General features: G+C 49.4%; 56 protein-coding genes (2 of these 56 cut by a window edge). 51 read left to right on the top strand and 5 right to left on the bottom strand.

The window, feature by feature from the left end; all coding sequences use genetic code 11:
• Positions 1 to 55: the 3' end of a MocR-like pyridoxine biosynthesis transcription factor PdxR gene (gene pdxR, locus A3844_RS04785; RefSeq protein ID WP_074106751.1), read on the top strand. It extends 1385 nt beyond the left edge of the window; the window shows 55 of its 1440 coding nt (coding positions 1386-1440); the start codon falls outside the window, past its left edge; the stop codon is at positions 53 to 55.
• On the opposite strand, the gene A3844_RS04780 is transcribed toward pdxR, so the two are convergent.
• Positions 52 to 1935 (bottom strand): S8 family peptidase, encoded by a 1884-nt coding sequence (locus A3844_RS04780; RefSeq protein WP_074103292.1) that lies wholly within the window; start codon positions 1933 to 1935, stop codon positions 52 to 54. The two genes, pdxR and A3844_RS04780, sit on opposite strands and share 4 nt — an antisense overlap.
• 203 nt (positions 1936 to 2138) lie before the next feature.
• Between A3844_RS04780 and A3844_RS04775 the strand changes: the two genes are divergently transcribed.
• From A3844_RS04775 to thiI, 6 genes are all read left to right on the top strand, one after another.
• Positions 2139 to 2636 (top strand): YpuI family protein, encoded by a 498-nt coding sequence (locus A3844_RS04775; protein WP_074085684.1) that lies wholly within the window; start codon positions 2139 to 2141, stop codon positions 2634 to 2636.
• A gap of 299 nt (positions 2637 to 2935) precedes the next feature.
• Complete coding sequence (locus tag A3844_RS04770) at positions 2936 to 3157, top strand: DUF1540 domain-containing protein (protein ID WP_074085756.1); 222 nt, start codon at positions 2936 to 2938, stop codon at positions 3155 to 3157.
• Positions 3158 to 3169: 12 nt separating this feature from the next.
• Entirely contained in the window at positions 3170 to 3580 is a 411-nt protein-coding gene (locus A3844_RS04765; RefSeq protein WP_074085683.1) for a hypothetical protein, read from the top strand.
• A 186-nt stretch (positions 3581 to 3766) separates the two neighbouring features.
• Positions 3767 to 4480 (top strand): lytic transglycosylase domain-containing protein, encoded by a 714-nt coding sequence (locus tag A3844_RS04760; RefSeq protein WP_074103290.1) that lies wholly within the window; start codon positions 3767 to 3769, stop codon positions 4478 to 4480.
• A 131-nt stretch (positions 4481 to 4611) separates the two neighbouring features.
• On the top strand, positions 4612 to 5763 hold the full coding sequence (locus A3844_RS04755; protein ID WP_074106750.1) for a cysteine desulfurase family protein: 1152 nt from the start codon (positions 4612 to 4614) through the stop codon (positions 5761 to 5763).
• Positions 5764 to 5838: 75 nt separating this feature from the next.
• On the top strand, positions 5839 to 7065 hold the full coding sequence (gene thiI / locus A3844_RS04750; protein ID WP_074106815.1) for a tRNA uracil 4-sulfurtransferase ThiI: 1227 nt from the start codon (positions 5839 to 5841) through the stop codon (positions 7063 to 7065).
• A gap of 88 nt (positions 7066 to 7153) precedes the next feature.
• On the opposite strand, the gene A3844_RS04745 is transcribed toward thiI, so the two are convergent.
• The gene (locus A3844_RS04745) at positions 7154 to 7849 is read right to left on the bottom strand and encodes a TerC family protein (RefSeq protein WP_074085680.1); all 696 of its coding nucleotides are present in this window, start codon (positions 7847 to 7849) and stop codon (positions 7154 to 7156) included.
• Between the two features lie 232 nt (positions 7850 to 8081).
• Here A3844_RS04745 and A3844_RS04740 point away from each other — a divergent pair, with 232 nt between their 5' ends.
• The 6 genes from A3844_RS04740 to A3844_RS04715 all read left to right on the top strand — a co-directional run bounded on the left by A3844_RS04740 (position 8082) and on the right by A3844_RS04715 (position 13834).
• Positions 8082 to 8741 carry a TerC family protein gene (locus tag A3844_RS04740; protein ID WP_074085679.1) on the top strand — a complete coding sequence of 220 codons (660 nt, stop codon included), beginning with the start codon at positions 8082 to 8084 and terminating at the stop codon, positions 8739 to 8741.
• 305 nt (positions 8742 to 9046) lie between these two features.
• Positions 9047 to 9559 carry a hypothetical protein gene (locus A3844_RS04735; RefSeq protein WP_074085678.1) on the top strand — a complete coding sequence of 171 codons (513 nt, stop codon included), beginning with the start codon at positions 9047 to 9049 and terminating at the stop codon, positions 9557 to 9559.
• Between the two features lie 253 nt (positions 9560 to 9812).
• Positions 9813 to 11657, top strand: coding sequence for a translational GTPase TypA (typA, locus tag A3844_RS04730; protein WP_074085677.1), 1845 nt, complete (start codon positions 9813 to 9815; stop codon positions 11655 to 11657).
• A gap of 197 nt (positions 11658 to 11854) precedes the next feature.
• Positions 11855 to 12151 (top strand): YlaH-like family protein, encoded by a 297-nt coding sequence (locus A3844_RS04725; RefSeq protein WP_074085676.1) that lies wholly within the window; start codon positions 11855 to 11857, stop codon positions 12149 to 12151.
• Between the two features lie 83 nt (positions 12152 to 12234).
• A complete protein-coding gene (locus A3844_RS04720; RefSeq protein ID WP_074103287.1) occupies positions 12235 to 13308 on the top strand; it encodes an LCP family protein in 1074 nt (357 codons plus the stop codon).
• A 70-nt stretch (positions 13309 to 13378) separates the two neighbouring features.
• Positions 13379 to 13834 (top strand): pyridoxamine 5'-phosphate oxidase family protein, encoded by a 456-nt coding sequence (locus A3844_RS04715; RefSeq protein WP_074085674.1) that lies wholly within the window; start codon positions 13379 to 13381, stop codon positions 13832 to 13834.
• A gap of 48 nt (positions 13835 to 13882) precedes the next feature.
• On the opposite strand, the gene A3844_RS04710 is transcribed toward A3844_RS04715, so the two are convergent.
• The gene (locus tag A3844_RS04710) at positions 13883 to 14473 is read right to left on the bottom strand and encodes a YhcN/YlaJ family sporulation lipoprotein (RefSeq protein ID WP_074085673.1); all 591 of its coding nucleotides are present in this window, start codon (positions 14471 to 14473) and stop codon (positions 13883 to 13885) included.
• Positions 14474 to 14576: 103 nt separating this feature from the next.
• Between A3844_RS04710 and A3844_RS04705 the strand changes: the two genes are divergently transcribed.
• Positions 14577 to 15908 carry a PhoH family protein gene (locus A3844_RS04705; protein ID WP_074085672.1) on the top strand — a complete coding sequence of 444 codons (1332 nt, stop codon included), beginning with the start codon at positions 14577 to 14579 and terminating at the stop codon, positions 15906 to 15908.
• A gap of 433 nt (positions 15909 to 16341) precedes the next feature.
• Positions 16342 to 17574 carry an extracellular solute-binding protein gene (locus A3844_RS04700; protein WP_074106749.1) on the top strand — a complete coding sequence of 411 codons (1233 nt, stop codon included), beginning with the start codon at positions 16342 to 16344 and terminating at the stop codon, positions 17572 to 17574.
• Here the strand turns inward: A3844_RS04700 and A3844_RS04695 are convergent.
• Positions 17566 to 18702, bottom strand: a complete 1137-nt coding sequence (locus tag A3844_RS04695; RefSeq protein ID WP_074106748.1) for a coiled-coil domain-containing protein — start codon at positions 18700 to 18702, stop codon at positions 17566 to 17568. The genes A3844_RS04700 and A3844_RS04695 overlap by 9 nt on opposite strands.
• Positions 18703 to 18871: 169 nt before the next feature.
• Positions 18872 to 19108: a DUF2626 family protein gene (locus A3844_RS04690; RefSeq protein ID WP_074085669.1), complete on the bottom strand. Its 237-nt coding sequence runs from the start codon at positions 19106 to 19108 to the stop codon at positions 18872 to 18874.
• Positions 19109 to 19453: 345 nt separating this feature from the next.
• On the opposite strand from A3844_RS04690, the gene A3844_RS04685 reads away from it, so the two are divergent.
• From A3844_RS04685 to A3844_RS04510, 36 genes are all read left to right on the top strand, one after another.
• The gene (locus A3844_RS04685; RefSeq protein WP_074085668.1) at positions 19454 to 20104 is read left to right on the top strand and encodes an RsfA family transcriptional regulator; all 651 of its coding nucleotides are present in this window, start codon (positions 19454 to 19456) and stop codon (positions 20102 to 20104) included.
• A 125-nt stretch (positions 20105 to 20229) separates the two neighbouring features.
• The gene (locus tag A3844_RS04680; RefSeq protein ID WP_244169694.1) at positions 20230 to 21225 is read left to right on the top strand and encodes a ketopantoate reductase family protein; all 996 of its coding nucleotides are present in this window, start codon (positions 20230 to 20232) and stop codon (positions 21223 to 21225) included.
• A 6-nt stretch (positions 21226 to 21231) separates the two neighbouring features.
• Positions 21232 to 21618 (top strand): DUF3397 domain-containing protein, encoded by a 387-nt coding sequence (locus tag A3844_RS04675; RefSeq protein WP_074085666.1) that lies wholly within the window; start codon positions 21232 to 21234, stop codon positions 21616 to 21618.
• 150 nt (positions 21619 to 21768) lie between these two features.
• Entirely contained in the window at positions 21769 to 23490 is a 1722-nt protein-coding gene (locus tag A3844_RS04670; RefSeq protein WP_074106747.1) for a peptide ABC transporter substrate-binding protein, read from the top strand.
• Between the two features lie 217 nt (positions 23491 to 23707).
• A complete protein-coding gene (locus A3844_RS04665) occupies positions 23708 to 24640 on the top strand; it encodes an ABC transporter permease (protein ID WP_074106813.1) in 933 nt (310 codons plus the stop codon).
• Positions 24641 to 24661: 21 nt separating this feature from the next.
• Positions 24662 to 25591 carry an ABC transporter permease gene (locus A3844_RS04660; RefSeq protein ID WP_074106812.1) on the top strand — a complete coding sequence of 310 codons (930 nt, stop codon included), beginning with the start codon at positions 24662 to 24664 and terminating at the stop codon, positions 25589 to 25591.
• 12 nt (positions 25592 to 25603) lie between these two features.
• Positions 25604 to 26599: an ABC transporter ATP-binding protein gene (locus tag A3844_RS04655; RefSeq protein ID WP_074085664.1), complete on the top strand. Its 996-nt coding sequence runs from the start codon at positions 25604 to 25606 to the stop codon at positions 26597 to 26599.
• Complete coding sequence (locus A3844_RS04650; protein ID WP_074085663.1) at positions 26596 to 27516, top strand: ABC transporter ATP-binding protein; 921 nt, start codon at positions 26596 to 26598, stop codon at positions 27514 to 27516. The genes A3844_RS04655 and A3844_RS04650 overlap by 4 nt, the downstream gene beginning before the upstream one ends.
• 281 nt (positions 27517 to 27797) lie before the next feature.
• Positions 27798 to 29429, top strand: a complete 1632-nt coding sequence (bshC, locus tag A3844_RS04645) for a bacillithiol biosynthesis cysteine-adding enzyme BshC (RefSeq protein WP_074106746.1) — start codon at positions 27798 to 27800, stop codon at positions 29427 to 29429.
• A gap of 110 nt (positions 29430 to 29539) precedes the next feature.
• Positions 29540 to 30811: an adenosylhomocysteinase gene (locus A3844_RS04640; RefSeq protein WP_074085661.1), complete on the top strand. Its 1272-nt coding sequence runs from the start codon at positions 29540 to 29542 to the stop codon at positions 30809 to 30811.
• 297 nt (positions 30812 to 31108) lie between these two features.
• Positions 31109 to 31546 (top strand): division/cell wall cluster transcriptional repressor MraZ, encoded by a 438-nt coding sequence (gene mraZ / locus A3844_RS04635; protein ID WP_020427850.1) that lies wholly within the window; start codon positions 31109 to 31111, stop codon positions 31544 to 31546.
• 40 nt (positions 31547 to 31586) lie between these two features.
• Positions 31587 to 32540, top strand: a complete 954-nt coding sequence (gene rsmH, locus A3844_RS04630) for a 16S rRNA (cytosine(1402)-N(4))-methyltransferase RsmH (RefSeq protein WP_074085660.1) — start codon at positions 31587 to 31589, stop codon at positions 32538 to 32540.
• 23 nt (positions 32541 to 32563) lie between these two features.
• Positions 32564 to 32956: a hypothetical protein gene (locus tag A3844_RS04625; protein ID WP_074106745.1), complete on the top strand. Its 393-nt coding sequence runs from the start codon at positions 32564 to 32566 to the stop codon at positions 32954 to 32956.
• Positions 32957 to 33003: 47 nt separating this feature from the next.
• On the top strand, positions 33004 to 35235 hold the full coding sequence (locus A3844_RS04620; protein ID WP_074106744.1) for a penicillin-binding transpeptidase domain-containing protein: 2232 nt from the start codon (positions 33004 to 33006) through the stop codon (positions 35233 to 35235).
• Positions 35236 to 35328: 93 nt separating this feature from the next.
• Positions 35329 to 37257 carry a stage V sporulation protein D gene (locus A3844_RS04615; RefSeq protein ID WP_074106743.1) on the top strand — a complete coding sequence of 643 codons (1929 nt, stop codon included), beginning with the start codon at positions 35329 to 35331 and terminating at the stop codon, positions 37255 to 37257.
• A gap of 48 nt (positions 37258 to 37305) precedes the next feature.
• Complete coding sequence (locus A3844_RS04610) at positions 37306 to 38793, top strand: UDP-N-acetylmuramoyl-L-alanyl-D-glutamate--2,6-diaminopimelate ligase (protein WP_074106742.1); 1488 nt, start codon at positions 37306 to 37308, stop codon at positions 38791 to 38793.
• Positions 38790 to 40205 carry a UDP-N-acetylmuramoyl-tripeptide--D-alanyl-D-alanine ligase gene (locus tag A3844_RS04605; RefSeq protein ID WP_074106741.1) on the top strand — a complete coding sequence of 472 codons (1416 nt, stop codon included), beginning with the start codon at positions 38790 to 38792 and terminating at the stop codon, positions 40203 to 40205. Before A3844_RS04610 ends, A3844_RS04605 begins: the two co-directional genes overlap by 4 nt.
• 14 nt (positions 40206 to 40219) lie before the next feature.
• A complete protein-coding gene (mraY, locus tag A3844_RS04600; protein ID WP_074085654.1) occupies positions 40220 to 41185 on the top strand; it encodes a phospho-N-acetylmuramoyl-pentapeptide-transferase in 966 nt (321 codons plus the stop codon).
• Positions 41186 to 41188: 3 nt separating this feature from the next.
• Positions 41189 to 42607, top strand: a complete 1419-nt coding sequence (gene murD / locus A3844_RS04595) for a UDP-N-acetylmuramoyl-L-alanine--D-glutamate ligase (protein WP_074085653.1) — start codon at positions 41189 to 41191, stop codon at positions 42605 to 42607.
• 49 nt (positions 42608 to 42656) lie between these two features.
• A complete protein-coding gene (gene spoVE / locus A3844_RS04590; RefSeq protein WP_074085652.1) occupies positions 42657 to 43754 on the top strand; it encodes a stage V sporulation protein E in 1098 nt (365 codons plus the stop codon).
• A gap of 5 nt (positions 43755 to 43759) precedes the next feature.
• Entirely contained in the window at positions 43760 to 44875 is a 1116-nt protein-coding gene (murG, locus tag A3844_RS04585) for an undecaprenyldiphospho-muramoylpentapeptide beta-N-acetylglucosaminyltransferase (RefSeq protein ID WP_074085651.1), read from the top strand.
• A 219-nt stretch (positions 44876 to 45094) separates the two neighbouring features.
• Positions 45095 to 46378, top strand: coding sequence for a UDP-N-acetylglucosamine 1-carboxyvinyltransferase (gene murA / locus A3844_RS04580; RefSeq protein WP_074085650.1), 1284 nt, complete (start codon positions 45095 to 45097; stop codon positions 46376 to 46378).
• Between the two features lie 65 nt (positions 46379 to 46443).
• Complete coding sequence (locus A3844_RS04575; protein ID WP_074106740.1) at positions 46444 to 47208, top strand: cell division protein FtsQ/DivIB; 765 nt, start codon at positions 46444 to 46446, stop codon at positions 47206 to 47208.
• A 176-nt stretch (positions 47209 to 47384) separates the two neighbouring features.
• Positions 47385 to 47567, top strand: coding sequence for a hypothetical protein (locus tag A3844_RS32675; protein WP_074085648.1), 183 nt, complete (start codon positions 47385 to 47387; stop codon positions 47565 to 47567).
• Positions 47554 to 48819: a cell division protein FtsA gene (gene ftsA, locus A3844_RS04565; RefSeq protein WP_074085647.1), complete on the top strand. Its 1266-nt coding sequence runs from the start codon at positions 47554 to 47556 to the stop codon at positions 48817 to 48819. Before A3844_RS32675 ends, ftsA begins: the two co-directional genes overlap by 14 nt.
• A 63-nt stretch (positions 48820 to 48882) precedes the next feature.
• Positions 48883 to 49992, top strand: a complete 1110-nt coding sequence (gene ftsZ, locus A3844_RS04560; protein WP_074085646.1) for a cell division protein FtsZ — start codon at positions 48883 to 48885, stop codon at positions 49990 to 49992.
• A 119-nt stretch (positions 49993 to 50111) separates the two neighbouring features.
• Positions 50112 to 51053, top strand: coding sequence for an Rpn family recombination-promoting nuclease/putative transposase (locus tag A3844_RS04555; RefSeq protein WP_074103278.1), 942 nt, complete (start codon positions 50112 to 50114; stop codon positions 51051 to 51053).
• A 406-nt stretch (positions 51054 to 51459) separates the two neighbouring features.
• Positions 51460 to 52416, top strand: coding sequence for a sigma-E processing peptidase SpoIIGA (spoIIGA, locus tag A3844_RS04550; RefSeq protein WP_208619394.1), 957 nt, complete (start codon positions 51460 to 51462; stop codon positions 52414 to 52416).
• A 113-nt stretch (positions 52417 to 52529) separates the two neighbouring features.
• Entirely contained in the window at positions 52530 to 53252 is a 723-nt protein-coding gene (gene sigE / locus A3844_RS04545; RefSeq protein ID WP_074085644.1) for an RNA polymerase sporulation sigma factor SigE, read from the top strand.
• A gap of 78 nt (positions 53253 to 53330) precedes the next feature.
• Positions 53331 to 54113 (top strand): RNA polymerase sporulation sigma factor SigG, encoded by a 783-nt coding sequence (sigG, locus tag A3844_RS04540; RefSeq protein WP_019909334.1) that lies wholly within the window; start codon positions 53331 to 53333, stop codon positions 54111 to 54113.
• Positions 54114 to 54310: 197 nt separating this feature from the next.
• Positions 54311 to 54622 (top strand): YlmC/YmxH family sporulation protein, encoded by a 312-nt coding sequence (locus A3844_RS04535; protein WP_074103318.1) that lies wholly within the window; start codon positions 54311 to 54313, stop codon positions 54620 to 54622.
• A 163-nt stretch (positions 54623 to 54785) separates the two neighbouring features.
• Entirely contained in the window at positions 54786 to 55643 is an 858-nt protein-coding gene (gene pgeF / locus A3844_RS04530; RefSeq protein WP_074106739.1) for a peptidoglycan editing factor PgeF, read from the top strand.
• Positions 55644 to 55646: 3 nt separating this feature from the next.
• Positions 55647 to 56339 carry a YggS family pyridoxal phosphate-dependent enzyme gene (locus tag A3844_RS04525; protein WP_074106738.1) on the top strand — a complete coding sequence of 231 codons (693 nt, stop codon included), beginning with the start codon at positions 55647 to 55649 and terminating at the stop codon, positions 56337 to 56339.
• Positions 56339 to 56782 (top strand): cell division protein SepF, encoded by a 444-nt coding sequence (locus tag A3844_RS04520; protein WP_074085641.1) that lies wholly within the window; start codon positions 56339 to 56341, stop codon positions 56780 to 56782. The genes A3844_RS04525 and A3844_RS04520 overlap by 1 nt, the downstream gene beginning before the upstream one ends.
• Positions 56783 to 56789: 7 nt before the next feature.
• A complete protein-coding gene (locus A3844_RS04515) occupies positions 56790 to 57056 on the top strand; it encodes a YggT family protein (RefSeq protein ID WP_074085640.1) in 267 nt (88 codons plus the stop codon).
• 9 nt (positions 57057 to 57065) lie between these two features.
• Positions 57066 to 57671: the 5' portion of a YlmH family RNA-binding protein gene (locus tag A3844_RS04510; RefSeq protein WP_074085639.1), read on the top strand. 177 nt of this gene lie beyond the right edge of the window; only the first 606 of its 783 coding nucleotides appear in the window; it begins with the start codon at positions 57066 to 57068; its stop codon lies off the right edge, out of view.

Here is a 57671-nt window from a genome sequence, read left to right as displayed (position 1 = left end):
TGGCCTGAAGCTGTTCCTTATTTTGCTGGACAAGCATCTCCGCTCTTCGGATTAATGATTTTCGAGACTCTGCCGGAGACTGTTGAGCTGGCGGCCGACACGTTGCGGGAACAGCTGAAGCGGAACCTCGCCTCCCGCTGCTGCCTGCAGAGTCCTGTAGATATCCACTTGGCCTGAGCCGTAATATTTGTCATGGCCGGGATCACCCAGATCTATGGCGTTTGATGTCATCATTGCCATTACTTCCTTATTGGTCAGAGCCGGGTTCAGCGAACGCACCAGTCCGGCGAGTGCCGCAACATGCGGGCTGGCCATCGAGGTTCCGGACAGTGCCGCATACTGGTTGTCGGGATAAGTGCTCGCAATGCTCTCCCCGGGAGCGGCGACATCAATATATTCCCCGTAATTGGAGAAGGAAGCTCTTTCACCCGTGGCATTTGTTGCAGCAACTGCAAGGACCTCGGGATAGGCGGCAGGAAAACCAGGACGTTCTGTATTGTCATTTCCTGCAGCGGATACAATTACCACATCGCGGTCGTAGGCATATTTAATCGCATCATGCAGAAATTGCGAATCGGCATAGTTGCCCAGACTGAGGTTAATCACTTTGGCACCCTTGTCTGCAGCCCAGATAATCCCTTCGGCTACGGAATAGGTAGTGCCTGCACCTGAGTTGTCTAGTGCTTTTACCGGGAGAATCTTATTATACCAGCTGATGCCGGCCACACCTTCTCCGTTATTGGTTAATGCCCCTATAATTCCCGCAACATGTGTGCCGTGACCCACATCATCGTCAGGGGGGGACGTTTTCGTTATGGCATTATATCCGGCAAGCAGTTGGCCTTTGAGGTCCGGATGATTTGCCTGCACCCCGGTATCTACCACCGCGACAATGACATCTTTGCTGCCTTTGGACAGATTCCAGCCCTGTTCAGTTTCGATAGCCGGCAGATTCCACTGGTAAGCGGAAAAAAGTAAATCATTCGGTGTAATTACTGTGGCTTTATTTTCGCTGACGGCATCATTGGTTAAATACATATAGTGAGGTTCCGTATACTGCGGATGCCATTTGTCGTTGAAATAGGTTTTTAACTGGGTATAGTTCATCTTCCCCGAGCGGAAAATGTAGGCGTAACCGAGTTTGCGCGGCTCCTTACTGCGGATATCAGCGGCAATGGTCTGCAGCTGTCCTGCGGTAGGGTGACCATTTTTGAAGCGGACGACAATCTCATTTTCGTAATAATGGCTGGCATTCTCGTTGTCATGGCCAGTTTTGACGGTGAGATCCTTCAGAGTATCGGCGTGGACTGATTCGACGCGGTACTTGCCTTCCTTCGGATAGGGGATTAGCCGCAGATTCTTGAGCTGGTGCTCAGCCACCTTATCCAGGATCCTTTGATGAATCAGGGCGATGACCCCATAACGGCCTTGCTGATCGCGCTGGGCGGTGAAATAATATTTTTTATTGCCGATAATAAAAGAAGGGGATTCATAAGCCTGATGCCCCTTGATTGCGGCTTTTGCAGTATTCAGATACTTCAGTAGCTGTTTGTTTTCCTGGTCGCTTCCCTCTGGAAAGGATGATTTAAAGGTACTGGTCTGCTTCGTTTGGAAATCAATCCACATCAGCATGGTGATATGGCCGTGTCCCTGCTGTAGACGTTTGGCATATGCTGAAATATCCTCGGGCGTTTTGCCATTCGTCTCGAGGAGCATCGTTCTCAGATGCTTGCTGACATCTACACGGTTCAAGCGGTCAGTGGCGATGACATCCTGAGTAAGTGCGGCCTTCTTAATCGTTTTTTCCTGTGAAGGATTAGGCACAGAGGCCTGCCCCGGCTTAGGCTCTCCATCGGAACGAAATGTGAACGTTAGAACTGCTATGGTAAAAGCGGCGGTGACCAGACCGGCAAGCATTACATTTTTGCGTGACATATTTTCCGCTCCTTCATGGAATCGTAATAGCTGTAGGTTTAGGAGTGAACACAGGTTTTATGCATTGCAGAAAAGGATACCGTCGTCCAAGGATTTATGTTAATATCAGAAAGTAAGTGCTTACTAAGTAAAACACTTGGAAAAACCTCGCTTAATTTAATTCAACTTTCATGAGCCAGGAATAATAAGGGGGAGCAATCGCCATGTCAGCAGCCAATGTGCAGAAACTGTGTGAAACGACGAGAGAAAAGCTTAAATCCGTAATCGGAAAAATGGAATTATTCCTGAATCAGCATGCGCTGCCGCAACTGGCTACAGAGGAAGATGAGGAAACGCTGCTCTTTTATCAAGGCTTTTTGTCCGATCTCCGCCATTTGTTGGTGTTCTCGGAAATGTCATATGAGAAGCTTGGGGTTGCTTTGCGGCGTGCCACATTCGATGAAGCCTTTGCGCAAAAAGCGCTATATAACGTATATCATTTTGGGGTAAACAACTTCTTTTATCCCAAGAATGAAAGCTATTCCGAAGATGGGCGTTATGCCTATACCGGCCAAGATGCCATCCGTTTCCGGAAAAAGCCGGTTCGTCCGGCCCGCGACATTATTATGGATATCACCAAGGTTTACGAAGAACTGCGGGATGACCTAAGCTACTATGAAAATGATTATTTGACCGAGAAACGCATGCAGAATCAGGTATAGCCTGAGCTGAATAGTCCCGGTACAACTGGACCGCATTTGCCATGGATATGGCAGATGCGGTCTTTTTTGCGTGCCCCGGCATGGGCGATAACTTGGTGGTGAAAGTCCGCTACAGGCTTGGCAGTAGGAGTGGCAGGCTTACCAATGGGGAAACTGAAACGGCTTCCGTCCTTATAAGGATTTCTATGCCGTTTCCACTTGATTGTTGGCGGAAGCTGGGGGGCGTGTGTTCAATTGGAAACCCTTTTTGCAGGATAGGTGTGGCCTTCCGCGGACATAATGAAGCCGAGGTGATAACGATGACAACCGCCAAACCACTTGTGAAATGCAGTGTGAGCAACTGTAATTATTGGGGAGAGCAGAACCTGTGCCGCGCAGATCAAATTTTGATCGAAATCGACAAACATTCGGGCAGTGCTTATCTGGAAGAGTATGCCGAAGAAATGACTGACAAGGGCCATCACGATCATGCGTCTACTTCTTCTGCCACCTGTTGTCTGACGTTCAAGCCGAAGGATTAGGAGGGCACCGCCATGGACAAGCGTAGTGATGATTCCAGTCTGGACCGTGATTCACGCCCAAAAATAATTCTGCGTCCGCGGAGGATCGATTATCCCCGGCGGGACAGGGCCCTAAATGAGGAATATGCAGCCGAGATCAACCCGTTGCCGGCTCATGTGCACAGAGGGCATATTAACGGGGCAGATGCAGAAGAAGCCAAAAAGGAAGACGGAACAAACACGGGGAGCCGAACGATTGGGTATGTCGGCTTGGGGTTTGGGATCGTTTCCTTATTTATCTGGTCTATTATTTTGGGACCCATTGCAGCAGTCCTTGGCTATTATGCCTATGCCAGAGGGCAAAAAACTGCAGGGGCGTGGGCCATGGGGCTGGGAATTGTATCCACACTCAGCTATTTTATTATGATTCCTTTTGCCCGTTAGCCGTATAATCCAATGTAAGAAGGGAATCGAAACAGGCTTTAAGACCTATCTATGCGGGTCTGAAGTCTGTTTTTTCGTGTCGGCATATAGCAATTACAACGGAGAAATTGTAAAATAAAGGCGTATTTTAGAATTGAAATGAGAACCTTAACATATAAAACAACCTTGAAAGAAGGAATGCTCAGAATGGTGATTAATGCCGCAGCAACAGGAAGCGGAACCGGCCAGCTGAAATGGATCGATTTACGAAGCTCTTCCCAGGTTAAAAATGTGATGGTCAAAAATAAATCGGCAGCTTCGGGCAGCTCATCCGCAGAATTTGCGGCTCTCCTGCAGGAGAGTGCACTCAAGAATACCAGCGGGGACACCGGCAATGCGCTGGCCTCAATGGACAGTTCATCCTTAAACGGGCTGTTGTGGCAGCAAATTGGCGGGGGAGGAGAAGCCTATAACTCCATTTCCGGGGAAATAACGGAGACGAAACCTACAGATTATGAAGACCTGATTCAAACGGCGAGTGCGAAATACGGCGTTCCTGTTGATCTGATCAAAGCGGTTATTGATACAGAATCCTCTTTTAATCCTCATGTTGTATCTTCAGCCGGAGCCAAAGGGCTGATGCAGCTAATGGATGGAACGGCAAACGGACTGGGTGTATCAGATCCTTTTGACCCGGCTCAGAGCATCGACGGTGGGGTACGCTATTTATCCTATCAATTGAAACGATATAACGGGCAGGAGAACATGGCGCTTGCCGCTTATAATGCCGGTCCGGGTCGTGTGAACAAGCTGGGTGTTAACAATGACCTGGAGCTGTTGGCCAATCTGTCGCAGCTTCCAAAGGAAACCCAGGCTTATATCACCAAAATAGAACGCGCCCGCGCGAAATACGCGGTATAATAAAAAGGATCAAACGGGTTACCCTTAGACCACAGTGGTGGCAAAGGACCGTTTGATCCTTTTTCGCCCTAGATGGGTTGCAGGAGATTCCTGCACGCTGCCAAGAAAGACACAAAGGAGACCTTCAATATATGCTTTATTGGGATTACGCAGCTGCTGCACCTCCTTACGATGAGGTGGTGCAGACCGTAGAACAAATCATGAGGCTGCATTATGCCAACCCCTCTTCCCTGCACCGCGCAGGGGTGGAAGCAGAGCGGCTTATCACCCGTGCGCGGGAAGTGTGCGCAGCTTCACTTGGCGTGCAGCCAAATGAAATACTATTTACCTCGGGAGCAACCGAGAGCAATAACCTGGCCATAAAAGGTGCTGCCCTGCAGTATCAGGGCAGGGGGCGTCATATCGTAACAACACAGTTGGAACACCCTTCCGTGTTGGAGAGCTGCCTGCAGCTGCAAGGTCTAGGATGGGAGGTTACTTTTGTCGCGCCAAAAAGCTCGGGAATCGTGGATCCGGCAGCTGTTTCCGCTGCTGTCCGCCCGGATACGGTGCTTGTCAGTGTCATGCATGTCAACAATGAGATTGGAACAGTGCAGCCGCTGCGGGAGATTGGCGAGGGAATCAAAGCTATGAATCGGCGGACCTTGTTCCATGTTGACGGGGTGCAGGGATACGGTAAGCTTGAAACTCAGCTGAAGGAGTGGCAGGCTGATCTGTACAGCTTGTCCCCGCATAAAATTCGCGGACCACGCGGTACAGGCATCCTGGTTGCCAGAGAAGGGGTAACACTGTTTCCACTCCTGACGGGAGGCTCTCATGAGAATGGAAACCGTGCCGGAACCGAGAATGTAGCGGGGATTGTGGGTTCAGCCAAGGCTGTGCGAATGAGCGGTGAGAAGCGGGAGGAGCTCAGCAGACGGCTGATTCCGCTTCGTAACCGGCTGCTGCATTTTATCTCAGGTATACCCGAGCTAATTCTGAACAGCAGAGAGGACGGTGCCCCTCATATTGTCCATTTCTCCTACCCGGGCATGAAGGGAGAGGTTCTCGCCCGAAAGCTAGAGGAGCTGGGGATGACCGTCTCGACCCGTTCAGCCTGCTCTTCGCGTCTTGCCGAACCGAGCCGGATATTGCTGTCGATGGGCCGAGATGTCCCGGCGGCACTTGGCGGTATCCGGATCAGCCTTGGGGATAGCCATACGGAAGCTGATGTTGACAAGCTTGAACAAGCGCTGCTGGCTGCGGTACAGTCATTGAAGAAAGCTGAAGGAGGCTTGAAGTAATACATGAAAGAGATAGAGAATGGATACGCGGTTGAACCCAGGGCAGGGTTAGTAAGAAGTAGCGAGTATGCGGATATGTTGATGCTGCGGTTCGGAGAGTTTACTTTAAAAGGGAAAAACCGCTCGCGGTTTGAGAAAACAGTCTTACGCCATGTGCAGGAGATGGTCAAACCCTTTCCCAAGGTCAGTTTAAGCAAGGAATTCGGACGCATTTACGTTCAGTTGAACGGAGAACCGGCAGAGGAACTGATCGCTGTGCTGCGCAACGTTTTTGGTATTGCTTCCATCAGTCCGGTCAAAGTTTCACAATCGGAATTTGAGGATATATTATCCGTCAGCCGGACCTTTTTGCAGATTGCAGCTCCACCAGCCGGCACGACCTTTAAGGTGAATGCACGGCGGGTGTGGAAGGAATTCCCTTATGGTTCAATAGAAATGAATAAGCTTATTTCAACACCGCTGCTACAAGGCTATCCGGGTCTGCTTGTGGATGTGAAGTCACCGCAGATGGAGCTGAGAATTGAAATCCGGGAAGGCCATACGTTTATTTTCTGTGAAAATATTGCCTGTGTGGGAGGTTTCCCTCTGGGCACCAATGGCAAAGCCATGCTGCTGCTGTCTGGCGGTATTGACAGTCCTGTCGCCGGCTGGTCCTCCATGCGGCGGGGACTCGAAATCGAATGTGTCCATTTCTACAGCTTTCCCTATACCAGCGAGCTAGCCAGGCAAAAAGTCGTAGATCTGACGCGGGTACTGTCAAGATATGCGGGTGTCATTAAGCTGCATCTTGTTCCATTTACGGAGGTGCAGACCTCTTTTACCGGTATCGGACAGGATAATCTAATCGTTACGTTGATGCGCCGGGCCATGCTGAAGATTGCATCGCGTTTGGCTGAGCAGGAGGGGGCACTGGCTCTCGTTACAGGAGAAAGCCTCGGACAAGTTGCCAGTCAGACGCTTTCCAGCATGAATGTAATCGGCCGTGCGACCCCGCTTCCGCTGCTGCGTCCTCTCGTGATGATGGACAAGAGCGAAATTGTGGACATTTCCAAAACCATTGGTACCTATGAACTCTCTATCCTCCCCTACGAGGATTGCTGCACACTGTTTGTCCCCAAATCGCCGACGACTAATCCTAACCTGCGGATCGTGGATAAAATTGAAGCTACCCTTCCGGGTTATAGTAGCCTCCTGGATGCCGCGGTCGCCGGCACAGAGACGGTCACCATTACTCCTTACGGGCATGAAAAGCCAAGGGATATGGTCCCGGCGGACGCTGGGCTTCAAGAGGAATGGTTCTAGTCTAAAAGAAGGAGTGCTACCAGACCTTATGGTCAATGGTGCACTCCTTTATTCATTCGGTGTTATCCTGTGACGGGTTGGGAATTCCTTAGACAGCCGGTCCGCCATGTACAGATTTCCGGTGATCCCGAACTCGCTTCCAGTGTCCGGCTGCTAGGATCCCTGTAATCACCAGCAGAATAAAAAGAACACGCAGCAGCGGATGCTCCTCAACAAATGGACCGATCCGCTGCTCTTCGGTAATCATGCTTGAGGCCGTCAGTCCAAGTACGGCAGCGCCGATATAAATGATCCAGGGATAGCGCCCCATCAGCTTAATGAATAGGGTGCTGCCCCAGACGACAATTGGAACACTGATCAGCAGTCCCAGCACAACCAGCACTATATTATGATTGGCAGCCCCGGCGATGGCGATCACATTGTCCAGACCCATGGCAGCATCCGCAATAATGATCGTCCGGACCGCCGACCAAAGTGTCCCCCCGGCCTGAATATTTGGCCCCCCGTTATCTCCGGTCAGCAGCTTATAAGCAATCAGAATGAGCAGAAGACCCCCGAACAGCAGCAGCCAGGGAATCTTAAGCAGCCAAACTACCAGAATAGTGGCGATAATCCGTAGTGCTACAGCTCCGCCTGTACCCAGCAAGATCGCTTTTTTCTGTGTTTTTCCCTGTAAATTCCGTGCAGCGAGGCCAATGACTATGGCATTGTCACCGGCCAGAATCAGATCCAGAAAGATAATATTGAGCAGCGGCAAAATGAAATCCCAAACGGATGTGTTCAAGAGCGTGTCACTCCTAGTGTTTTGTTAGAATTACTTTTTGGATCAGCTTCGTACAAAACGTTCATCCTGAGTATGTGTATGCATTTTGGAAGTTGCCCTGAACCGTATAGTGTTGTATACGCTATAAAAACCCCGGACATTCGTACCTTGCAAAAAAGCCTGCCCAAGAAGCATAGCTTGCCCGGCTTGGACATACATGTAAATACATGCAGTTCGGGGAGGCTGAAGTCAAATGGATTCTTTATTGCTGCTTGGTGAAATACTGATGATCAATCTCGTGCTGAGCGGAGATAATGCAATGGTTATCGCAATGGCCAGCAAAAATTTGCCGGAGCAGCACCGCAAGCTGGCGGTTTGGTGGGGGGCTGCCGGTGCAGTTGTGCTGCGTTGCCTGCTGACGTTTGCCGCAGTACTGCTGCTGAAGATTCCTTATATCGAGGCCGGCGGGGGGATATTGCTGCTGTGGATCGCGTTCAAGCTGCTGCTGGAGGAGGAAGAGGATGTCCGGGTAGAAGAGAGCTCTACCATATGGAAATCCGTCCGCACCATTCTGCTCGCTGACTTTATTATGAGTCTGGACAATGTGCTGGCCATTGCAGGCGTGGCGAAGGGGGATCTTGCGCTGATTGTGATCGGTATCGCTTTAAGCATTCCGATTGTAGTCTGGGGCAGCGGAATCATTGTCGGCTGGCTGCATCGTTTCCCAGTACTAATCTACATTGGGGCATATATTCTTGCATATACGGCGGGAGATATGCTGCTTCAGGATGCCAAATTTGGTGCGGTGATTTCCTTCCTGCTGCCGTCGATCCACTCGATGCTGCCGCTACTGCTCGGAATCATTGTGGTGGTATCGGGCTTGTTCAAGCGCGGCACCTTATCGGTAAAGTAGAACTCTGAAAAGGATCCCTAGGCTGAGTCAGAGCTGTACAACAGCTTTGGCCCGGTCTTTTTGAAATATAAGAATTGATATGTTTCACGCTATAAATTATCCTTATATTTTTGGAGAAACGGCTGCAAGCCTCTTTCAGAGGACGGTGAAGTCGTTTCTTCTTAGCATGGGAACCAATAACAAGAAGAATGATGGTGTTTTATTTATTTTTCAGATAAAATATAAAGGGAATCCTGTCACATGCTTGTGTGTCGCAGTGGCGGGTCTGAGTGAAGAGACATGAATCTTGAAGGGACGGGTGGAAAATGTCTTCCAAAAATGACGCGAAACTGGGTATATTTATATTCGTTGCCGGCATAGTGATACTGTTCGGAAAGCTGGGGGTGTTCGGCTTTCTCGGGCGTGCTCTGTGGCCACTCGTGATTCTGGTTCCCGGCCTGTTCCTGCATGTGCTTTTCTTCAGCCGCCGGGCTCCCGCATCCGTGCTGCTGCCCGCTGGGATACTGACCGTATACGGTTTGCTGCTGGGTTTCTGCAATACCTGGGGCTGGGGACTGATGTCTCATCTGTGGCCGTTGCTGCTGCTAGGCATAGCTGTCGGACTGTATGAGTATTCGCTCTATTCACCGGGACGAAACGGCGGACTTACGACTACAGCTGTCCTTCTGGGACTGCTCAGTCTTGTACTGTTGATCTTCAGCATGCTGGGAACGGGAGCACTCTATTTGCTCGGAGCTATTCTGATTGCAGCAGGTGCCTGGCTGATCTTTGGACGGGGCAAACCGGGGGGCCGTAAAAAGTGGAACGGAGGCTGGTAAAACAGCTATATTCCGCGAAACTAGATCAAAGAAGGAACGGGGAAATTGCCCGAATGCAACTTTAGCAAAATTAAACGGAGTTGGAAACCGTTTTTTCATAAAAAGACTTGCTTTTCATAGTACTTTCACTATAATATTAAGGATATGTTGAAGCGTCGGCTTTCTGCCTGGCGCTTCTTTTGTGAGACTGCCGCGACAAGCTATAAATTTAAACATTTTTAATTTGATAAATGAGAGGATTTGGATACAAATCATGCATTCAAGAAAAGATATCCGCAATATTGCGATCATTGCCCACGTTGACCATGGCAAAACAACACTCGTCGATCAGCTTCTGCAGCAATCAGGAATTTTCAGCGCTCACGAGCACCTGCAAGAACGGGCCATGGACTCGAACGATCTGGAGCGGGAACGCGGAATTACCATCCTAGCCAAAAATACAGCAATTACCTATAAAGAGTTCCTGATCAACATCGTAGATACCCCTGGACACGCCGACTTCGGCGGTGAAGTAGAACGCATCATGAAGATGGTTGACGGTGTACTACTAGTTGTCGATGCGTATGAAGGCTGCATGCCGCAAACGAAATTCGTTCTGCGTAAGGCGCTGGAGCAGCACCTGACACCTATCGTTGTCGTGAACAAGATTGACCGTCCGGCTGCACGTCCGAAGGAAGTTATTGATGAAGTCCTGGATCTGTTTATTGAGCTTGAAGCCAGTGACGACCAATTGGAGTTCCCGGTTGTTTATGCTTCCGCAATTAACGGTACATCCAGCATGGATCCTGAGAAGCAGGATGAAACGATGCTTGCACTGTACGAAACCATTACCCAGCATATCCCGGCTCCAACTGAAAAAATTGAAGAACCACTGCAGTTCCTTGTAACATTGATGGACTACAATGAATATCTGGGACGTATTGCTATCGGACGCGTGAACCGTGGCATAATTAAGCAAGGCCAATCCGTTACGGTCATCATGCGTGACGGCAAGAGCAAAACAGCCCGTATCGAGAAGCTGTTCGGCTTCCAGGGTCTTAAGCGTGTAGAAACAGAAGAAGCGGGCGCTGGCGACATCGTGGCCATTGCCGGTATCAAGGATATTAACATCGGTGAGACGATTGCCGATCCGGCGAACCCTGAAGCGCTGCCTGTCCTGAAGATTGATGAACCAACCATGCAAATGACGTTCCTCGTGAACAACAGTCCTTTTGCAGGTAGAGAAGGTAAATGGGTGACTTCCCGTAAGCTGCGTGAGCGGCTCTTCAAAGAGCTTGAAACCGATGTGAGTTTGCGCGTGATGGAAACTGACAGCCCGGATGCATTTATCGTTTCCGGACGCGGTGAGCTTCACCTGGGGATTCTGATTGAGAATATGCGTCGTGAAGGTTATGAAATGCAGGTATCCAAACCTGAGGTTATTGTCAAGGAAATCGACGGTGCCAAAATGGAGCCGCTTGAGCGTCTGATGATTGATATTCCTGAAGAAAGTATGGGAGCCGTTATGGAGAGTCTGGGTACTCGCAAAGCGGAAATGGTCAACATGATCAATCACGGTACCGGACAGGTTCGTCTGGAATTCCTGATTCCTGCACGCGGATTGATCGGCTATAATACGTACTTCCTGACGCTGACACGCGGCTATGGTGTAATGAACCATGCCTTTGACAGCTACGCTCCACTGATTGGTGGCCAGGTTGGCGGACGTCATCAAGGGGTGCTTGTATCCAGTGAGACTGGAAACACTACTCTTTACGGCATGATGGGCGTTGAGGACCGTGGCATTCTCTTCCTGGAACCAGGTACTGAAATTTATGAAGGCATGATCGTAGGGGAGCATACCCGCGATAACGATATCATCGTTAACATCTGCAAAGAAAAGCAGTTGACCAACGTTCGTTCGGCAACGAAGGATGAAACGGTGAAGATGAAGACCCCTCGCCTGTTCTCACTGGAAGGTGCGCTTGAGTACCTGAACGATGATGAATATTGCGAAATCACACCAAAATCTGTCCGTTTGCGCAAAAAGATCCTGAATAAGGGCGAACGCGAACGTGTGGAAAAACAGCGCAAAGCGGCGCAAGCCAGCCAAGCCTAAGTTGTTCTGAACGAATGGTTGTTTGCTCTGCCACAGTACAGCATTCCGTTCTTCTTTTAAGCCGCCGGATCATTCCGGCGGTTTTTGATTTCAATAAGCCGATTTGAATTCCCTCAAATTCTTAGGATTCTTGCGGTATAAAAGCGTGTTGAATGTTATAATGTAAGCGAACTTATTCCCGGAGGGAGTGACGAGCTTTGCAGATCTGGTTCGCTGAGCATCCTATTGTCGCTTACATTGTCATCTTTATTTTACTGACTTATGTGTACAACCGCGTTTTCCGCGTGAATCAGAAGCTGCCTATCGGCAAGGAAATTGTGTTATACCTGATGATGGCGGTGGGCTCGGGCATGTTGCTCATCTTCCAGCACGACAAGCTGCCCATTATCCAGTGCCTGCTGGTGGCTGTAGGGCTTATGCTGCTTGTGCGGGTCCGCTACATGGTTGAGGCCCGGCAGAGACGTAAGGCGGCAGCAGCGGGCAAACGACAGTAATCGCAACTTTTGCCGCTTGAATTCGTCTAATTGAAGAGTGAGCAATTGAATACCAGTTGATATGAAAAGGACCTTATTCCATTATGAGTACAAATAAAGGCAGTTTGCCTCCAAGATCTAGCGGGAATCAGAGAAGCGGCAGACCGCAGCCGAACAGCACGGTTAGACCCGTGCCAAAGAAAAATGTTAAGAAACGCGGAGCATTGGCGAGGATGGGAAGAATGCTTTTGGTTATTCTAATCATTGTCATTCTCGCTGTTCTGGGATATGGCGGCTTTCTGTATTGGAAGTTTGACCAAGGCAGTTTCGGTGTAGACCAGCCAGTAAAGGCGGGACATTCCGCCTCAGAGAAGCCCATCACAATGCTGCTGCTGGGGACAGACAATCGGCCGAAGCATCCGTCCAATCTGACCGATGTGATTATGGTCGTGTCGCTTAACCCCAAAACACAGTCCGCTACAGTAGTCTCGCTTCCCCGGGATACTTATGTGGAGCTTAGCGGGTACAAGAAGACCAAGATTAATGAATTTTATGCCCGGTTCAAAAGCAAGGAGAAGACCTCAGGTATTCTTGCTGAAGATGAGATGAAGACCATGATGGGCAAATACCTTGATGTTGATGTGGATTATGTGACCGTCCTTGATTTCCAGGGCTTCCGTGATGTTGTGGATGAGCTGGACGGAGTGGATGTCAATATTAGTGAAAATATGTGTTACACGGATAGTGTAGATGGTACGGATATCGACCTGAAGAAGGGGCCGGCAAAGCTGAACGGCGATGATGCGCTCGATTACGTGCGCTACCGCAAGTCGAACTGCAGCCCGAAGACCAAGGCTTCAGATGATTTTGACCGCAACAAACGCCAGAACGAAGTTCTGCATTCATTGGTTGGACAGATGCAGTCACTGGGCGGTGTTCTGAAGATCGGTAAGGTGCTCGACGCTGTGGATGACAATATGAAGACTGATATTGAGAATGAACAGATCAAGAATATGATCACTACCTATTGGAAGATTTCCAAGGAGAACATTGAATTCAAACCGGTAACCGGAACGTGGCGCAGCCCATATGTATATATTAACGATGAAGAGCTGGACGCAGCCAAGAAAAGTCTTCAAGACCGCATTGCCGGCATTGCACCAACATCCCAAAATTGAATGCAAGTTCGGGCATGTGCTATAATATAATAAATTGAATGCATCCAAGCTGCATAGGGGGCCTGTACTTATGTCCGAAGCCGTTGCACAGCTTAACGAAACATTGCTTACCATGCTGCAGTCGGAAACTTTTGTTCTACTGAACACTGTGGATGCGGAAACTGGCGGACCAACGTCCACCGCGATTTCCTGGATCTATGCAGTTAGCCCTTCTATTGTGCGACTGGCTGTCGACCACCGTTCCAGACTTGTGAACAACATGAAGGTAAATCCGATGGTCACCATCACGGTCTTTGGCGAGGGTACCGTTCATGCTATTAACGGTCGTGCTTCCGTCAGGCAGGATCCGCTGTCCGATGTTCCGTTCAAGATGTGCTGTTTTGATGTTGAAATTGAAGCGGTCCGCAATGCGCTTTTCTATGGCGCACAATTGGAGTCCGCACCAAAATATGCGAAGGTATACGATGCGCGTGCGGCTGATAAGCTGGACGGACAGGTGTTTGCCGCCATGCAAAAAGCCCAGTGATCAAGTCACTAGGCTTTTTTTGTCCAATTCTTTGAACCAAGACAGCTTCTATTGATTGCCTTTGGGCTTGGTATCTTTCGGAAGCTGCGGGATAATACGTCCGATAATGTCTGCCATCTCAGAGGCGAAACCAGACACCGGATGTCCCTTGCTGATGTGTTTGCCCATTTCGGCAAGTCTGCTGGATATATCCATGTCAGCGGTGACGAATGCTTTTACACTTCTTGGATCCTTGCTTCTAGGGTCCTTGCGGATGGCTTCTGCCACAGAATATTTAATGCTTCCGACTCGGGACCGGGTAAGAGATCCATCAACATCAATACCGACAACAGCGACATTGTTCATAACGACGCAGTGAGCGCCCTTTACACCGGGAACTCTTTTGGCAAGCCGCTCAAAATGGTCCTTGAGTACAACATCACTTTCACCTCTGCCGTCAGAAGGTTGTCCGGGCTGTGAATAAGGTATGGGGGCGGCAGTGGCTCCTTCACCCGATAAATTTTGCACTCCCTGGTTCCCCTGGCTGCTTAATGATTTTGCCGATTGTTTATCCTGAGGAGAGGGTGATGACTCTTTATTAGCGATACCGCAGCTTGTCAGCAGCAGCAGTACCAGCAACAGACACATTGATTTTCTCATATGCGTACTCCTTTCAGCGAAAGATCAGGTCTTTACCTTAGCTTACCCTCGCTGAATAGAGTTATGTATGACCAATCAAACCAGGCGCTGTGGAGGGGATAACATGAAAAAGATATTTGTACTAGACACCAACGTGCTTTTGCACGACCCCAATTCGATTTTTGCTTTCAAGGAGCATGAAGTTGTCATTCCGGCAGTAGTCCTGGAAGAAATCGACTCCAAGAAGCGCAATGCCGATGAAATCGGCCGCAACGCCCGCACCGTGTCGCGCTTATTAGACGGACTTCGTGAACTCGGCCACTTGCATAGCGGTGTGGTACTGGAGCATGGAGGCACGCTGAAGGTAGAGCTTAACCACCGCAGCTTCGTAAAAGTACAAGAAATGTTCGGTGAAGTCTCCAATGATAACCGGATATTGGCTGTCGCGCTTAATTATCTCCATGAGGAGAATGAAAAGGCTGAACCAAGTCCTGTGGTGCTCGTGAGTAAAGATGTGCTCGTCCGCATCAAGGCGGATGTGCTTGGCATAACACCGGAGGATTATTTATCCGACCGTACGGGTGATCTGAATGAGCTGTATTCCGGCTATCAATCGCTGATGGTCCATCCTTCGCTTATCGATGAATATTACAGCCACCGTTCCTTGTCTATCAAACAATTATCCTTGTCTTATCCGTTGTACCCGCATGAATTTGTTATTTTAAAGGATGAGATTGGCACCGGCAAATCGGCTCTGCTTAAAGTCAACAGCGATGCGTCCCGTCTGGAGCCGCTTTATCTAGGAAATGATGCGGTATGGGGAATCAGTGCCCGCAATGCTCAACAACGGATGGCGCTGGAGCTGCTGCTCAATGACGATATCCCGTTGGTCACTATCACCGGTAAAGCGGGAACAGGGAAAACGTTACTGGCTCTGGCTGCCGGACTGTTCAAAGTAGAAGATGAGCATAAGTACAAGAAGCTGCTGATTGCCCGTCCGGTGGTGCCAATGGGTAAGGATATCGGGTACCTTCCCGGCGAGAAAGACGAAAAGCTGCGTCCATGGATGCAGCCGATTTATGATAATCTGGAATTTTTGTTCGATACAAAGAAGTCCGGTGATATCGATAAAATTTTGATGGGTCTCGGCAGTATTCAAGTGGAAGCCCTCACCTATATTCGCGGACGTTCGATTCCGTCTCAATTCATTATCATTGATGAGGCACAGAACTTATCCCGCCACGAAGTGAAGACCATCGTCTCCCGAGCGGGAGAAGGCAGTAAAGTCATCCTTATGGGTGACCCCGAGCAGATTGATCATCCTTATCTGGATGCTGCAAGCAACGGACTCAGCTATATCGTGGAGAAGTTCAAGCAACAGGGGATCAGCGGACATATTACCCTTGAAAAGGGCGAGCGTTCACACTTGGCCCAGTTGGCTGCCGACTTGCTATAAGTATCGGGCTAACATACCAGCATCCTTTTCCAATTAGTACTCTTTCATCAGTCCAGCCGCAGAAGGGCTGCAATTTACAGCAAACAGCCGGGAGATCATTTCCGGCTGTTTGTCATTGCCCCCCCCAAAGGAACGGCGGGGGATAAATTTTTTTGTGGCAAAGAATGGAGAGGAAGTTTGGAACTGGAGAAGCGGTAGCGTTCGCCTTTATCCTCGAATTTCTACCGCAGCGGCGGTAATTCAAATCAGGAAATCTGAGGATAACAGCGATCGGAAGTCCAAATCTTTCTCGGAATGACCAAATGCCGCAAAGTTTTGGTCCTCGCCGTTCACACCTATATAATAGAAAGAGAACGTTTTCAAACCCGCAGACAAGCGGAGAATCATCTGGTAAAATAGGGGTGACGAGTCATAGGCGGGAGGAGAAAGAATCGTGCTGAGAAGGAGAAACTACTGGCTGTTGTTTGCTATATTATTGCTATCGCTGACAAGCCTGTCCCCCAGCATGGAGCTGGACACCAGTGATGATACCTATCCGCTGAAGCAGCCGCTTAACCCATCAGAGCATTCTGAATCTGGCGATAAAGACAATGTTGAAAGCTTGAGCATCCGGGTGTCCATGAGCAAAGAGGAATTTAATGAACTGGAACGGATCAGCAATAACTATAGCTTGTCGAGCGGTACCCGGGTAATCTTGAGCAATGTTGACAGCGCTGAAGCTAATGAGATTCTGCAGCAGGATCTGACGATTGGCCGGAGTCCGGATATTATTATGACCGACGGCCGCAGCATCACGGACTTGGCGACACAAGGCTATTTGCTGCCGGTAGATATTTACCAGAGTGTTCCGGGAAGTGCACCGCTGACCACCCTGATTCCGCAAATGCAATGGAATGGTTACGATTGGGGAGTTCCCCTTGATATTGACCCCTACGTACTTGTATATTCGCCGAAGCGGCTCGCGGAACTGGGAATTACAGGGTTGCCCAGAAGTCTGGAGCAGTGGAATGAGCTGCTTAAAGTAATTCGTGAACAGCCAAATAAGCAACGATACCTGCTGGCAATGGATACGCGTAACCCCTACGGCTATTCGGCAGTTCTGGAGAGCATGGGCGGAAACCTGGAATCGATCAGTCCAGCTCTGCTGGAATGGACACAATATGCAGGCAATTATTTCTTTCTCACCAGCCGTACGAACACAGACCTCTGGGATATGCTTCAGGATGGTAAGCTTGCAGTTGCTGCGCTTCCGCTCTCGGAATGGCAGAAGCACGGGAACTCTACCCTGTCCGCTGAAGCGCCGCTTACCGCCAGTAGCGGGTCAGGGTATGAGGCGATCTACAGCCGCTTCTTCGCACTCCCCGCACAATCCGGTAATCCGGAGGCAGCTGTCAATTGGCTGTCCTATGTCACATCCAGCACAGAACAGCTCGATTGGCTGGAGAATACGGGGCGGCTCCCTGCACTCGATGAGCTATACCGTACAGGGTTGCCGGAGAGCGTAAAGCTTCCTTTTGACACCCGGCTGCTGCTTGTAGACGAAACGAATCTTGAGAGTAAATCAACAGGCGGTTGGACAGCATTGTCGCTGGCAGTAACACAACTGCTGACAGGAAAGCTTGATCCGGCGGGATATGCAGCCGCGGCTGCACAGGCCTCAGAATGAGAGGGAGAGCTTCACATGTAACACACCGTCCCGGCTGCTCACTTCAGTTGCACGGAGAAAAGAGACGATTTTTTCCGGATAGAAACCCAGGTCAAATTCTTCCTCCAAAGTCTTGCGCGTAGTATCGGGCAACTCAAGGCCATTAAATAATACATGATCGACATGGAATATCAATCCGTTGACCGGTTCCTCCTGAATGGTGTAATGGCCGGTCAGCGTCAGTGATAATCCGCCACTTTTACCGGAAGCCGTTATTTCATTATCATTGAAATGGAAGGCAAAATCCTTGAACAATTCATTCTGCGACAAGAGGAATTCATTTAGATCCTCTTCCTTTAGAGCCAAATTGTAGATCATACCTTTACGGGTCATGAGCCCATCATGACTCTGAACGAACTCTGGCAGATGCTTCATGGCAGAGGACAAAGCTTTGAAATAGGTTTTGACTTCGTGAACCCCAATGTTTTCCCAATATTTCGTGAATTCCTCCAATAAGGCGCTCATGCTGGCCGGATCACTGCTGGACTGAATGCCTTTATTAATATCTTCATGTAATGCCTCGATCCGATCCTTCTGCTGCACCAAAGCTGTTTTGAGCGTCGCAAGCTCTTCTGAACTGCGCTGTGCCGCGGAAAGCGTTGCTTTTAACTTTTTATAATCCACCTCATATTGCGACAGAATGTCTCGGTCTCTTCCAATAATGATTTCATAATAATCATACAAGGCCAGTAATCTGCCGATGCTTTTAGCCGAAAGTACTGCAGTCAGGAGTCCATCTCTCTCTCCCATATAATAAGAACGTATGATAGCGCCAGCCTGCTCCCGCTGATTCTGAATTGCACTTTGCTGAGAAGCTGCCCTTTTTTCCAGTAGCGATGTTTTTTCCTCAAGAGCCTGTTGCTCAGTGGTGATCCGTGATATCTCCTGCTCAATTTCTGCCGAGGATAACGTCTGTTCCAGCAGCTTGCGGGTGACCTCATTATCAGGCATGACAGGAGGAGAGCTAGAGGATAGACCCGTACCCGGATCTGCACTTAAAAAGTCTGGGGGCGTCAGCGGCAGCACAGTAAAGCAGAGAAGGATGAGAAGAACACAAGTATAACGGCTTCGATTATTGCAGGATCGCACCACTCCACCACCTTAAAAGAGATCAGAATATGTATGTACTAATAATATGATAAGCCCTGCTAAAATATCATACCCTCTTTTCTTTCCAAGACCTACTATGAATGCACAAAAAAACGGAAGCGCTCCTCAGAAGAAGGAATAGCCTCCGTTTCTATAAACTTAGAAAAACTTACAGCGGCAGACCCATTTCGAAGATCGTCCAGTAACTGAAGCCGGTAAATGTCAGAATCATATATCCCCAAAAAAGCAGAATATAGACTTTTTCTGTAAACTTCATATATCCGAGGATCACGAAAAAAGCGGTTTGCAGAAAGAACAGCAGAGCCATCTCCGTTAAATTCCCGGCAAAAGCCATGAGTCCAATAACAAGCGTAAAAAAACCCAAGACACGAAACATGCGGTCCAAGAGAACATCCCCCTCCTGTATGTATCCGGCAATTTCTTCTTTGTAGCTATATTATAACGGCTGGAATAAATGGTGTAAACGAATTCATTGAAAAAAAGCTGTTTTTTTGGAATTATTATGATTTTTGTTATAGACACGGCGTTTTATTTTGAAAGTAGAGAATTTATAGCATAGCAAGTATGAGGTTTAGCCAAAATGGAAATACAATTTAGTATCAAATAGATTCTATGAACTCTAATAGAGGCATAGAAATGGAGTAAGCAGCTTTTATCCTATTCACTATCCGGCGGAGCTGCCGGTTATGAAGATGGTTATTTCATGATGTTGTTAGGAGGGTTAGGCTTTATGACAGCCGTTAGACAGGATGCTTGGAGCGTGGAAGATGATTTGATATTGGCCGAAATAACGCTGCGTCATATCCGGGAAGGCAGCACACAGCTTGCTGCTTTTGAAGAGGTGGGTGAAAAAATCGGCAGAACCTCGGCGGCATGCGGATTTCGCTGGAACAGCTGTGTTCGCAAGAGCTATGAAGATGCAATTGGAATTGCCAAGAGCCAACGCCAAAAGCGGAGCTATTTGAAAAAGCAGCCCTCCGCTAGAGGCGCACAGGTAGCGGGGCTTATTCTCGGAAACATGGAAGAGGAGTACAGCCGCAGCGAGGGACTAGGCGAGAACACTTTGTCCATTGACGCTGTTATCCGCTTCTTAAGACAGTGGAAGGGCAGTTTTCAGGAAGCCGGCCGCCAGTTGAAAATGCTTGAGCGGGATTTGCGCGAGAAAGAAGATGAATTAACTGAGCTGAGGGTGGAAAATGAAAGGTTGTCCAAAGAGGTCAATCTGGCCCAAAGTGACTATCGCGTAGTCAATGATGATTACAAAGCTTTAATTCAGATCATGGACCGGGCGCGGCGACTTGCTTTTCTTAATGAAGAAGAAGAGGAAATGAAGACAAGATTCAAAATGGATGCCAACGGTAATTTGGAACGGATTGAATAAACGAATTATGCTTCTTCAAATCCCGCATGCAGCGGCTTACCGCCAGCATTTGCGGGTTTTTTGTATAGATAGTGACTGTTTTTCTTTTACTGGAGAAAGGATATAATGAGGAAAATGTGTACAAGATGGCGGGTGTCGGCATGAAAATGGATATTATCGGTGCAGGCTCACTCGGCCTTCTGCTTGCCGGAAAGCTGATTCTCTCTGGCGCAGAAGTTAGAGTGTGGTGCCGGAGCGAGGAACAAGCGGGGGAGTTAACCCGGTCTGGAATAACCATAAGTTACGAAGACGGGAGGGTTAGCCAGCACTTTCCGGGCACAAGCTTTCAAGCAGGACCAATAACCAGGTTCTCAGAAACGATCCTCCGGCAACCGGGGGAATGGATAGCCATTATGCTCAAGCAGAATGCGTTTCACGCTACTCTACCAGAGATTTTGGCGCCTCTTCGGCATATTAGACTCCATGTGGTTTGCTTTCAGAACGGTAATGGACATCTTGAACTTCTTCAGGAGCTTTTGCCGGAGGCTTCAGTCTGGGCTGCAGTGACTACTGAAGCGGCCAAGAGGAAGACATTAACAGAGATTAGTCATACGGGGCATGGGGAAACATTTATAGGGAAGCGAGGAAACAAAACCTCAAATGTTCCAAAAGACACCTTAGAGGAGGATGACACCGCGGCAATTAGTTTGATACATGCTCTCACAGCAGCAGGATTCAGGGCATTGGTGTCGAAAGAAGTGGATACCATGATTTACCGGAAGCTGCTATTCAATGCTGTGATTAACCCGCTTACAGCGATCTGGCGCATTCAGAATGGCGAGTTGACCGCCTCCGGGGAGCGGATACAGTTAATGAAAGAACTGTATCTGGAGGCAACCTCCGTATATGATGCCTGCGGTATCAAGGTTGATACTCATGCGTGGGAGGGGATACTTGAGGTTTGCCGGGCAACTTCAGGTAACATCTCGTCTATGCTCGCTGATGTTCTAGCGTCCAGGGATACGGAAATACGCTGGATCAATGGGAGTATTGTGGCAATGGCGGATAGCGCGGGTATTGCGGTCCCTTTACACCGCTGGATTTGCCGGATGGTAGAAGGCATGAATGTGAAGGAGAGGTGAGGCTGTTTGGAATTTCTGCGGAATTCGTTCATTTCATTAAGCGTTATTCCGGTTGTTCCTTTTTTGATTGTATATTTCATAGGAATTGGCCTCAGAAAAGAAAAAAGAAATACGTTATTACTGGCTATGGATATTACTACTGTATTTTTATTTTTTTCCGTATCGGCCTTGTTCAATACCACTTTTAATTCGCGGTTCGGGTTTTACCTTATACTACTTATTGTATTAATATCCGCTGGACTGATTGGAGGCGCCCAAAATCGCCTAAAGGGAAATGTTGACGGGAAACGTTTACTTCGGGCAGTTTGGAGACTTTCATTCTTTTTTATGAGTACCATGTATGTGCTGTTTATAGTCGTAGGCCTTATCCATTACATATCACAAGCCATGTAATGTTCCATTGCTCCGGTGAAGCGTCAACGTCACAAAACTTTTAAGTTTTAAAAAAAAAGTGTTTTCAGAAAATATTGCTCTAGATTTTTTTGACCACTGGTTGTATAATCATAAACCATATACCACATTCTATTTAGGGGGAACTGCTAGATGAAGAAGAGTAAAAGTCTATTGCTCATGATTGCAATGGTTCTCGTTATCGGCACAGCACTTGCTGGCTGCGGCGGAAACAATGCAAACAAAGGCAACAACGCTGCCGCAACAAACGCAGCAGGCAATGAAGGCAGCACGAACACAGGCACTGCAACTGGTGACGAGAAATTGGCCGCTGACCAGACACTTAGAGTCAACCTGAGTGCAGAACCACCTACATTCGACCCTGCACAAGCTCAAGACAACCAGGCACACACTGTCCTTCAAACTATGTATGAAGGCTTGACTCATGTAAATGCTGAAACAGGCCAAGCTGAGCCGGGTATTGCCGAAAAGTGGGATGTTTCCACTGACGGTCTGGTATATACGTTTCACCTGCGCGATGCTCAGTGGAGCAACGGCGATCCTGTAGAAGCTGCGGACTTCGTTCGTGCATGGAAACGCGTGCTTGATCCTGCAACAGCTCCTGCAGCACCTTATGCTTATCAATTGTACTACCTTAAGAATGGTGAAGAATATAACACTAAGAAAGTTACAGATTTCAGTCAAGTAGGTGTAAAAGCCGTTGATGCGAAAACTCTCGAAGTTACGCTGAAATCGCCAACACCTTACTTCCTGGGACTACTGTCCTTCTATACCTACTATCCTGTACACAAATCCGTTGAGGGTAATGCGAAATGGGCAATCAGCAAAGACACTATGATTGTAGACGGTCCATACACATTGACTGAATGGACTACAGGCCAGTCTATTCAAGTAACTAAAAACGAAAAATATTGGGACGCAGCTTCCATTAAATTGAGTAAAATCGACTTCACCCTTGTTAACAGCGGTGCTACTGAATTGCTGAGCTACAAGAATGGCGAGTTGGACCGCGCCGGCAATCCTAATGGTGAAATTCCGTCAGAGCAGCTCCCTATGGTTAAAAAAGAGCTTCCTAACGAGTTCGTTTCTAAAGGGATTGCTTCTACGTACTACTATGAATTCAACATTACCGAAAAACCTTTCAGCAACGCTAAGATTCGTAAAGCACTTGCAATGGCGATTAACCGTCAAGTCCTGATCGACAACGTAACTAAGGGTGGACAGTTGCCTGCATTCGGTTATGTGCCGCCGGGTATCGCTGGCGCTGACGGTGAATACCGCACAGCCGTTAAAGATAGCTACTTCACAGAAGATGTTGAACAAGCTAAAACATTGCTTGCCGAAGGTCTGAAAGAAGAAGGTCTGACCGCGCTTCCTCCAGTAGAACTGTCGTACAACACAAGTGAAAACCACAAGAAGATCGCTCTTGCGATTGCCGATATGTGGAAAAACAATCTGGGTATCACGGTTAACACTGTGAACCAGGAGTGGGCTGTGTTCATTGAGAACCGTCAACACCAGAACTACCAAATCGCACGTGCCGGTTGGGTTGCAGACTATAATGATCCAATGACCTTCATGGATATGTGGGTAACAGGTGGCGGTAACAATGATACTGGTTATGCCAATCCTGAGTATGACAAGCTGATTGCTGATGCGAAAGCAAGCTCTGATCTGGCTAAACGCCAAGAAGACTTTGCAGCAGCTGAAAAAATGCTGATTCAGGACGATATGGTTATCTTGCCGATCTACTACTACACCAACAACTCCCTTACTAAAGAATACCTAAAAGGTGTAACTACTGACTTCAGTGGTGCAGTTGACTTCACTCGTGCTTACCTGCTTGAGCACTAAGATATACAGTAACTTAATTGAATAGTTCATCGTCTGAAGTTAGCTTTTCACTTCGGGATATATATGTGGAATTCCATATATATCCCTTTTTTTTGCATTTCCGGCTTATTGTTAAAGACTATTCCAGCTTACAAAAATAGAAAATGGACAAAAGCTCGATTTTTGCATAAAATCAAATTATGTGTCTAAAAAAATGTCGAAGGAGGTGTTGATGGGGATGGTTCGTTATATTGCTAATAAGTTTTTCTATATGATCGTATCGCTGTTTGTACTAATATCAGCGACTTTTTTTCTGATGAAAGCTATTCCGGGGGACCCGTTTACTTCCGAGAAAGCAGTTCCGCCGGAAATTAAAGCGCATTTATACGAGCAATATGGTTTGGACAAGCCGCTCTACCATCAGTATTTTAAGTATTTGGGTGATATAGCCCAAGGTGATTTGGGTGTGTCGATGAAACGTCTGAATCAGGATGTAACACATTTGATTGGACAGACCTTTTCAGCGTCCTTGAAGCTGGGAGTTGTCGCAATTATCGTGTCGGTTATTGTCGGAGTCATTCTCGGCATGCTGGCGGCACTATACCACCGCAAATTTATTGATAGCGCTGCAATGGTGCTGGCGGTGCTGGGGATTGCGGTTCCGAGCTTTGTTGTCGCGTCTTTGCTCCAATATGTATTTGCCTACAAATTCAGCATATTTCCAGTTTCGGGCTTTAAGGGTCCAATGTATTATTTCCTTCCGGTAGCAGCGCTCTCGGCCCAGCCGATAGCCTTTATAGCTCGCTTGACCCGTTCCAGCATGCTTGAGGTGCTGCATGCCGATTATATTAAGACGGCTAAGGCTAAAGGCTTAAGCTGGATGGCTATTTTGAGCCGACATGTTCTCCGCAACGGAATTCTGCCGATTGTGACTTATATGGGACCAATGACTGCCAATATTGTAACCGGTTCTGTAGTTATTGAGCAGATTTTTGGTATCGGCGGTATCGGCAAGCAGTTTGTTGAAGCCATCAGTGTCCGTGATTATACCCTGATTATGGGAATTACTATTTTCTACGGTATTCTGCTCATGGTGGCCCGCTTTATTACAGACATTGCTTATGTGCTTGTAGATCCGCGGATCAAACTAACTGGAGGAAAGGAGGGCTAAAGATTGGCATCTGACAAAAATATGAGTTCGCTGGATGCGAACCTGAAACCAGAAGATTTTCAGAAAATTGGTATTGACGAGAAGCAGGCAGAAGTCATTCAACGTGAAAGTCTTTCAGCTTGGAAGGATTCCTTGGAACGGCTTCGTCAAAATAAAATGGCAATGACCGCTTTGGTTGTTCTTGGCTTGATCGTTCTGGCTGCGCTGATTGGTCCATTGTTTTCGAAATATAATTACTACTCTAACGATTTAGTCAACTCCAATCAACCTCCATCATCCGAACATTGGTTTGGCACCGATGATCTTGGCCGTGATATTTTTGTCCGTACTTGGTACGGAGCACGTATTTCACTGATTGTCGGGTTGGCTGCAGCGGCAATTGACTTACTGATTGGTGTTATTTATGGTGGAATCATGGGCTTCTTTGGTGGCCGTGTGGATAACATCATGAACAAGATTTCCGAAGTGTTGTACTCCATTCCTTATCTGCTGGTGGTTATCTTGCTGCTCGTAGTAATGGAACCAAGCCTGTTTACAATTATCGTTGCGTTGACTATTACAGGCTGGATCACGATGTCCTGGATTGTGCGCGGGGAGATTATGCAGCTGAAGAACCGTGAGTTTGTTCTGGCTTCGCGTTCCATGGGCGCAGGCTCCAAAAGACTCTTGTTTCGCCACTTGCTGCCAAATGCGGTAGGACCTATTATCGTAACGATTACTTTGTCCGTACCAAATGCCATTTTTGCTGAAGCATTCCTCAGCTTCCTCGGTCTTGGTGTACAGGCTCCAATCGCTTCCCTGGGTTCGATGATCAGTGATTCACTGACTGGCTGGATGTATTATCCATGGCGCTTCCTGTTCCCGGCTATCCTGATCAGCTTGACCATGCTATCCTTTAACATTTTTGGTGACGGTCTACGTGATGCACTGGATCCTAAGCTGAAGAAATAGGAGGTGATTATGATGGAACCCATTCTGCAAGTCAAGGATCTGCATGTTTCCTTTTTTGTAAAAGGCGGAGAAGTACAAGCTGTCCGTGGTATGAATTTTGAAGTAGGTAAAGGTGAAACAGTAGCCATCGTCGGTGAATCCGGCAGCGGCAAAAGTGTTACTGCACAATCGATTATGCGGCTTATTCCTACCCCGCCTTCCCGGGTGAAGAAGGGCGAGATTATTTTTCAAGGACAGAATCTGCTGGACAAAAGCATGAAGCAAATGGAAACGATTCGCGGCAAAGATATTGGCATGATCTTTCAAGACCCGATGACTTCTTTGAACCCAACGATCAAGGTGGGCAAACAGATAACCGAAGTTTTGATCAAACATCAGAAAATGTCAGCGGCCGAAGCGAAAGAGCAAGGTATCGAGATGCTGAAGCTCGTAGGCATCAAAAATGCGGAGGCTCGCTTTAACCAATATCCCCACGAATTCTCCGGCGGGATGCGCCAGCGTGTAATGATCGCTATTGCCCTGGCCTGCCGCCCGGCTCTGCTCATTGCAGACGAGCCGACAACGGCGCTTGACGTAACGATTCAGGCGCAGATCATGGAAGTTATGCAAGATATGCAGCAAAAGCTCGGGACCTCCATCATACTGATTACACATGACCTCGGCGTTGTTGCCGGAATGTGTGACCGGGTCATCGTCATGTATGCTGGTGAAGTAGTGGAAACCGGAACCAGATGGGAAATCTTTAAAAATCCGCAGCATCCGTATACCAAGGGATTGCTGCGGTCGATGCCGCGTCTGGACCAAAAGAAGGGCGAGCCGTTGATCCCGATCATCGGTACTCCCCCGGATCTGATCAAACCGCCGGTCGGCTGTCCGTTCACAGCGCGCTGCAGTGAAGCGATGCATGTCTGCGAACAAATCGATCCCGGTGCAACAGAATTCAGTGAAACGCACATGGCGCGTTGCTGGAATCTGCATTCGATGGCCAAGGAGGTGCAGTTCGTTTGAGTAAGAACCTGATTGAAGTTGAAGGTCTTAAGAAGTATTTTAATGTAGGCAAGGGCAAAGTTCTTAAGGCTGTTGATAATATTAATTTCACGATTCGCGAAGGCGAAACCCTGGGTATGGTAGGGGAGTCCGGATGTGGTAAAACAACTGCCGGCCGGACAGTGCTTCGTCTTTACGAACCCACTGCTGGCAGTGTGAAATACAACGGTACAGATATCTACAAATTGCCTCCGGGCAAAATGAAGGCTATGCGCCGTGATATGCAAATGATTTTCCAGGATCCGTATGCGTCGCTGAATCCGCGCTTTACGGTTTCGGATATCATCGGTGAGGCACTGGATATCCATGGTATGGCCGGAAGCCGTGCGGAACGCAAAAAACGGATTGAAGAGCTGCTGGATATGGTTGGACTCAACCATGACCACGCAACCCGCTATCCACATGAATTCTCCGGCGGACAACGCCAGCGTATCGGAATCGCCCGTTCACTGGCGGTTAATCCAAAATTCATCGTCTGCGATGAGCCGATCTCCGCACTGGACGTGTCCATTCAGGCACAGGTGGTCAACCTGCTGAAAGAACTGCAGGACCGCCTTGGACTTACGTATCTCTTTATCGCGCATGACCTGTCCATGGTTAAGCATATCAGTGACCGTGTAGCTGTTATGTACCTGGGTAAAATGGTTGAGCTGGCAGAGAGTGAAGAACTGTACGCCAATCCTATCCATCCGTATACGAAGTCGCTGTTGTCGGCGATTCCAGTACCGGATCCGGAGGTTGAAGCGAACAAGAAACGTATTCATCTGCATGATGAATTGGGTAGCCCCATTTATGCAGCAGGGGAAAAAACCAATGACAGTGATTTTGAATTGGTTGAAGTCTCGAAGGGCCACTTTGTAGCCAAGCAATACGCATGAGAATATACATGCAGTCTTATTGTAATATATTTTAGCGAAGTATACTTTAGGCGGGAGCGTTCAGCTCTCGCCTATTGTTTCGTCAGCAGCCGACTGCTGGACAGGACATGAAATATGAGAGTATTGTAATAACGGCAGCTGGATGTTGTTGTTCTTTTGTTGCAAATTTGATGAACAGAGGGATTCTTTGACGCCACCCCTAACTTTGGATACAATCATAAAGAGTTTACCCGACTCAGTGATTACATATAGCATTACAGTAGAACAGGAGGCAATTGCACATGAATGTAAACCCCGAACCACTCCCGGGCGGATCGGCACTAGCCCGCGATTATATACATCATTATGAAAAGGTAGGACATTTGTATGGTGGAGATTTCCGTAATGTAGACAGCAGAACAGAACGTGCAGCCTGGCTGGACAGCACTGAAGAGCTCCGCGCTGACCGTGCAGGGATTGCTGAATGTTTACGACAATATAATCTGGAATTGAATCCTCACCCTGCAGTGATGGAGTCCCTGGCTCTTCTGGAACAGCAAGGGACTTTGGTCGTTACCGGCGGCCAGCAGAGCGGCTTGTTTACGGGTCCGTTGTTTGTGATTTACAAGGCAATTACTACGATTCAGGCCGCAAAGGAAGCGGCAGCGCAGCTCGGACGGCCTGTGGTTCCGCTATTTTGGATCGCAGGTGAGGATCATGACTGGGATGAGGTCAATCATACCTATGTATTGAACCGCACAGGGGAGATCACCAGGCTTAAGCTGGATAAGGCAGATGAGCTTCGTTCTTCTGTCAGCGCAATCAAGGTAGAGGAAGAAAGCTGGCTGCAAATCACCGGACAATTGGATGACTTGCTGCAGGAAAGTGAATTCAAGCCACAGATTATGGAAGTGATCCGCGACTCTTCGGCTGAGGGATACAGCATGAGTGAAGCTTTTGCGAAGCTGATCGGTTCGCTGTTCGGCAGATTTGGTCTCATTCTGCTGGATTCCGCCGATCCGGGGCTGCGTAAGCTCGAAGCCCCAATGTTCAAATCTTTGATTGAACACAACGATGAATTGGAATCCGCGTATCATACGGCGGCTGGAAGGATTACGGATAGTGGGTATGAGCTTCAGGCTGCTGTGACGGCTGGCGGGGCCAATCTTTTCTATATACATCAAGGTGCACGCCTGTTGCTCCACAAAGAGGAAGGCAGATTCACCGACCGGAAGGGTATGGTTTCCTTTTCGCGTGAAGAATTGCTGGAGCAGCTAGAGACTCATCCTGAACGGTTTAGTAATAATGTGCTGACGAGACCGCTCATGCAGGATTATGTGCTGCCAGTACTTGCGACGGTGCTTGGTCAGGGTGAAATCGCCTATTGGGCCATTCCGCAGCCTGCGTTCGAGGTAGTGGGTGAACGGATGCCATTAATCATTCCGCGGATGTCGTTCACTGTCGTGGAAGGAACACTGCACAAGCACATGGACAAGTATCAGCTTGTCTTTGGCGATGTTCTTCAGGGCTTGGACGAGAAAAGAAAGAAATGGCTCGCCGCTCAGGATGAGCTGGAGCTGGAACGCCGGTTCGAAGATACGAAGGCTGCATTCACTGCAATGTACGAGCCGCTGATTGAACAGTTGGGTTCCATTCAGGCGGGACTTCTGAAATTGGGTGCCAACAATAAAGATAAGATTCTGGATCAGATTACATTCCTTCAGGCCAAAGCCCAGGATGCGATGGCTAAGCAGAATGAAGCTGCGCTCCGCCAGTGGGAGCGGATTGAACTGTCTCTTATGCCGCTGGGTAAGCTGCAGGAAAGAGTATATAATGTAATGTATTATCTGAACCGTTACGGCCCGGGCTGGCTGGATGAGCTGATGTCGATCCCTGTGGATTACAGCGGAACCCACCGCGTGATTTATATATAAGACGGAGCTTAGGCTATCAATACTTTTGGCTTATGCTTTTGAAGCGGATTTTGCTGTACCAGCTATTCAAAGAAGCGGTTTTTCCGCAAAAACTTTCAGGAGGTATCATAATGAGTTCATTGTCGAAGGAAAACAGTATTGTAACGGATATGTCGCTGGCTCCAGAAGGGCATCTTAAAATCGACTGGGTTCGCCAGCACATGCCGGTATTGAACCGGATCCGGGAGCAGTTTGAAGCGGAGCAGCCGTTCAAGGGTTTGAAAGTGTCGATCACGCTTCACCTGGAAGCCAAAACTGCTTATCTGGCAAAGGTTGTTCAAGCGGGCGGTGCCGAGGTAACCATTACCGGTTCCAATCCATTATCCACCCAGGATGATGTATGTGCAGCATTGGTTGAGGACGGCATTACGGTATTTGCCAAATATAACCCGTCACCTGAAGAATTCAAGGCTCTGAATATCAAAGCTTTGGAAAGTAAGCCGGATTTGATCATTGATGACGGCGGTGATTTTGCTACACTGCTGCATTCGGAGCGTCCTGACCTGATGGAGAATATCCGGGGTGGCGCAGAAGAGACCACTACCGGTATTATCCGGCTAAAAGCATTGCAGAAACAGGGGATTCTCAAATTCCCGATGGTGGCCGTCAATGATGCTTACTGCAAATATTTGTTCGATAACCGTTATGGTACCGGCCAGTCCGCTTGGGACGGGATTATCCGCACTACGAACCTGATTGTTGCCGGCAAAACAGTCGTCGTGGTTGGTTACGGCTGGTGCGGTAAAGGCGTAGCCATGCGGGCCAAGGGCCTCGGTGCCAACGTAATCGTTACTGAAGTGGACGCGATAAAAGCAGTCGAAGCCCACATGGATGGCTTTCACGTGATGCCGATGCTGGAAGCCGCAAAACGCGGTGATTTCTTCGTTACCGTGACAGGCAACCGTTATGTGATCCGCGGAGAGCATTACGATGTGATGAAGGATGGAGCGATTATGTGCAACGCTGGCCATTTTGACGTTGAAGTGAATAAACCTGAACTATCTGAAAGATCCGTATCCCAGCGGACGGTACGCAAGAATATAGAAGAGTACCAATTGAAAGACGGCCGCAAGCTGTATCTGCTTGCCGAAGGCCGCCTGGTGAATCTGGGTGCTGCAGACGGACATCCGGCTGAGATTATGGATACCACTTTTGCGCTGCAGGCACTTTCGCTTAAATATGTAAATGACAACTATAAGAGCATTGGCGTTAAAGTAGAGAATGTTCCTTACGATCTGGACGAGCAGGTGGCCCGCTACAAGCTGGAGAGCCTGGGGATTTCCATTGACAGCCTGACTCCGGCACAGGTCGAATATCTCGACAGCTGGAATCTCGAAGCATAACCTATAGAACGTAATACAAGGTGTCCGGGCCATGTAAATGGTTCGGGCACTTTTTTTTGAAATGTAAGACGTGTATGTGCTGCTGAGCACTATAAAGTATCTTTCCATTCCTCGTTTTAACTGAAATTGCCTCTTGTACAGGAAGGCGAAACCATTTTGACTTGCCGACTTGACAAACAAGAAAAAATTACCTCACCCGTGAAAAAGGTTTTTGATTTTTAATGGCGAATCTATTATGCTTAGGTGGTGTAAAGTGGGGCAAAGTGGGGAATTAGAAGTTAGAGGTGGGGAATAATCATGTTTATGGGGGAATACCAGCATAGCATTGATGACAAAGGCCGTATCATTATTCCGGCCAAGTTCCGTGACATGCTCGGAACCTCCTTTGTGGCAACCCGCGGCCTCGACACCTGTCTTTTTGTTTATCCCATGGAAGAATGGGGAATCATGGAGCAAAAGCTCAAAAGCCTTTCACTGATGAAATCGGATGCCCGTGCCTTCAGCCGCTTTTTTTTCTCGGGAGCGACCGAATGTGTATGGGACAAGCAGGGCAGGGTTAATCTGCCGGGGAATTTGCGGCAATATGCCAAGCTGGATAAGGACTGTGTAATTCTGGGCGTTTCGAACCGGGTGGAGATCTGGAACAAGGAGCTATGGGAGCAGTACTTCGAACAGTCAGAGGAAACGTTCAACGAGATTGCCGAGAAATTGGTTGATTTCAACTTCGATCTATAACACATACAAATATTCGAATACTGCCCTGGAGGGATGCAGCTTGTTTCACCACATCACGGTGCTTAAGGAAGAAGCGACAGAAGGGCTGCACATCAAGAAGGATGGCATCTACGTGGATTGCACACTTGGCGGAGCGGGACATAGTTCTCTAATTGCCAGTAAGCTCAGCGGCGAGGGCCGATTGATTGGTCTGGATCAGGATGATTGGGCGCTGGAGAATGCTAGGGAGCGGCTCGCTGAATACGGAGAGAAGGTAGTTTTGGTGAAAACCAACTTCCGCGATCTGGAGCAAGTGCTTAAGGAACTCCCCTTTGTTCCGCAAAAGGATGGCGTTCCCCAAGTAGATGGAATTCTATACGATCTTGGTGTATCCTCGCCCCAGTTTGACGAAGGGGAACGGGGATTCAGCTATAATCACGATGCTCCGCTGGATATGAGGATGGATCAGTCTGCTCAGCTGACTGCAGCCGAAATAGTGAATACCTGGCCTGAACAGGAGATTGCCCGGGTGCTTTTCCAGTATGGGGAAGAGAAGTTCTCACGGCGAATTGCCCGCAAGATTGTTGAGCGGAGAGAAGAACACCCTGTGGAGAGCACGGGAGAATTGGCGGAGCTGATCAAGGAAGGCATTCCGGCAGCCGCACGCAGAACGGGTGGACATCCCGCGAAACGCAGTTTTCAGGGACTCCGGATTGCGGTGAACGATGAGTTGGGTGCGTTTGAGGAAGGGCTTCACGCAGCAGTGCGCTGCCTTGCACCCGGAGGAAGAGTATCGGTGATCACCTTTCACTCCTTGGAGGACCGGATTTGCAAGCAGATTTTCAGCAGCTACTTAAGCAGATGCACATGTCCGCCCGACTTCCCATATTGTGTATGCGGTGCCGAAGGTACCCTGAAGCTGATTAACCGCAAACCGTTTGTTCCATCAGAAGAAGAGCTGGAGCAGAACACACGTGCACGTTCAGCGAAGCTGCGGATTGCAGAAAAATTGTAAATAATGATAAAGGAGAGTCAGAGATGGCCTATACCCGCGGCAACTTAGCAGTTCAACCCAAAAGAAAAGAAGAGGCAGACAGGCTTTACCGCGAGAAGACAAAAGTAGTCACAAGACGCATGGTGCTTCCGCTGCAGGAGAAACTTCTCTACATGCTGACACTAGGTGTGTTCGTACTGGTGGCTGTCACCCTGATTTGGCGTTATGTCCATATTTACGATTTGAATCTGCAGGCGCAGAAACTGGATGCCCAAATTGCTTCAACCAAGAAAGATATCGCAACGTTTCAGATGGAGAAGCAGAGCCTTGAGCAGACAGTGGCCCAGAGGGCTGCTGAGCTTGGATTTGTCAAACCTTCCGAGGATTCTACCATCTATATTCCCCTGAGCAGCACGGCCACTGACGGAGACCATTAATCAGCGATTGGCGGTAATCGCAATAATAGAGTTGGTGAGGTTGGCTTATGGTGAAAAGAATAAAACTTCGCACGCTGTTTATAGGAGGGTGTATTACCCTCTTTTTTCTTGTTTTAGTCGGCCGGGTGTTTTGGCTCCAGATTCTGGACGGTGAGTACTGGCAGAATAAGGCGGCCTCGCAGTGGGCCCACTCTGCAACCATCAAAGCAGTCCGCGGTGAGATTGAAGACCGCAACGGCAACGTCCTCGCCAGTGATGTTCCTGCATACACCGTTGTAGTTAACCCTGAGGTTATTGCAGAGCAGGGGATTGGCCAGGAAGTGATTGATGGTTTGCACAATCTACTGGGTAAACCGGTTGACGAGTTAAAGCCATTGATTGAGGCCAAGGATAATAAGACTGGCAAGTATCTCAAAAACCGCGAGATCCGCAATGAGGGCTGGAAGATTGATAAGGCGCTTAAGGATAAGGTGGTTGCCTTTTATGAGGAATTGGGCAAAAAACATGATATCCGTGAAACTGGTGTCGGGTATGTAACGGAGCAGAAACGCTATTATCCGAAAGGTACACTGGCCGCACATATATTGGGTTTTACCGACAGAGATGGCAAGGCGATCATGGGGCTGGAGAAGTATTTTGACAAGCAGCTGAAAGGCACTGATGGCAAACTTCACTATCAAAGTGACGGTAAAGGGGTCAAGCTTCCGAATTCCAAGGATACTTATCAGCCTGTAGTTAACGGGAGCAATATCAAACTGACGATAGACAGCACGATTCAATACTATATCCAAGAGGCTATGCAAAAGGCATATGACAAGTACAAGCCCAAGAGTATAAGTGTCATAGCTGCGGACCCCAATACGATGGAAATTCTCGGTTTGGCGAATATGCCTACCTTTAATCCCAATGAGTATTGGGATACTAATCAGAATGCCGCAGGCTTCTATAACCACGCGATCAAATCCAGATATGAGCCGGGCTCAACCTTTAAGATTGTTACGTTGGCCGGAGTGGTACAGGAGAAACTATTCAATCCAGATGATAAGTTCCAATCCGGTCAAATTTACATCAAAGGATACAGTAAACCGCTGCATGACATCAACAGAGTAGGCTGGGGGAAAATCTCATTCTTAGAGGGTGTTAAGCGTTCAAGTAATGTAGCTTTCGTTAAGCTTGGCTATGAGATGCTTGGTCAGGACAGATTGCTGAAATACATTAATGAGTTTGGCTTTAATGAAAAAACCGGAATCGACCTGCCGGGAGAAACCATCGGTATCGTCAACCCTGACAAGAACAAATCTGTCGAGAATGCGACCTTGGCCTACGGGCACGGTAAGGTGCTGGTTACACCGATTCAGCAGTTGACGGCAGTGTCCGCAATCGCTAATGGCGGCAAGTTGATGGTTCCGCATGTGGTCAAGGAAATCACCGACCCGAATACCGGCAAGAAGACCATTACCCAGCCTGAAGTGGTACGTCAGGTGATTTCGAAGGAGAGTGCCCGTGAAACTGGCGGCTACCTGGAGCAGGTGGTGGCGGATCAGGTTAAGGGAACCGGACGGCATGCCTACATTGAAGGGTATCGTGTAGCGGGGAAGACGGGTACTGCGATTAAGGTCAACGGTACGGATTATGACCGGAACAAGGTACTGTCTTCTTTTATCGGCTACGCGCCGGTTAATAATCCCAAGATTGCGGTGATCGTCATTATTGACGAGCCGCAGGGTGAAAACGGCGGGAATGGCGGTGGAGCGGTTGCTGCTCCGGTATTCCAGGAAATTGTGTCGCAGGCGCTGCCTTATATGGGAGTACCAAAAGTGAGCACGAATTCTGCGGACAGCACGTCCAAAACCGTTAAGTCTACTACTGCCGCACTGCGATCCACTCCGGATCTCACCGGCAAAACAGTACAGGCGGCCAGACAACTGCTGATTGATCAGGGCTTTGATTTTGAAGCTGTAGGTCAAGGAACTAATGTAGTCAGCCAGTATCCAGAGAAAGGAACTCTACTGGCAGTAGGTCAGCGCATCTATCTGCTGAGTCAGCAGGGAGATAAGCCTGTGATACCGGATTTGCGCGGACAGTCGCTTCGTGATGCACTGGAAGTGCTCAGCCTGCTCAAGGTTGGTATTTCAGTGGATGGCGAGGGTTACGTGTCGGGGCAAACGGAAGGAACCAAGAACGGGAAGACACAGGTCACGCTGTCGCTAAAACCTATGAATGAACATGGTGAGAATATTCCTGCACCCGCTGATGAGGAAGAGCCACCCGTAAAGTAATGCCTTGGCATAGGCTTGTTCTAACCCCTGTTTGTCCTGAATAGTCATGAAGATAAGAGCTCATGTCTAGAACAGCGAAAGCGGGGGGACGGAATGAAGGTTTCGAAAGTCGTAACTCGTAGGAGAATGCTGTGGACGCTGCTGGGATTGGCCTTGTTATTTGGTGCGCTGGCTATACGTCTGGCGTATGTCCAGCTGTCCGAAGGAGAAAAACTGAGTGCCAAAGCGGAAAGCCAGTGGCGCCGCAATATTCCTTTTACCGCCAAACGCGGTGAAATATTGGACCGGGAAGGGAAAGCACTGGCTTATAATATCAGCTCGCCGACTGTGTATGCAGTTCCTGTACAGGTGAAGGAGAAGCAAAAGACAGCACAGACGCTGGCTCCACTGCTCGGCATGAGCGAGATGAAGCTGGTGACTCTCTTGTCCAAAAGTCAGTCATCGGTGAAGTTACAGCCCGGCGGCCGCAAAATTACGATGGAGCTGGCTGCGAGCATCCGTGATTTGCAGCTGCCGGGCATCGTTGTGGCCGAGGATAACAAACGGTTTTACCCTTACGGAGATTTGGCTGCGCATATTCTGGGCTTCACCGGTATTGACAATCAAGGCATTACCGGGGTGGAAAGCATATACGACAAGCTGCTCCAGGGCAGCGCAGGGGATATTTCCTATTTGTCTGATGCCGGAGGCCGGCTGATGCCGGGTTCTTCGGAAAAGTATTCAGCTCCTCAGGACGGCCTTAAACTGAAACTGACGATAGACAAGCAGATCCAGTCCATAATGGAACGCGAGCTGGATCAAGCCATGGTGAAGTATCAGGCACAGGGCAGTTGGGCTATAGCTATGAACCCGAAGAATGGCGAAATTCTGGCCATGGCCAGCAGACCTGGATTTGAGCCTGGAGCCTACAAGGAATATGATGCTGAGGTCTACAACCGGAATCTGCCCATCTGGATGACTTACGAACCGGGCTCCACTTTCAAAATTATTACCTTGGCCGCTGCGCTCCAGGAAGGCAAAGTGGATTTACAGAATGACCACTTTTTTGATCCCGGCTATATCGAGGTGGGCGGGGCCAAGCTGCGTTGCTGGAAAAAGGGCGGGCATGGTAGCGAGACTTTCCTGGAGGTGGTAGAGAACTCCTGCAATCCGGGCTTTGTAGCGCTGGGACAGCGGCTCGGTAAAGATACCTTATTCAAATATATCCGTGATTTTGGATTTGGCGCCAAGACCGGTATTGATCTGAATGGTGAAGCAAGCGGAATCCTCTTTAAGCCTGCGCAGGTGGGACCCGTGGAGCTGGCGACCACGGCTTTTGGCCAAGGGGTGTCCGTCACGCCGATTCAGCAGATAACCGCTGTCTCGGCAGCCATCAACGGCGGCAAGCTCTACACGCCGCATGTCGCCAAGGCCTGGATCAATCCCGATACAGGGGAGACCGTTTCGGAAGTGCAGCCGGAGATGGTGCGTCAGGTCATCTCAGAGGAAACCTCGAAGAAGGTGCGCGCTGCCCTTGAGAGCGTGGTTGCCAAAGGCACGGGCCGGCCGGCTTTTATTGACGGCTACCGTGTGGGAGGCAAGACAGGGACGGCACAAAAGGTAATTAACGGCCGGTATTCTCCTACAGAGCATATTGTATCGTTTATAGGCTTTGCACCTGCGGATGATCCGCAGATCGTAGTGTACACAGCGGTGGATAATCCTAAGGGCATTCAGTTCGGTGGTGTTGTGGCAGCTCCAATCGTGCAGAATATCCTGGAGGATTCCCTCCATTACATGAAGGTTCCAGAACGTAAAGATCAGCTTCCCAAAACCTATAAATACGGTGAAACTCCTATTGTGACAGTTCCTGATCTTACAGGGGCTACCGTACAGGATATTTATGAGGATCTGAACATGAACTTTACACTCGCCCGTTCCGGAACAGGCAATACCGTAATTAATCAGGCACCAAAAGCGGGGGCCAGAGTCGAGCAGGGTTCGACGATCCGGATATATATGGGCGCTGAAAATGGGAAATAATGTTTGATGACGTCTTCTATTCCGAAAAATGCAGAGTGAGGGATGGCTATGAAAGTATATGAATTATCATCTTGTCTCGCGGCTTCGCGGGTACATGGAGATGGGGAGACGGAAATAACGGGACTCCAGGCGGATTCGCGCCGTGTCAAGCCCGGCGATTTGTTCATCTGCCTGCCGGGGTTTACGGTGGATGGGCATGAATTCGCTCCTCAGGCAGCCGCGAACGGAGCTTCTGCCCTGGTCTGTGAGCGGAAGCTGGAGATCGATTTGCCTCAGATCGTAGTGGATGACTGCCGGTTTGCAATGGCTGTATTGTCCAATGCCTTTTTTGGTTCACCGAGCAGCCGGATGAGAATGATCGGTGTGACCGGCACGAATGGAAAAACAACGACCACCTATCTGATAGAGCGTATTATGCAGGACCAGAATGTTAAGACAGGGCTGATTGGAACCATTCAGCTGAGATATGACGGACAGACCTATCCCGCTTCCGGTACGACGCAGGAATCCCTTGAGCTGCAGCGTACGCTACAGGATATGGTTCAGAAAGGCGTGCAGTGCTGTGTGATGGAGGTTTCCTCGCATGCCTTGGAGCAGGGACGGGTAAAGGGGACGGATTTCCGGACGGCCATATTTACCAATCTGACTCAGGATCATCTGGATTATCATCATACGATGGAAGAGTACAGGGCGGCTAAAGGGCTGTTCTTTTCCCGGATGGGAAATATGATCTCACCATGGAAGGAAGAACGCAAATATGCTGTGCTGAATGCGGATGACGAGGCAAGCACTTATTTTGCTGCACAGACTGCCGCAGAGGTGATTACATACGGCATCGATACTCCAGCGAATGTCCGGGCTTCGCAAATTTCCATCACCTCCAAAGGAACTTTTTTCCATGTAGATACGTTTAAGGGAGAGGCTGACATCTCATTGCGTATGGTAGGCAAGTTCAATGTGTATAATGCGCTGGCTGCGATCACTGCAGCGCTGTTGGAGGATATTCCGCTTGCGGATATCAAGGCCAGTCTTGAGTCTGTAGCAGGTGTGGCTGGGCGTGTGGAGTCAGTGGATGAGGGCCAGGACTTCGCGGTAATCGTAGACTACGCCCACACACCGGATGGGTTGGAAAATGTGCTGCGGGCGGTATGTGAGTTTGCTTCCGGCAAGGTTCTTACCGTCTTCGGCTGCGGTGGAGACAGAGACACGACCAAACGCCCGCTGATGGGCAAAATTGCTGCGAAATACAGCGACCATGTCTTCGTAACCTCCGATAACCCCCGCACTGAGGATCCCCTCCTTATCCTTCGGGATATTGAAGCAGGGTTGCAGGAGGATGGAGTGGCACAGGACCACTATGAAATGATTGTAGACCGTAGGGAAGCGATTAGAAAAGCTATTGAAATGGCAAGCCCCAGCGATGTAGTATTGATTGCGGGGAAAGGTCACGAGACCTATCAACTGATCGGCGGAGTGGTTCATGATTTCGATGACCGCGTCGTTGCCAAAGAAGTTATAAGGGGCCGAAGCTATTGATTACAAGAACGCTGCGAAACATCGCTGCCATGTGTGGGGGAGAACTGTCCTCCGCTTACGATATGGATAAGAGAATTGCGGGAGTCGTTACCGACTCCCGCAAAATTACGCCTGCCTGTCTTTTCGTTCCGCTGGTTGGGGAACATTTTGACGGGCATGACTACAGTGCCGCATCTTTGGCGGCGGGTGCCGCCGCTACCTTGTGGCAGAGGGATAGGGGAGCTGCCCCTGCAGGGGACGGCGTGATCCTGGTGGATGATACTCTTGCTGCATTGCAGAAGCTGTCTTCCACATATTTGTGCCAAATTGCTCCGCAGGTGGTCGCCGTCACCGGCAGCAACGGAAAGACAACTACGAAGGATATGATTACAGCCCTGCTGGAGGGACAATACAAAGTCCATAAAACTGCAGGAAACTTCAACAACCATATCGGTCTGCCGCTGACGATTCTCTCCATGAGTGAGGATATTCAGATCGCTGTGCTGGAGATGGGGATGAGCTCGCGGGGAGAGATTGCACTTCTTGCCTCTTTAGCGCCGCCGGATGTGGCCGTTATTACCAATGTGGGCGAGTCCCATTTGCTGCAGCTTGGGTCCCGCAAGGAAATTGCCCGGGCCAAGCTGGAAATTGCCGAAGGACTGAAGCCGGGAGGTCTCCTGGTTTATAACGGTGACGAGCCGTTGCTCTCCGAAGTTATGGCAGAGCCCGCCTTTCATACACCGGAGGGAATGAAAGGCTTCCGCTTTGGCTTGAACGCTGACAATGATGATTATCCTTCTGGAATGATGACCCATATCGGGGGGATGACCTTCACTTCCCATCTGTATGCGCAGCGCGCCTTCACGCTGCCGCTGCCGGGCCGGCATAATGTGGTTAACGCTTTGGCTGCGCTGGTGGTTGCCCGCCACTACAGCGTATCCGAAGACAGCATCGCAGAAGGCCTCAGCAAGCTTAAACTGACCGGGATGCGGATTGAAATGATGCTGGCAGCTTCGGGGCTTACTATGCTGAATGACGCCTATAATGCCAGTCCAACTTCTATGAGAGCAGCCATTGATGTGCTTCAAGGCATGAAATGCAGCGGCAAAAAAATCGCTGTGCTGGGGGACATGCTGGAACTTGGGCCGGATGAGGCGCTTTTCCATCAGGAGATCGGTGCTTACCTGGATCCATCCTTAACGGATCTGGTCTTTACCTATGGACCACTTTCTGCACATATCGCCAAGAAGGCAGAGGAGCGGTTTGGATCTGAACGCGTATTTGCTTTTATGGATAAAAAGGAGCTTACAGCGGCCTTGCTTAATAGAATCGATCCCAAAGATGTTGTACTCTTCAAAGCTTCAAGGGGAATGCGCCTTGAGGAAGTGCTGCACAGCTTGAATGAGCATTCTCAGACGGATCCAAACAAATAGGAGGGGGTGTACCCATGGATTATCAATTACTTCTGCTGACTATTGCTGTATCCTTTATCCTTGCGGTCATTGCCGCTCCGCTCTTCATTCCGCTTCTGCGGAGGATGAAATTTGGACAGCAGGTTCGTGATGACGGACCTCAGACTCACTTAAAAAAAGCCGGAACGCCTACGATGGGCGGAATTATCATTATGGTGGCATTCACGTTGTCTTTTTTGAAATTTTCGGTTGTAGACTCAGACTTCTATGTCCTCTTGGTAGCTACGCTCGGCTATGGGCTGATCGGCTTCCTGGACGATTATATCAAAATTGCGTTCAAGCGTTCACTGGGACTGACACCGCGCCAAAAATTACTGGGGCAGCTGCTGGTAGGTGCCGTAATGTGCGGGCTTCTGATTAATGCCGGGCACAATACTGGAATCAGCATCCCGGGAACTTCGATCAGCTTTGATTGGGGAAGCTGGTTTTACTATCCGTTCATTATCATTATGATGATGGCTGTAACGAATGCAGTGAATTTTACCGATGGAGTAGATGGGCTGCTGTCGGGCGTCAGTGCGATTGCCCTAGCTGCTTTTGCCGTAGTAGCAATGCAGGCTACCTCGATTGCGGCAGGTGTTTGTGCGGCGGCAATGATCGGGGCGGTACTTGGCTTTCTCGTTTTCAATGCACATCCGGCAAAGGTATTTATGGGCGATTTCGGATCCTTCGGCATTGGTGGAGCCATTGGTGCGATTGCCATTGTTACCAAAAGCGAGCTGCTTTTTGTTGTCATCGGCGGTGTATTCGTCATTGAGATGCTATCTGTCGTGCTGCAGGTGGCCTCATTTAAAACCCGCGGCAAACGCATTTTCCGCATGAGCCCGATCCATCATCATTTTGAGCTTGGCGGCTGGTCGGAATGGCGGGTAGTTGTCTCCTTCTGGGCGGTGAGCCTGGTGCTGGCGGCAGTAGGACTAATCTTAAGCAAGGGGTTGTAAAGAATGAAGCATCCGGATGAATACCGAGGTGAAGAAGTGGTCGTCCTGGGCCTTGCCAAAAGCGGTGTTCAGGTGGCCAAGGTGCTGCATGAGCACGGCGCCGTTGTAACGGTCAATGACAAAAAAGAAAGAGATCAAAGTCCCGAAGCTTCCGAACTGGAATCTTTGGGAATTTCTGTTATATGCGGAGGTCACCCGGAGGGATTAATTCATCCGGGCGTGAGCCTGCTAGTGAAGAATCCGGGAATTCCCTATTCCGTACCTCCGGTGCAAAAAGCAATGGAGCTGGGTATCGAGGTAGTGACTGAGGTGGAGGTGGCGTACCACCTTTGCGCAGCACCTATGATTGGTATCACCGGTTCTAACGGCAAGACGACGACAACCACCTGGGTGGGGCGTATGCTGGACGCTGCGGGAATGAACCCTATTGTGGCCGGGAACATCGGCACACCGCTCTGTCAGGCCGCACAGGAGGCTCATGATGACAATTGGATGGTAGTCGAGCTTAGCAGCTTTCAACTCAAAGGTACTAAAGAGTTCCGCCCTAAGATAGGCTGTCTGCTGAATGTGGCAGAGACCCATCTGGACTATCATGGCGGTATGGAGGATTATATTGCTTCCAAGGCTAAGCTGTTTGAGCGACAAGGGCCAAGCGACACAGCGGTGCTGAACTGGGATGACCCTGTCTGTAGAGAGCTAGTGCCTTATATCAAAGCAGGAATCTTGCCCTTTTCAATGACTGAAGAGCTGGTTCAGGGTGTCTTTGTCCGTCCTTCATTTGTCCAGGGTACCGAAGATGATCTCAAGCGGGTAATTGTCTATCGGGATTACTCCGAGAGTGAGACAGAAATTGCCGACGTTGATACTATCGGACTGCCGGGCCGCTTCAATGTGGAGAACGCCCTGGCTGCCTGCGGGATTGCAATCGCCGCAGGTGCAGACCCTGCCGGACTTGCCGAAGTGCTGGCAAATTTCAGAGGTGTCGAGCACCGGCTGGAATATGTAGCAGATAAAGCCGGAGCCGCTTATTACAACAACTCCAAAGCCACCAACTCCAAAGCCACCTCAATGGCGCTGGCCTCCTTCCGGAAGCCGGTTGTTCTGATTGCCGGCGGACTCGACCGCGGTTCCGATTATATGGAGCTATTGCCTGTCCTCGGCGGGGTCAAAGCGCTTGTAGCGCTCGGACAGACCAAGGACAAGCTCGCGGCCGTCGCAGGCATGGCAGGAGTAAAGCGCATCATCTCCGTCGATAATGGGGAGAGCGCCGCCGCCGTGCTGCAAAAGGCCGTGCGGGAGGCTTCCGCTCTGGCGGAAGCGGGGGATATTGTTCTCCTGTCTCCTGCCTGCGCCAGTTGGGATATGTTTACATCCTATGAGGAGCGCGGGCGTATTTTTAAAGAGGCGGTGCATAACCTTTAAGTAGGGGGGTGGATAAGCCCCTACTACAGATGCAAGAGGTGTGCTCCTGATGAACAAATCCCGTCATGCGCCCGATATCTGGATACTTATGGCTATTCTGTCCCTGCTGTTAATCGGCATGGTGATGGTTTACAGCGCAGGTTCTGTTTTGGGCTTCCGCAATTATGGCGATTCGTTTTATTTTGTCAAAAGGCAGCTGTTGTTTGCGGGGCTTGGGCTTGGCGCAATGTTCGTTACCGCGAACACCGATTATCTGGTGCTGAAGAGATTTGCCAGACCCGCGTTGATACTCTGCTTCATTCTGCTTGTCATGGTGCTGATCCCCGGTATCGGCGTTGTGCGCGGCGGAGCCCGAAGCTGGCTCGGCATCAGCTCTTTCGGGATTCAGCCTTCCGAATTCATGAAAATGGGGATGATCCTCTTTCTCGCCAATTGGCTGGGAAAGGATGATTATGATATCTCTGCCTTCACAAAAGGGTTGCTGCCCCCGCTCGCACTGATCGGCTCCGCATTTGCCCTTATTATGCTCCAGCCGGATCTGGGGACAGGCACCGTCATGTTCGGAGCTGCCCTCATGATGATTTTTACTGCCGGAGCGCGTATGAAGCACCTGCTCTCCCTGGGCTTTTTGGGAGTCGTTGGGTTTGCCGCGCTGGTTGCTGCAGCTCCCTACCGTCTGCAGCGGATTACAGCATTTCTGGACCCGTGGTCCGATCCGCTAGGGAAGGGCTATCAGATTATCCAATCGCTCTATGCAATTGGCCCCGGCGGCCTTGGCGGTCTGGGACTTGGCATGAGCCGGCAAAAGTACAGCTATGTGCCGGAGCCGCAGACCGATTTTATTTTTTCCATTTTGGCCGAGGAGCTTGGTTTCATTGGTGGGCTGATTGTACTGGTCCTATTCCTGATTCTGATCTGGAGGGGGATGAAGGTGGCAATGAGTCTGCCCGACCGGTTCGGCAGTTATTTGGCGGTAGGCATCGTCTGTATGGTAGCCGTCCAGGTCATCATCAACATTGGCGTTGTCATCGGCCTAATGCCGGTTACAGGCATCACGCTTCCGCTAATCAGCTATGGGGGATCATCGCTGACCCTAATGCTCACAGCACTCGGCATTTTACTCAACCTATCCCGTTATGCGAGGTGAAAGACATGCGTATCGTATTAAGCGGCGGCGGCACAGGCGGACATATCTATCCTGCTGTCGCTGTTGCAAGGCAACTGGAAGCGGAAGAAGAAGGCTCGGCTTTTCTGTATATTGGCGGAAAGCGTGGGCTGGAGAGCAAGCTGGTTCCGCAAGAGAATCTTCCGTTCAAATCGATTGATATCACAGGTTTCCGCCGCAAGCTATCTATGGACAATGTGAAGACTGTGATGCGTTTTCTGAAAGGGGTCAAAGCCTCCAAGGCAATGCTCAGGGAATTTAAGCCGGATGTCGTGATCGGCACCGGCGGTTACGTATGCGGACCGGTGGTTTATGCGGCCTCCAAACTTGGCATTCCTACCCTTATTCATGAGCAGAACGCGATACCGGGGCTGACGAACCGTTTTCTCAGCCGTTATGCCGATACGGTTGCCGTTAGCTTTGAAGGAACGGAGTCGGCGTTTCCCGGCGGGAAACATGTAATCTATACCGGGAATCCCCGGGCGACCACTGTAACCACTGCGAACCCCCAGCGCGGCTTTGCTTCACTCGGTATTCCTGAGGGCAGTACGGTGGTTCTGATGGTCGGCGGCAGCGGCGGAGCAAGAGCCATAAATCAGGCTATGATTGAGATGGCTCCATTTGTGGGTAAGGGTAATGGTGTTCATTATGTATATGTAACTGGTGAGTCCTATTTCGAAGAAACCCGCAAAGCTCTGCGCGAAAAGCTGGGGGGCGTGCCGAATTGGCTGCATCTTCTCCCTTACATCCATAATATGCCTGAGGTGCTGGCTTGTACTTCTCTTATTGTGAACCGGGCAGGCGCTTCATTTCTGGCTGAAATTACAGCACTAGGTATTCCCTCTGTTTTAATCCCGTCCCCTAACGTGACGAATAATCACCAGGAGGCGAATGCAAGACAATTGGAACGTGAAGGGGCATCTGTCGTGCTGCTTGAGAAGGATTTGAACGGCCAGACACTGATGGAGGCTGTACAGAAAATTATCAGTGTGGAGTCCGTTCGCAAGCAAATGTCTGAAGCCTCGCGGCGTTTAGGCAAAAGGGATTCTGCGGCACTTGTCGTTAGCGAGCTGCGCAGGCTGGCCGCAATGCGGAAGTCGTAGTGGAGACTTGCTTCCAGCAGGCTGGAAGACGCTTCCTGTTATTGGTCTTCACTGTCACACACCCGAGGGCACGAACATAGGATAATCCTATAATCGTGACTATCACCCAGAGCACTTCCGGTCCATGAAATGCGGACACGGACAGCTTTTCCTGACCGTAATTGATTTTTGTACAGGAAGTGCTTGTGGTGGGTGAGCGGTAATCTCGGAGGTGATACATTGGACAAATTGGTGATTGAGGGCGGAACCCCCCTGTCAGGCACCATACGTATCCATGGAGCAAAAAATGCGGCACTGCCGATTCTGGCGGCTAGCCTGCTTGCCGAAGGAGTTCACTCACTGCATAATGTGCCGAAGCTGCTGGACATTGAGACAATGCTGCACATTCTGGAACGGCTGGGGTGCAGTTGCACTCACGAGGACGATACAGTAACGATGGATACTTCGTCTGTGGATACATCCCATGTTCCAGAGGATCTGATGCGGCAGATGAGATCCTCAATTTTTCTGATGGGGCCGCTGTTATGCAGATTTGGCGAGGTGACGATTTACCAGCCGGGAGGCTGTGCGATCGGTGAACGCAAGATTGACCTTCACCTCCAGGGGCTCAAACAGCTTGGTGCGGAGATTGAGGAAGTTAACGGACGGATCTCCTGCCGGGCTGCCAAGCTGACGGGAAGCGATATTCATCTGGATTATCCGAGTGTCGGAGCGACGGAGAATATTATGATGGCGGCTGCCATGGCTGAAGGCACTACAACGATATCGGGCGCAGCCAGAGAACCTGAAATTCAGGATCTTCAGAATTATCTGAACAAAATGGGTGCTCAGATCATAGGCGCAGGTACCGATACGATTACGATTCAAGGGGTCAAAAAACTGCAACCCTGCAGCTACGAGGTGATCCCGGACCGGATTGTAGCCGGTACAGTGATGATCGCAGCGGCTGCGACACGTGGAAATGTGACATTGACCCATACGAATGCCGGGCATTTAACCTCGCTTATTCATGTGCTCAGACGGGCTGGTGTTCAAATTACAGTGTGCAATGATATAATTAATATCAGCTGTATGGGACGTCCCCGTGCGGTAGAGAGAATCGTAACATCTCCTTACCCTTCCTTTCCCACAGACTTGCAGTCTCAAGTGATGGTACTGCTGTCACTGGCCGACGGATTCAGTGTGATCAAAGAGACTGTATTCGAGGGACGCTTCAAGCATGTAGAGGAAATGGCCCGTATGGGGGCGGATATCTCTATTGATCTGAACCGTGCATTCATACGCGGGGTGCAGAGGTTATACGGAGCTACGGTAGAAGCTACCGACCTGAGGGCAGGGGCTGCCCTGGTGATCGCTGGACTCGCAGCTCAAGGTACTACGGTAGTTGAGCAGGCGCACCATATTGACCGCGGATATGATGGCATTGAGAAGCTGTTCCAGAAGCTTGGAGCACGCATCAGCCGCAAAGTACCTGTGCCGGGTCCGTTAGATTTGGCCAATTAAAGCTCCCTGTCTCCTTCGGCTTCACGCGAGGGAAGGAGACAGGGCCTTATTACGGAGATATGAGAATGCCTAAAACCCGTTTACCTCTGCTTAAAGAGGACAAGCCAAGCAAAAAAATGAGCCGGAAGGTCACAATGATCCTGCTGCTGCTGTTTATTGCGCTGCTGGCTGTGATTTTTTTCCGTTCGTCGCTCAGCCGTATTACAGAGATTCACTTTCAGGGTAATAAGTACACGACCCGGGAAGAGCTGATATCCCAAAGCGGGCTTTCGGTCGGAGGACAGTTCTTTGCCGTCTCTAAGACTTCAGTGAAGAATTCCCTGAAGGAGCTTAAGACCATCCAGGAGGCTTCGGTAAGCAAAAGTTTCCCTGGCACGGTTACCATTACTATCAAGGAATATCCTGCAGTTGCTTATGAATTGGACCCGTCCGGTGAGCTTGAAGCCATTCTGTCCAGCGGGGCGGCTGTAGGCGTGAATGAGTCCGGAATTGCGGTGGAGAAGCCTATTCTGACAGGCTGGGACGCTAAGGACCCTTATAAGGCCAAGCTGTGCCAAGTGCTCGCCAGCATTCCCAATGAATTGACCGGTGATATCTCCGAGATCGTACCTTCACCGACGCTATCCTTTCCGGACCGGATTAAGCTTTATACACGTTCGCATTTTGAAGTCATAACGGCGATTTCTCTGCTTAAGGATAAGGTGGAATATTTGAATCAGGTCATTGAGACCGAGGAGCCCGGACTGATTAAGATGCTGGAAGCCGATTCATATGTTCCGTTTCAAGCTCCACAAGAAACAAATGAGGACAAAGCAGACACACAAGAGTAAATAGTCCCTACTAATAGAGCGGGAAAAATGCTACAATCGGATTTACGGGCAATAAGCTGGATCCCTCTTTTTTCTCCGGATTTTTTGAACTAATGCCGTAAATATGGATGATGCTTCTTGAATACACTTATTTTAACTTTATAGTCTTCTAGTTTCATGGTTTTAGGAAAGCATCTATGTTTATGCGGAATGCTTGTTATATTATTCCACTCAAAAAATTTGTAGAAAAAAGAGGGAAAGGATTAGGTATGTTGAATATGTACAGAGAAGTTTCCCGGGACCGGGAGCAAACTGTTTTACTGGCTTCACCATCTATTTTGATCATAACAGGAGGTGCCATAGAGCTTGAGCAACAATGACATCATTGTTAGTTTGGACATCGGTACATCCAAAGTTCGGGCTATAATTGGGGAAGTTACCAATGGAACCTTTAATATTATTGGCGTTGGATCTGCTGATTCAGAAGGAATACGGAAAGGTGCGATAGTCGATATCGACCAGACTGTCCAATCGATCAAAAGTGCGGTAGACCATGCGGAGCAAATGGTAGGCATCCAGATTTCCGAGGTCTACGTCGGCATATCCGGCAATCATATCGGACTGCAGTCCAGTCACGGTGTTGTAGCCGTTCAGAATGAGGACCGTGAAATTGGTGAGGATGACATTGACCGGGTAATTAAAGCTGCGGAAGTTATCGCACTGCCTCCTGAACGCGAAGTGATTGATGTTGTCGCCAAACAATATATCGTAGACGGTCTTGAAGGTATCCAGGATCCGCGCGGAATGATCGGTGTCCGTCTGGAAGTTGAGGCAACGATCATTACCGGAGCCAAAACGCCAATACATAATCTGCTTCGCTGTGTAGAGAAATCAGGACTGAAAGTTAAAGATCTTGTGCTGATGTCTCTTGGAGCCGGTGGATTGGCGCTTTCCAAAGATGAGAAATCAATGGGCGCTGTACTGGTAGACATCGGTGCAGGTTCAACTACGATAGCCGTATATGAAGAGGGTTCCCTTTGTGCAACATCCACGATTCCGATCGGCGGAGAATTTGTAACGAATGATATTGCTTACGGACTTCGGACACTTACAGACCAGGCAGAGAAGGTCAAGCTGAAGTATGGCTGCGCTTGGGTTGATGATGCCGCTTCGGATGTAGTATTCAAGGTGTTACGTATCGGAAGCAATGTTGAAAAAGAGTTCAACCAGGAAGATTTGGCTGCAATTATCGAGCCAAGAGTGCAGGAGATTTTTCATCTGATCCGCCAAGAAGTGAAACGGCTTGGTTACACGGAGCTTCCCGGAGGTTATATACTTACGGGTGGAACTGTATCCATGCCTGGTGTTCTGAAGGTGGCGCAAACTGAACTATCTGCCTCCGTACGCATAGCTGTGCCTGATTATATCGGTGTCCGGGACCCTGGTTTCACCGGTGGTGTAGGCATCCTGCACAATGTTGTCCGCAGTTACCGGGGACGCAACAGTGGCGGAGGAAACGGCAATAAGAAAACGGTCAACCGAAACAAGCAGAACGCCGTTCCAAGCCAAGATACCGGGAAGAAGCCCGGTTTGGTGGAACGTCTTAAGAATATGTTCAGCGAGTTCATATAAGTGTAAGTCCAGATATACTTGGACCGGCCATCCAAGCACTATTCTAGGGGGAGATGGAACAATATGTTGGAATTTGATTTTGAAATGGGGAGCTTGGCGCAAATAAAAGTCATCGGCGTTGGCGGCGGCGGAAGCAATGCTGTCAACCGGATGATTGAAAATGGCGTTCAGGGTGTTGAATTCATCACGGTTAATACAGATGCCCAAGCGCTGCATATGGCCAAATCGGAGCATAAACTGCAAATCGGGGATAAGCTTACCCGTGGACTAGGCGCTGGCGCCAATCCAGAGGTTGGCAAGAAAGCGGCCGAAGAATCCCGCGATCTGATTTCCAATACGCTCAAGGGTGCAGATATGGTATTTGTGACCGCGGGCATGGGTGGCGGTACAGGTACAGGGGCTGCACCTGTAATTGCTGAAATTGCCAGAGAATGCGGAGCGCTGACGGTTGGCGTTGTGACGCGTCCGTTTACTTTTGAAGGAAGAAAACGTTCCAACCAGGCAGAATTTGGTATTGAAGCGTTGAAGGAAAAGGTAGATACCCTTATCGTCATTCCGAATGACCGGTTGCTTGAAATTGTCGACAAGAAAACACCGATGCTGGAAGCCTTCCGCGAAGCGGACAACGTGCTCCGGCAAGCGGTGCAAGGGATCTCCGATCTTATTGCCGTTCCGGGTCTGATCAACCTTGACTTTGCCGATGTGAAGACGATTATGACAGAACGCGGTTCGGCATTGATGGGCATCGGAATTGCCACCGGTGAGAACCGTGCCTCGGAAGCGGCCCGCAAAGCCATTATGAGCCCACTGCTCGAAACTTCTATTGAAGGTGCGCGCGGCATAATCATGAATATTACTGGCGGTTCGAACCTCTCCTTGTATGAAGTCAACGAAGCTGCCGAGATTGTGAATTTCGCTTCTGATCCTGAAGTCAATATGATTTTCGGGGCCATGATTGAGGAGAGTATGAAGGATGAAATTAAAGTTACGGTGATTGCTACCGGCTTTGAACATAAGGCATCCCCTGTTGCGCCTAACCGACGCCCGGCAACTAGCAGTGAGCCTGCCGCTGACAAGAACGCCAACCTGCGTCCTTTTGGCAATCAGACAACCTCTGACCAGCTCGACATCCCGACGTTCCTGCGCAACCGCACACGCGGCAACAACGATTAGACAAAGAGACACATACACGTTTACGGAAGCACCGTATCCGGATAGCAGATTGCTATGGCCGGATACGGTGTTTTTTTGTTTTTTAAGCTGATATAATACGAATAACGGGAGTGGATATAATGGAATTGCTGGACCCCCGGGTGGATTTTGTATTCAAAAGAATTTTTGCAAGCGAGAGTAACAAGGATGTGTTGCTGGCGTTTTTGAACCGTATTCTTATGGATGCCGGAGACGCTCCCTTGAACGAGGTGGTGCTTCTAAACCCGTATACAGACAAAGATGACCCGCTGGATAAGCAGTCGATCTTTGATATCTGGGCAAAGACGGAGGACGGAAAGCTGATCAATATCGAAATGCAGCTGTTCAACAGATATGATATGGAGAAGCGGACCTTATATTACTGGAGCAAACGCTACTCCGGCCAGTTGCAGACTGGCGGCAGGTACACAGACCTCAAAAAATGCGTAACGATTAATATCTTGAATTATAAGGTATTACCTAATGAACACACTCACAGTGTCTTTCATCTACGGGAGGACATCAGCGGTTCACGACTGACAGATGACATAGAGATTCATTTCCTGGAGCTCCCTAAGCTGAATCAGCCGGCGGTTCCGGGTGAGAGCGGTTTGGTCAATTGGCTGCTTTTTTTGAAAGGGAGCGACAATTCGAATTGGGAGGTACTGCGGATGAATGAACCAGCTTTGAGAAAGGCAATGGAAACATTGGAATTTTTAAGTCAGGATTCTGAAGCCCGGCGTAAATATGAAGACCGTCAGAAGTTTTTGCATGATGAAGCCTCGCAAAGAGACGGTGCTCAAAGAGAAGGCTTTGCTAAAGGAATGCAAGAGGGAAAACAAGAAGGGATCAAGGAAGGGATTAAAGAAGGGATCAAAGAAGGGATCAAGGAAGGCAAGAAGGAAGGCAAGAAAGAAGGCAAGAAAGAAGGTTTGAAGGAAGGCAAACTCGAAGTAGCAAAGAACCTGCTGGCTATGGGGCTGGACCTCTCATCCATACAGGCTGCTACGGGTCTGACAGAAGAAGAAATACAATCTATCTAATGAAAACCAGTATACTTAACCGAAGTCAGCCTTACAAAGGCTGGCTTTGTACAAATATTAAGAATTTATATGCTTCGCGCTATTTCTCGCTGAAACGGATACCGTCCTTAAATGGATGGTATCCGTTTTCTACTTGGTTTAGGGATAAGTTAGTGAACGCGGGCCATTAGCTCCCTATATACCTTAGCTGTTTACGCTGCTTCCAGTAGTCGGACTTTGCGAATGAGTCGCTTATTACAGTTAAGGTAGCATATAACTGGCATGACGCTATAAACCGACAAAAAAACCTCAGGTTTGCCCCCCAAGTTTAGACAGACTTTGGATGGGAGTCTTTCTATACTAATCTTATCGTCCAAATAGAGAGCCGGAACCTTGGTCTTTCGGATAGATACCACCTTACAGGCAGGTGAATCCGCTGGTTGTTTATATTGACTTGATTTTCACCGCCAATTTACTGATCGATGGTATTTTGTTGTGGCTGACAGGCTGGCTGGTCAAGCAGAAGGTCTCTTGGTGGCGGCTCATTAGTTCGGCGCTGGTTGGCGCACTGTATGTGGTGATGATGTTTGTGCCGGAGCTCTCGTTCCTGTACACCTTTATCATCAAGTTTGGATTGTCGGTAGTGATGTTGTGGATTGCTTTTGGTTTCACAAGTCTGCAAAGCTACCTTCGGGCGTTAGGGGCATTCTATATCATTAATTTTGCAGCTGCCGGGGGGATTGTCGGCGTTCACTATTTGCTGCAGAGCTCGGGCGACATCTGGAACGGGATTCTATTCACCTCCTCGGGCGGCCAAGCTTACCGGCTGAAAATCGGGTTTTGGTTCGTGCTTGCGCTTTTACCTGTGGTGCTGTTTCTCTTCAAGATGATCCATTCCTCCCGAACCCGGAGAGAGCAGCTAGAGACTTATATAGGTGAAGTTTGCGTAGAGATCGAAGGGGTGAGCGTGTCATGTCCAGGCCTGCTGGACACCGGGAACCGTCTGAACGATCCATTGACCCGGATACCAGTGATGGTGATGGAGGCTTCACTGTGGGAGGGTCATCTTCCGGCCTCCTGGAAAGGAAGGCTTACCCAGATTAGTGCCGACCAGCTTCTTCTGGAAGCGGACGGGCAGTCCTTTGCCTGGCAGGACAGATTGCGGCTTGTGCCCTATAGGGGAATCAACCGCGGAGCATCATTTATGCTTGCGTTGAAGCCGGATCTGGTGACGATAAAGCTTGGGGAGGAGACTTTTTTTAGCAAAAGGGTCCTCATCGGGCTGGATGGCGGAATACTGTCGGGAGACGGTGCGTACCGGGCGGTCATACATCCTGACCTGACCCAAAGAGAGTCCCCTGCAAAGGCGGCGGTGCCTTCCTGAGCTCGAACAGAGTTTGTGTGCAACAACTCCGTCGTGTTGGAACAGATGTGGCGGAAGGGTCAGGGGACAAATAACTACCTCAGGGCAATGGTGTACTTCTTGAAGGAGGAACAATAATGGTTAAATGGAAGATTGTGCTGCAGCTTCAATATTACCGCATGCTTTTTCTGCTGGGGCTGAAAAGTCAGGAAATCTATTATATCGGTGGAAGCGAGGCATTGCCCCCACCGCTCACGAGAGAGGAAGAGGAGTTTCTGCTGCAGCGGCTCTCAAGCGGTGACGCGGCAGTACGAGCCATGCTGATTGAACGCAACCTGCGGCTGGTAGTCTATATTGCCCGCAAATTCGAGAACACCGGCATCAACATTGAGGATCTCGTATCCATCGGGGCGATTGGCTTGATCAAGGCTGTTAACACCTTTGATCCGGAGAAAAAAATCAAACTGGCTACCTACGCCTCGCGCTGTATTGAAAATGAGATTCTGATGTATTTACGGCGCAACAGCAAAACCCGGAGCGAGGTTTCTTTTGATGAACCGCTGAATATCGACTGGGATGGCAACGAGCTGCTGCTCTCGGATGTGCTAGGCACAGAGAATGACACCATCTACCGTAATATTGAAGAGCAGGTGGACCGCAAGCTGCTGCAGAAGGCGCTGGAAAAGCTCAGTGAGCGGGAAAGACTGATCATGGAGCTGCGTTTCGGGCTGCGCGGCGGGGAAGAAAAAACGCAAAAGGATGTTGCCGATCTGTTGGGAATCTCCCAATCTTACATTTCACGACTGGAAAAAAGAATTATCAAGCGGCTGCGCAAAGAGTTCAACAAGATGGTGTAAGGTGAAGAGGCCAAGGAATAAAATGCCCGACCGGGGAGATAATGTACAGTAATGTTTCTCCTTGGGAGGTAAATCATCATGACCCGAAATAAAGTCGAGATTTGCGGTGTGGACACCGCCAAACTGCCCGTTCTAACGAATGTGGAAATGCGGGAATTGTTCACTTCGCTGCAGCAACAGGGCGAGCGATCCGCCAGAGAGAAATTGGTAAACGGTAACCTTAGACTTGTGCTTAGTGTGATTCAAAGGTTCAACAACCGGGGAGAGTTCGTTGATGATCTGTTCCAGGTAGGCTGCATCGGGCTGATGAAAGCCATCGATAATTTTGATTTATCGCAAAATGTAAAGTTCTCCACCTACGCGGTACCGATGATCATTGGTGAAATCCGCAGGTATTTGCGTGACAACAACCCGATACGGGTATCGCGCTCCTTGAGGGACATTGCCTACAAAGCATTACAGGTGCGTGACAGTCTGACCAATCAGAATTCAAGGGAACCGACGATTTTTGAAATCTCCGAGGCACTTGGGGTTCCCAAAGAAGATGTGGTATTTGCTCTTGATGCTATTCAGGACCCGGTCTCTTTGTTCGAACCTATTTACCATGACGGCGGAGATCCCATTTATGTAATGGATCAGATCAGCGATGACAAGAATAAGGATGTGTCGTGGATCGAAGAAATTGCGCTCCGTGAAGCGATGCAGAGGCTGGGGCAGCGGGAGAAGCGGATTCTGTCGATGCGTTTTTTTGAAGGCAAAACCCAAATGGAGGTTGCGGACGAAATCGGTATTTCACAGGCGCAGGTTTCCCGGCTTGAAAAGTCGGCCATACAGCAGATGCAAAAGCATGTTAAGTCATAAACACACATAACAGGATTGTCACTGGGGTGGTCTGGAAGCGTGAAAAGCGCTCCCGGAGCATCCTTTTTATGTTGGATAGCACTATTGCTAATCAATCATTAGCATGTTGCCAAGCCCACCGGGCATATATTGGACTATACGTCTGAATGTACAGGGGTGAGGAAGTGAACGACGATTCGTTAGGCAGCAGCAAGAAAATGAAAATCTCCGATTTTCAGACGAAGGATGTGATTAATATTGTAGACGGAAAGCGGCTGGGGCAGATTAGTGATCTGGAGCTGGATCTTCGCCGCGGCGTGATTGACGCGATCATTATCCCGGGGTATACACGTTTTATGGGCCTCTTTGGAGGAGGTACGGATCTGATCATTCCCTGGCGGAATATCGTGAAGATCGGCGCTGATGTCGTCCTCGTCAAGATGGAGGAAATCCGGATGCCGCAAAATCAGGAAGAGCGGGAGACCATGTATCTGGAACGGGGAGACCGCACCGATCGGCGCACTTATTGACTGGGTGCGTTTTAAACTGCATGTTCTAAAAAAAGAAGCCAAATCCGTTTCTACATGTTTATTTTGGGGATGTATGAAGTAGGGGATTGCCAAAGCTGTTTAGCCAGCAGTTTGACCCCACTCTGTGAGGGCACATGTGGTACACTTAGGCGGAGGTGAAGATATGGAACCGTTTATTCAAAAAGGCGGCACACCTATGCTGCTTCATCTGGAACCTTGGTATGCGGTGCACGCTGAAATTACGGCAGGCTTCACAGGGAGACAGGGTGGTATAGGCAAGGAGCCTTATGACAGCTTTAATTGTGCCTTTCATGTTGGGGATGAACCGGGGGATGTGCTCGGGAACCGTAAAATTCTTGCCGAGAGCCTCGGGTTTACCCTTCAGGATTGGACCTGCGGAGAGCAAACTCATGGAAAAGATATAGCAGTGGTCAGAGAGGAAGACCGCGGCCGGGGCAGTCTGGACAGAACATCGGCTTTTCAGGCAACGGATGGTTTGCTTACTAATGTGCCAGGTGTGCTGTTGACTTCATTTTATGCTGATTGTGTTCCCCTTTATTTCTATGATCCTCACAAGCAAGTAGTAGGACTCGCACATGCAGGCTGGAAAGGGACTGTAGCGGAGATTGCAGCCGCAATGGTGGCCCGTATGAAGGAAGTGTATGGCAGCCAGGCAGAGGATATTCTTGCCGGAATTGGTCCTTCCATTGGCGACTGCTGCTATGAAGTGGATGATTATGTAATGGATCATATCCACCGTCTTGAGGGGGGACTGAAGCCCGTGACACCTTCCGTTGCTCGGCAGGACCTGTACAGAACATCGGAAGCGGATAGCCGTAAAAGTATGCTGAACTTGAAAGAAATGAATCGACGCATTATGATTAAAGCAGGAATATTGCCGACTCATATCGAATGTACATCATGGTGTACAAGCTGTAATCAGGATCTGTTCTTTTCATACCGGAAGGAAAACGGAGTTACAGGAAGAATGACGAGCTGGATCGGAATAAAGGAGAGCTGAACGTTGACACTGCAGGAAAGAATAGCCGGGGTAGAGGAACGTGTAGCACGGGCCTGTGCGGCAAGTGGCCGGGATGTGGCGGACGTCAAGGTTATCGCAGTGACGAAATATGTGTCTCTGGAAACGGTATCCGCTGTGCTGGATGCAGGCCTTGAAGATATCGCCGAGTCCCGCTGGCAGGACGCCGAACCGAAATGGAACGCCCTGGGGCATAAGGGAACCTGGCATTTCATCGGACATTTGCAGACCAATAAAGTTAAGGATGTTATCGGTAAATTTCAATATATACACTCGCTCGACCGCCTGACATTGGCGCGGGAACTGCACAAAAAGGCTGAAGCGGCAGGAATTACCGTCAATGTCTTTCTGCAGGTGAACATCTCAGGAGAGGACACCAAATTTGGTATTGCTCCTGAGGAGGTGCCAGGTTTTCTGCGTGATATTGCTGCTCTGCACCGCGTAAAGGTCATCGGACTGATGACTATGGCGCCTTATGAAGCGGAACCGGAGCAGACTCGTCCTGTCTTCCGCGGACTTAGAGAACTCCGTGATGAGCTGAATCTGCTCGCTTTGACACCTGAGCCTATACAAGAGCTGTCCATGGGAATGTCGAATGATTTTGAAGTGGCGATAGAGGAAGGAGCCACCCGGGTGCGCCTGGGAACGGTATTAGTAGGTCATGAGGAGGGAGAATGATGGGCGTGATGAACCGTTTTATGAGTTTTTTGGGCTTGCAGGAGGAAGAGGAGATTGTAGAGCGGGAGCAAATATCTCGCGATGAAGATGAGTACGAGCCCGCCCCTGTAGAAACCCGCAAAAATCAGCGGGCGAACGTCGTCAGTATTCATTCCCAAAAGAATGTAAAAGTCGTGCTGTATGAGCCCCGCTCTTATGAAGAAGCTCAGGAAATTGCTGACCATCTCCGGGCCCACCGCACGGTGGTAATCAATCTGCAGCGTGTAAGAAATGACCAGGCGATGCGGATCATTGATTTTCTCAGTGGAACTGTTTATGCCCTGGGTGGAGGAATCTCCAAAATTGGGGGCAATATATTCATGTGCACCCCGGATACTGTTGAAATTCAAGGCTCCATTTCGGAGATTCTGGGTGAGGATCAAGACTACAACAGAATGAGGTGAACGGGCTTTGTCCCAAATCAATCTAATTATTGATATTCTATACAACATCTACTTTGTAATGATCATTTTCTACGTCCTCATGTCCTGGTTGCCGAATGTACGGGACAGCTTCATCGGAGAACTGCTTGGCAAGCTGGTGGAACCGTATCTGTCACCGTTCCGCCGGTTTATCCCGGCGTTGTTCGGCACAATTGATATCTCCCCGATTATTGCACTGTTCGTGCTGGAATTTGCGAAAACCGGATTGCAGTACATTGTGGCATATGTATTTTAGGCTGCTGCGATGAAGAATGAAATTTACGGACATTTCCACCCTGATGAACGACAATTTGTGGACAAGGCCTGGGAATGGGTTACCTCTGCAGGAGAATACCACGAAACCAAGCTGACTGAATTTTTAGATCCCCGCCAAGGTTTTATTCTGCAGACACTTGTGAACCGTCATCCCGATGTAGCCGTAAGGTGGGAGGGGGGAACCGAGGAAGCTGAACGGAAGCGTGCCTTGGTGGCTCCCGATTACCGGGACCTTGAGGAAGAGGATATGGAGCTGAGGGTGCTCGCGATTTCCTCGGGAGAACAGAAATTCCTCGAATTGGAACATGGCGACTATATGGGGGCAATCCTTGGCCTGGGAATCAAAAGAGGCAAAATTGGCGATATTCATGTGCTTCCGGATGGTTGCCATGTAGTCGTCGCTGAGGATATTGCCAATTATTTAGCGATGAATCTGATCGGTGTGCACCGGATCAATGTCAGTACAGAGATTTTACCGTTGTCCAGTCTGCGAAGTAGCAGTGTTAAGCTGGAGAAACTGGAGCTTACGGTAGCTTCGCTACGGCTAGACGGTATTGCTGCAGATGTGACCCGGCTTAGCCGGAGCAAAATTCTT

This window comes from Paenibacillus helianthi, assembly GCF_001909055.1.
Lineage (GTDB): Bacteria > Bacillota > Bacilli > Paenibacillales > Paenibacillaceae > Paenibacillus_AQ > Paenibacillus_AQ helianthi.
The sequence above is the reverse complement of the archived record's forward strand: the minus strand, read 5'-3'. Positions and strand labels throughout refer to the sequence as shown.

Coding starts and splice junctions, on each gene's coding strand:
- A3844_RS04780 (WP_074103292.1), bottom strand. CDS start 1,935: ATGTCACGCAAAAATGTAATGCTTGCCGGTCTGGTCACCGCCGCTTTT.
- A3844_RS04775 (WP_074085684.1), top strand. CDS start 2,139: ATGTCAGCAGCCAATGTGCAGAAACTGTGTGAAACGACGAGAGAAAAG.
- A3844_RS04770 (WP_074085756.1), top strand. CDS start 2,936: ATGACAACCGCCAAACCACTTGTGAAATGCAGTGTGAGCAACTGTAAT.
- A3844_RS04765 (WP_074085683.1), top strand. CDS start 3,170: ATGGACAAGCGTAGTGATGATTCCAGTCTGGACCGTGATTCACGCCCA.
- A3844_RS04760 (WP_074103290.1), top strand. CDS start 3,767: ATGGTGATTAATGCCGCAGCAACAGGAAGCGGAACCGGCCAGCTGAAA.
- A3844_RS04755 (WP_074106750.1), top strand. CDS start 4,612: ATGCTTTATTGGGATTACGCAGCTGCTGCACCTCCTTACGATGAGGTG.
- thiI (WP_074106815.1), top strand. CDS start 5,839: ATGTTGATGCTGCGGTTCGGAGAGTTTACTTTAAAAGGGAAAAACCGC.
- A3844_RS04740 (WP_074085679.1), top strand. CDS start 8,082: ATGGATTCTTTATTGCTGCTTGGTGAAATACTGATGATCAATCTCGTG.
- A3844_RS04735 (WP_074085678.1), top strand. CDS start 9,047: ATGTCTTCCAAAAATGACGCGAAACTGGGTATATTTATATTCGTTGCC.
- typA (WP_074085677.1), top strand. CDS start 9,813: ATGCATTCAAGAAAAGATATCCGCAATATTGCGATCATTGCCCACGTT.
- A3844_RS04720 (WP_074103287.1), top strand. CDS start 12,235: ATGAGTACAAATAAAGGCAGTTTGCCTCCAAGATCTAGCGGGAATCAG.
- A3844_RS04715 (WP_074085674.1), top strand. CDS start 13,379: ATGTCCGAAGCCGTTGCACAGCTTAACGAAACATTGCTTACCATGCTG.
- A3844_RS04710 (WP_074085673.1), bottom strand. CDS start 14,473: ATGAGAAAATCAATGTGTCTGTTGCTGGTACTGCTGCTGCTGACAAGC.
- A3844_RS04705 (WP_074085672.1), top strand. CDS start 14,577: ATGAAAAAGATATTTGTACTAGACACCAACGTGCTTTTGCACGACCCC.
- A3844_RS04685 (WP_074085668.1), top strand. CDS start 19,454: ATGACAGCCGTTAGACAGGATGCTTGGAGCGTGGAAGATGATTTGATA.
- A3844_RS04680 (WP_244169694.1), top strand. CDS start 20,230: ATGGCGGGTGTCGGCATGAAAATGGATATTATCGGTGCAGGCTCACTC.
- A3844_RS04670 (WP_074106747.1), top strand. CDS start 21,769: ATGAAGAAGAGTAAAAGTCTATTGCTCATGATTGCAATGGTTCTCGTT.
- A3844_RS04665 (WP_074106813.1), top strand. CDS start 23,708: ATGGTTCGTTATATTGCTAATAAGTTTTTCTATATGATCGTATCGCTG.
- A3844_RS04660 (WP_074106812.1), top strand. CDS start 24,662: ATGAGTTCGCTGGATGCGAACCTGAAACCAGAAGATTTTCAGAAAATT.
- A3844_RS04655 (WP_074085664.1), top strand. CDS start 25,604: ATGGAACCCATTCTGCAAGTCAAGGATCTGCATGTTTCCTTTTTTGTA.
- bshC (WP_074106746.1), top strand. CDS start 27,798: ATGAATGTAAACCCCGAACCACTCCCGGGCGGATCGGCACTAGCCCGC.
- A3844_RS04640 (WP_074085661.1), top strand. CDS start 29,540: ATGAGTTCATTGTCGAAGGAAAACAGTATTGTAACGGATATGTCGCTG.
- mraZ (WP_020427850.1), top strand. CDS start 31,109: ATGTTTATGGGGGAATACCAGCATAGCATTGATGACAAAGGCCGTATC.
- A3844_RS04625 (WP_074106745.1), top strand. CDS start 32,564: ATGGCCTATACCCGCGGCAACTTAGCAGTTCAACCCAAAAGAAAAGAA.
- A3844_RS04620 (WP_074106744.1), top strand. CDS start 33,004: ATGGTGAAAAGAATAAAACTTCGCACGCTGTTTATAGGAGGGTGTATT.
- A3844_RS04615 (WP_074106743.1), top strand. CDS start 35,329: ATGAAGGTTTCGAAAGTCGTAACTCGTAGGAGAATGCTGTGGACGCTG.
- A3844_RS04610 (WP_074106742.1), top strand. CDS start 37,306: ATGAAAGTATATGAATTATCATCTTGTCTCGCGGCTTCGCGGGTACAT.
- mraY (WP_074085654.1), top strand. CDS start 40,220: ATGGATTATCAATTACTTCTGCTGACTATTGCTGTATCCTTTATCCTT.
- murD (WP_074085653.1), top strand. CDS start 41,189: ATGAAGCATCCGGATGAATACCGAGGTGAAGAAGTGGTCGTCCTGGGC.
- spoVE (WP_074085652.1), top strand. CDS start 42,657: ATGAACAAATCCCGTCATGCGCCCGATATCTGGATACTTATGGCTATT.
- murG (WP_074085651.1), top strand. CDS start 43,760: ATGCGTATCGTATTAAGCGGCGGCGGCACAGGCGGACATATCTATCCT.
- A3844_RS04575 (WP_074106740.1), top strand. CDS start 46,444: ATGCCTAAAACCCGTTTACCTCTGCTTAAAGAGGACAAGCCAAGCAAA.
- A3844_RS32675 (WP_074085648.1), top strand. CDS start 47,385: ATGTTTATGCGGAATGCTTGTTATATTATTCCACTCAAAAAATTTGTA.
- ftsZ (WP_074085646.1), top strand. CDS start 48,883: ATGTTGGAATTTGATTTTGAAATGGGGAGCTTGGCGCAAATAAAAGTC.
- A3844_RS04555 (WP_074103278.1), top strand. CDS start 50,112: ATGGAATTGCTGGACCCCCGGGTGGATTTTGTATTCAAAAGAATTTTT.
- sigG (WP_019909334.1), top strand. CDS start 53,331: ATGACCCGAAATAAAGTCGAGATTTGCGGTGTGGACACCGCCAAACTG.
- A3844_RS04535 (WP_074103318.1), top strand. CDS start 54,311: ATGAAAATCTCCGATTTTCAGACGAAGGATGTGATTAATATTGTAGAC.
- pgeF (WP_074106739.1), top strand. CDS start 54,786: ATGGAACCGTTTATTCAAAAAGGCGGCACACCTATGCTGCTTCATCTG.
- A3844_RS04520 (WP_074085641.1), top strand. CDS start 56,339: ATGGGCGTGATGAACCGTTTTATGAGTTTTTTGGGCTTGCAGGAGGAA.